The 56479-nt window shown below is 71.4% G+C and carries 52 protein-coding genes and 2 pseudogenes (2 of these 54 running past the window's edge); 21 read left to right on the forward strand and 33 right to left on the reverse strand.

The annotated features are described in order from the left end of the window. The 6 genes from ACWD10_RS20570 to ACWD10_RS20595 form a co-directional block, all read left to right on the forward strand. A protein-coding gene (locus ACWD10_RS20570; protein WP_451092918.1) for a GAF domain-containing protein crosses the window boundary here: on the forward strand, positions 1 to 714 show its 3' portion. Its footprint begins 591 nt before the window's first position; only the last 714 of its 1305 coding nucleotides appear in the window; its start codon lies beyond the left edge, outside the window; the stop codon is at positions 712 to 714. A gap of 75 nt (positions 715 to 789) precedes the next feature. Continuing rightward, positions 790 to 2313, forward strand: a complete 1524-nt coding sequence (gene exaC / locus ACWD10_RS20575) for an acetaldehyde dehydrogenase ExaC (RefSeq protein ID WP_451092920.1) — start codon at positions 790 to 792, stop codon at positions 2311 to 2313. A gap of 264 nt (positions 2314 to 2577) precedes the next feature. Further along, positions 2578 to 3228: a DNA polymerase ligase N-terminal domain-containing protein gene (locus tag ACWD10_RS20580; RefSeq protein ID WP_451092922.1), complete on the forward strand. Its 651-nt coding sequence runs from the start codon at positions 2578 to 2580 to the stop codon at positions 3226 to 3228. A 74-nt stretch (positions 3229 to 3302) separates the two neighbouring features. Next, the gene (gene ligD / locus ACWD10_RS20585; RefSeq protein ID WP_451092924.1) at positions 3303 to 4328 is read left to right on the forward strand and encodes a non-homologous end-joining DNA ligase; all 1026 of its coding nucleotides are present in this window, start codon (positions 3303 to 3305) and stop codon (positions 4326 to 4328) included. 134 nt (positions 4329 to 4462) lie between these two features. Further along, positions 4463 to 6205 (forward strand): DNA polymerase/3'-5' exonuclease PolX, encoded by a 1743-nt coding sequence (gene polX / locus ACWD10_RS20590; protein WP_451092926.1) that lies wholly within the window; start codon positions 4463 to 4465, stop codon positions 6203 to 6205. A 38-nt stretch (positions 6206 to 6243) separates the two neighbouring features. Next, complete coding sequence (locus ACWD10_RS20595; protein WP_451092928.1) at positions 6244 to 7392, forward strand: baeRF2 domain-containing protein; 1149 nt, start codon at positions 6244 to 6246, stop codon at positions 7390 to 7392. 48 nt (positions 7393 to 7440) lie between these two features. Here ACWD10_RS20595 and ACWD10_RS20600 read toward each other — a convergent pair whose 3' ends face one another. Then, a complete protein-coding gene (locus ACWD10_RS20600) occupies positions 7441 to 8238 on the reverse strand; it encodes a bestrophin-like domain (RefSeq protein WP_451092930.1) in 798 nt (265 codons plus the stop codon). An 84-nt stretch (positions 8239 to 8322) separates the two neighbouring features. Between ACWD10_RS20600 and ACWD10_RS20605 the strand changes: the two genes are divergently transcribed. Continuing rightward, on the forward strand, positions 8323 to 8679 hold the full coding sequence (locus ACWD10_RS20605) for a DUF779 domain-containing protein (RefSeq protein ID WP_451092932.1): 357 nt from the start codon (positions 8323 to 8325) through the stop codon (positions 8677 to 8679). Positions 8680 to 8861: 182 nt separating this feature from the next. Continuing rightward, positions 8862 to 10049, forward strand: a complete 1188-nt coding sequence (locus tag ACWD10_RS20610; protein ID WP_451093027.1) for a phosphodiester glycosidase family protein — start codon at positions 8862 to 8864, stop codon at positions 10047 to 10049. A gap of 12 nt (positions 10050 to 10061) precedes the next feature. Here ACWD10_RS20610 and ACWD10_RS20615 read toward each other — a convergent pair whose 3' ends face one another. The 17 genes from ACWD10_RS20615 to ACWD10_RS20695 form a co-directional block, all read right to left on the reverse strand. Next, positions 10062 to 11657, reverse strand: coding sequence for a hypothetical protein (locus tag ACWD10_RS20615; protein ID WP_451092934.1), 1596 nt, complete (start codon positions 11655 to 11657; stop codon positions 10062 to 10064). Between the two features lie 89 nt (positions 11658 to 11746). Next, complete coding sequence (locus ACWD10_RS20620) at positions 11747 to 11941, reverse strand: hypothetical protein (protein ID WP_451092936.1); 195 nt, start codon at positions 11939 to 11941, stop codon at positions 11747 to 11749. A 147-nt stretch (positions 11942 to 12088) separates the two neighbouring features. Next, positions 12089 to 12880, reverse strand: coding sequence for a hypothetical protein (locus ACWD10_RS20625; RefSeq protein WP_451092938.1), 792 nt, complete (start codon positions 12878 to 12880; stop codon positions 12089 to 12091). 198 nt (positions 12881 to 13078) lie between these two features. Beyond that, on the reverse strand, positions 13079 to 13723 hold the full coding sequence (locus tag ACWD10_RS20630) for an ABC transporter ATP-binding protein (protein WP_451092940.1): 645 nt from the start codon (positions 13721 to 13723) through the stop codon (positions 13079 to 13081). Next, positions 13716 to 14630, reverse strand: a complete 915-nt coding sequence (locus ACWD10_RS20635; RefSeq protein ID WP_451093029.1) for an ABC transporter ATP-binding protein — start codon at positions 14628 to 14630, stop codon at positions 13716 to 13718. The genes ACWD10_RS20630 and ACWD10_RS20635 overlap by 8 nt, the downstream gene beginning before the upstream one ends. A gap of 128 nt (positions 14631 to 14758) precedes the next feature. Beyond that, positions 14759 to 15625, reverse strand: coding sequence for an ABC transporter permease (locus ACWD10_RS20640; protein WP_451092942.1), 867 nt, complete (start codon positions 15623 to 15625; stop codon positions 14759 to 14761). Then, positions 15618 to 16583 (reverse strand): ABC transporter permease, encoded by a 966-nt coding sequence (locus ACWD10_RS20645; RefSeq protein ID WP_451093031.1) that lies wholly within the window; start codon positions 16581 to 16583, stop codon positions 15618 to 15620. The genes ACWD10_RS20640 and ACWD10_RS20645 overlap by 8 nt, the downstream gene beginning before the upstream one ends. 41 nt (positions 16584 to 16624) lie before the next feature. Beyond that, entirely contained in the window at positions 16625 to 18223 is a 1599-nt protein-coding gene (locus tag ACWD10_RS20650; RefSeq protein ID WP_451092944.1) for an ABC transporter substrate-binding protein, read from the reverse strand. 120 nt (positions 18224 to 18343) lie between these two features. Beyond that, on the reverse strand, positions 18344 to 19468 hold the full coding sequence (locus ACWD10_RS20655) for an acyl-CoA dehydrogenase family protein (protein WP_451092946.1): 1125 nt from the start codon (positions 19466 to 19468) through the stop codon (positions 18344 to 18346). Further along, positions 19465 to 20643, reverse strand: coding sequence for an acyl-CoA dehydrogenase family protein (locus ACWD10_RS20660; protein WP_451092948.1), 1179 nt, complete (start codon positions 20641 to 20643; stop codon positions 19465 to 19467). Before ACWD10_RS20660 ends, ACWD10_RS20655 begins: the two co-directional genes overlap by 4 nt. Then, a complete protein-coding gene (locus tag ACWD10_RS20665) occupies positions 20640 to 21626 on the reverse strand; it encodes an NADPH:quinone oxidoreductase family protein (RefSeq protein WP_451092950.1) in 987 nt (328 codons plus the stop codon). Before ACWD10_RS20665 ends, ACWD10_RS20660 begins: the two co-directional genes overlap by 4 nt. Positions 21627 to 21762: 136 nt before the next feature. Further along, on the reverse strand, positions 21763 to 22329 hold the full coding sequence (locus ACWD10_RS20670; RefSeq protein ID WP_451093033.1) for a helix-turn-helix domain-containing protein: 567 nt from the start codon (positions 22327 to 22329) through the stop codon (positions 21763 to 21765). Positions 22330 to 22511: 182 nt separating this feature from the next. Beyond that, positions 22512 to 25211 (reverse strand): beta-N-acetylglucosaminidase domain-containing protein, encoded by a 2700-nt coding sequence (locus tag ACWD10_RS20675; protein WP_451092952.1) that lies wholly within the window; start codon positions 25209 to 25211, stop codon positions 22512 to 22514. A gap of 168 nt (positions 25212 to 25379) precedes the next feature. Next, positions 25380 to 26111 (reverse strand): PIG-L deacetylase family protein, encoded by a 732-nt coding sequence (locus tag ACWD10_RS20680; protein WP_451092954.1) that lies wholly within the window; start codon positions 26109 to 26111, stop codon positions 25380 to 25382. 135 nt (positions 26112 to 26246) lie between these two features. After that, positions 26247 to 26903 (reverse strand): SRPBCC family protein, encoded by a 657-nt coding sequence (locus ACWD10_RS20685; RefSeq protein ID WP_451092956.1) that lies wholly within the window; start codon positions 26901 to 26903, stop codon positions 26247 to 26249. A gap of 35 nt (positions 26904 to 26938) precedes the next feature. Further along, complete coding sequence (locus ACWD10_RS20690) at positions 26939 to 27334, reverse strand: ArsR/SmtB family transcription factor (RefSeq protein WP_451093035.1); 396 nt, start codon at positions 27332 to 27334, stop codon at positions 26939 to 26941. 67 nt (positions 27335 to 27401) lie between these two features. Beyond that, a complete protein-coding gene (locus tag ACWD10_RS20695) occupies positions 27402 to 28730 on the reverse strand; it encodes an alpha/beta fold hydrolase (protein ID WP_451093037.1) in 1329 nt (442 codons plus the stop codon). A gap of 271 nt (positions 28731 to 29001) precedes the next feature. On the opposite strand from ACWD10_RS20695, the gene ACWD10_RS20700 reads away from it, so the two are divergent. The 4 genes from ACWD10_RS20700 (at position 29002) to ACWD10_RS20715 (ending at position 33248) form a co-directional block, all read left to right on the forward strand. After that, on the forward strand, positions 29002 to 29781 hold the full coding sequence (locus ACWD10_RS20700; RefSeq protein ID WP_451092958.1) for a (Fe-S)-binding protein: 780 nt from the start codon (positions 29002 to 29004) through the stop codon (positions 29779 to 29781). Between the two features lie 71 nt (positions 29782 to 29852). Further along, the gene (locus tag ACWD10_RS20705; protein ID WP_451093039.1) at positions 29853 to 31319 is read left to right on the forward strand and encodes a LutB/LldF family L-lactate oxidation iron-sulfur protein; all 1467 of its coding nucleotides are present in this window, start codon (positions 29853 to 29855) and stop codon (positions 31317 to 31319) included. Then, on the forward strand, positions 31316 to 32062 hold the full coding sequence (locus tag ACWD10_RS20710) for a LutC/YkgG family protein (RefSeq protein ID WP_451092960.1): 747 nt from the start codon (positions 31316 to 31318) through the stop codon (positions 32060 to 32062). The genes ACWD10_RS20705 and ACWD10_RS20710 overlap by 4 nt, the downstream gene beginning before the upstream one ends. Positions 32063 to 32084: 22 nt before the next feature. After that, positions 32085 to 33248: an ABC transporter ATP-binding protein gene (locus ACWD10_RS20715; protein WP_451092962.1), complete on the forward strand. Its 1164-nt coding sequence runs from the start codon at positions 32085 to 32087 to the stop codon at positions 33246 to 33248. A gap of 30 nt (positions 33249 to 33278) precedes the next feature. On the opposite strand, the gene ACWD10_RS20720 is transcribed toward ACWD10_RS20715, so the two are convergent. The 7 genes and pseudogenes from ACWD10_RS20720 to ACWD10_RS20750 form a co-directional block, all read right to left on the reverse strand. Beyond that, a complete protein-coding gene (locus ACWD10_RS20720; RefSeq protein ID WP_451092964.1) occupies positions 33279 to 34244 on the reverse strand; it encodes an ABC transporter substrate-binding protein in 966 nt (321 codons plus the stop codon). Next, on the reverse strand, positions 34241 to 34855 hold the full coding sequence (locus ACWD10_RS20725) for an ABC transporter permease (protein WP_451092966.1): 615 nt from the start codon (positions 34853 to 34855) through the stop codon (positions 34241 to 34243). Before ACWD10_RS20725 ends, ACWD10_RS20720 begins: the two co-directional genes overlap by 4 nt. 204 nt (positions 34856 to 35059) lie before the next feature. Beyond that, positions 35060 to 35536: pseudogene (locus ACWD10_RS20730) on the reverse strand (ABC transporter permease); the annotation flags it as partial. An 82-nt stretch (positions 35537 to 35618) separates the two neighbouring features. Further along, on the reverse strand, positions 35619 to 36077 hold the full coding sequence (locus tag ACWD10_RS20735; protein ID WP_451092968.1) for an RrF2 family transcriptional regulator: 459 nt from the start codon (positions 36075 to 36077) through the stop codon (positions 35619 to 35621). Between the two features lie 90 nt (positions 36078 to 36167). Then, positions 36168 to 38240: an ABC transporter permease gene (locus tag ACWD10_RS20740; RefSeq protein WP_451092970.1), complete on the reverse strand. Its 2073-nt coding sequence runs from the start codon at positions 38238 to 38240 to the stop codon at positions 36168 to 36170. A 142-nt stretch (positions 38241 to 38382) separates the two neighbouring features. Further along, on the reverse strand, positions 38383 to 39207 hold the full coding sequence (gene modA / locus ACWD10_RS20745; RefSeq protein ID WP_451092972.1) for a molybdate ABC transporter substrate-binding protein: 825 nt from the start codon (positions 39205 to 39207) through the stop codon (positions 38383 to 38385). 71 nt (positions 39208 to 39278) lie between these two features. Next, positions 39279 to 39674, reverse strand: a complete 396-nt coding sequence (locus tag ACWD10_RS20750; RefSeq protein ID WP_451092974.1) for a TOBE domain-containing protein — start codon at positions 39672 to 39674, stop codon at positions 39279 to 39281. Between the two features lie 240 nt (positions 39675 to 39914). Here ACWD10_RS20750 and ACWD10_RS20755 point away from each other — a divergent pair, with 240 nt between their 5' ends. Further along, a complete protein-coding gene (locus ACWD10_RS20755; RefSeq protein WP_451092976.1) occupies positions 39915 to 40409 on the forward strand; it encodes a CBS domain-containing protein in 495 nt (164 codons plus the stop codon). A 12-nt stretch (positions 40410 to 40421) separates the two neighbouring features. Here the strand turns inward: ACWD10_RS20755 and ACWD10_RS20760 are convergent, their stop codons facing one another. Beyond that, the gene (locus ACWD10_RS20760; protein WP_451092978.1) at positions 40422 to 41570 is read right to left on the reverse strand and encodes a Glu/Leu/Phe/Val family dehydrogenase; all 1149 of its coding nucleotides are present in this window, start codon (positions 41568 to 41570) and stop codon (positions 40422 to 40424) included. Between the two features lie 168 nt (positions 41571 to 41738). Here ACWD10_RS20760 and ACWD10_RS20765 point away from each other — a divergent pair, with 168 nt between their 5' ends. After that, positions 41739 to 42656 carry a LysR substrate-binding domain-containing protein gene (locus ACWD10_RS20765; protein WP_451092980.1) on the forward strand — a complete coding sequence of 306 codons (918 nt, stop codon included), beginning with the start codon at positions 41739 to 41741 and terminating at the stop codon, positions 42654 to 42656. Positions 42657 to 42752: 96 nt separating this feature from the next. Here ACWD10_RS20765 and ACWD10_RS20770 read toward each other — a convergent pair whose 3' ends face one another. Beyond that, positions 42753 to 43667, reverse strand: a complete 915-nt coding sequence (locus tag ACWD10_RS20770) for a LysR family transcriptional regulator (RefSeq protein WP_451092982.1) — start codon at positions 43665 to 43667, stop codon at positions 42753 to 42755. 185 nt (positions 43668 to 43852) lie between these two features. Between ACWD10_RS20770 and ACWD10_RS20775 the strand changes: the two genes are divergently transcribed. The 3 genes from ACWD10_RS20775 to amaB all read left to right on the forward strand — a co-directional run bounded on the left by ACWD10_RS20775 (position 43853) and on the right by amaB (position 48082). Further along, positions 43853 to 45028: an NAD(P)/FAD-dependent oxidoreductase gene (locus tag ACWD10_RS20775; RefSeq protein WP_451092984.1), complete on the forward strand. Its 1176-nt coding sequence runs from the start codon at positions 43853 to 43855 to the stop codon at positions 45026 to 45028. 104 nt (positions 45029 to 45132) lie between these two features. Further along, complete coding sequence (hglS, locus tag ACWD10_RS20780) at positions 45133 to 46524, forward strand: 2-oxoadipate dioxygenase/decarboxylase (RefSeq protein WP_451092986.1); 1392 nt, start codon at positions 45133 to 45135, stop codon at positions 46522 to 46524. A 28-nt stretch (positions 46525 to 46552) separates the two neighbouring features. Beyond that, a complete protein-coding gene (gene amaB / locus ACWD10_RS20785) occupies positions 46553 to 48082 on the forward strand; it encodes an L-piperidine-6-carboxylate dehydrogenase (RefSeq protein WP_451092988.1) in 1530 nt (509 codons plus the stop codon). 119 nt (positions 48083 to 48201) lie between these two features. On the opposite strand, the gene ACWD10_RS20790 is transcribed toward amaB, so the two are convergent. Together ACWD10_RS20790 and ACWD10_RS20795 are read right to left on the reverse strand one after the other, a co-directional pair. Next, the gene (locus tag ACWD10_RS20790) at positions 48202 to 49269 is read right to left on the reverse strand and encodes a mechanosensitive ion channel family protein (protein WP_451092990.1); all 1068 of its coding nucleotides are present in this window, start codon (positions 49267 to 49269) and stop codon (positions 48202 to 48204) included. A gap of 106 nt (positions 49270 to 49375) precedes the next feature. Beyond that, the gene (locus ACWD10_RS20795) at positions 49376 to 49789 is read right to left on the reverse strand and encodes a TlpA family protein disulfide reductase (protein ID WP_451092992.1); all 414 of its coding nucleotides are present in this window, start codon (positions 49787 to 49789) and stop codon (positions 49376 to 49378) included. Between the two features lie 111 nt (positions 49790 to 49900). Here ACWD10_RS20795 and ACWD10_RS20800 point away from each other — a divergent pair, with 111 nt between their 5' ends. The 4 genes and pseudogenes from ACWD10_RS20800 to ACWD10_RS20815 all read left to right on the forward strand — a co-directional run bounded on the left by ACWD10_RS20800 (position 49901) and on the right by ACWD10_RS20815 (position 53785). Beyond that, a complete protein-coding gene (locus ACWD10_RS20800) occupies positions 49901 to 50311 on the forward strand; it encodes a DUF4395 domain-containing protein (RefSeq protein WP_451092994.1) in 411 nt (136 codons plus the stop codon). 211 nt (positions 50312 to 50522) lie between these two features. Further along, positions 50523 to 50701 (forward strand): annotated as a pseudogene (locus ACWD10_RS20805) (SDR family NAD(P)-dependent oxidoreductase); the annotation flags it as partial. A gap of 326 nt (positions 50702 to 51027) precedes the next feature. Continuing rightward, positions 51028 to 52731, forward strand: coding sequence for a BCCT family transporter (locus ACWD10_RS20810; RefSeq protein ID WP_451092996.1), 1704 nt, complete (start codon positions 51028 to 51030; stop codon positions 52729 to 52731). A gap of 307 nt (positions 52732 to 53038) precedes the next feature. Further along, a complete protein-coding gene (locus ACWD10_RS20815) occupies positions 53039 to 53785 on the forward strand; it encodes an IclR family transcriptional regulator (protein WP_451093041.1) in 747 nt (248 codons plus the stop codon). 42 nt (positions 53786 to 53827) lie between these two features. On the opposite strand, the gene ACWD10_RS20820 is transcribed toward ACWD10_RS20815, so the two are convergent. From ACWD10_RS20820 to ACWD10_RS20835, 4 genes are all read right to left on the reverse strand, one after another. Further along, positions 53828 to 54991 (reverse strand): NAD(P)/FAD-dependent oxidoreductase, encoded by a 1164-nt coding sequence (locus ACWD10_RS20820; protein WP_451092998.1) that lies wholly within the window; start codon positions 54989 to 54991, stop codon positions 53828 to 53830. Further along, complete coding sequence (locus ACWD10_RS20825) at positions 54988 to 55350, reverse strand: bifunctional 3-phenylpropionate/cinnamic acid dioxygenase ferredoxin subunit (protein WP_451093043.1); 363 nt, start codon at positions 55348 to 55350, stop codon at positions 54988 to 54990. The genes ACWD10_RS20820 and ACWD10_RS20825 overlap by 4 nt, the downstream gene beginning before the upstream one ends. Positions 55351 to 55593: 243 nt before the next feature. After that, a complete protein-coding gene (locus ACWD10_RS20830; RefSeq protein ID WP_451093000.1) occupies positions 55594 to 56226 on the reverse strand; it encodes an MBL fold metallo-hydrolase in 633 nt (210 codons plus the stop codon). Continuing rightward, positions 56226 to 56479 carry the 3' end of an S-(hydroxymethyl)mycothiol dehydrogenase gene (locus ACWD10_RS20835; RefSeq protein ID WP_451093002.1) on the reverse strand. The gene runs 832 nt beyond the window's last position, so only the last 254 of its 1086 coding nucleotides appear in the window; its start codon lies beyond the right edge, outside the window; the stop codon is at positions 56226 to 56228. The genes ACWD10_RS20830 and ACWD10_RS20835 overlap by 1 nt, the downstream gene beginning before the upstream one ends.

A 56479-nucleotide genomic window follows, 5' to 3' on the forward strand; every position in this document is an offset into this window, starting at 1 on the left:
GGCGCCGTCGACATCACCGGCGGCGACGGCCTCGCCCACCCGCACAGCCTGGCCTTCGTGCAGGCCGTGGCCCGCGCCGCGGAGGCCCAACTGGCCCTGGAACAGCCCAGAGTGGGCCCGGACACGGTCGAGCTGTACGCGCTCGGCCGCGACGAGGCGCTGCTCATCACCGGCGGCCGCAAGCGGCGCCTGACCCGCCGCCACTCCGAGCTGCTCACCCTGCTCGCCTGTCACCCCGAGGGCCTGACCGGCGATCAGCTCCTGATGCTGCTGTACGAGGACGAGGCCATGTCGCCCGTGACGCTGCGGGCCGAGCTGTCCCGGCTGCGGGTGCTGCTCGGCGCCGCGCTGTTCGCGTCCCGGCCGTACCGGCTCACGGTGCCCGTCGCGGCGGACTTTCTGCGGGTGGAGCGGCGGGTCGCGGCGGGTGGCACGGCCAGTGCGATGAGCGCGTACGCCGGGCCGTTGCTGCCCCGATCGACGGCGCCGGAGGTGGTGCGGATGCGGCGCCGCCTGGAGCAGTCCCTGCGCACCGCGCTGATCGAGCGGGGGGATCCGCAGCTGCTCGCGGACTGGGCGCACAGTCCGTGGGGCGGCGAGGACCTCGACGTATGGCAGGCCCTGGTGGCGGTGATGCCCGAGGGCGCGCCGGAGCGTGCCCCGGCCGAGGCGCGTCGGCGCGCGCTTCACCGGGAGCAGTCGGCCGCAACGTAGGCGCAACGTCCCTGTGCCTACCGTCGGCCGCGAGCGCTGCCCAACGGCGGGCAGCCTGCCCCGGGAGGTACGAAGATGACCCGTTACGCCGCGCCCGGCACCGAGGGCGCAGTCGTCTCCTACCAGTCGCGCTACGACCACTACATCGGCGGTGAGTACGTACCGCCCGCCCGTGGCCAGTACTTCGAGAATCCGAGCCCCGTCAACGGCCAGACCTTCACGGAGGTGGCCCGCGGCACCGCGGAGGACGTGGAGCGCGCCCTGGACGCGGCGCACGCGGCCGCACCGGCCTGGGGGCGTACGCCGGTGGCCGAGCGCGCGAGCGTACTGAACAAGATCGCGGACCGGATGGAGGCCCATCTCGAGGAGCTCGCGGTCGCCGAGTCGTGGGAGAACGGCAAACCCGTCCGGGAGACCCTGGCGGCCGATATACCCCTGGCCATCGACCACTTCCGGTACTTCGCGGGCGCCATCCGCGCCCAGGAGGGCTCGCTCAGCGAACTGGACGACGACTCGGTCGCGTACCACTTCCATGAGCCGCTCGGCGTGGTCGGGCAGATCATCCCGTGGAACTTCCCGATCCTGATGGCCGTATGGAAACTGGCCCCGGCCCTCGCCGCGGGGAACGCGGTGGTCCTGAAACCGGCCGAGCAGACCCCGGCCTCGGTGCACGTCTGGCTGAGCCTGGTCGCCGATCTGCTGCCGCCGGGCGTGGTGAACATCGTCAACGGCTTCGGCGCGGAGGCGGGCAAGCCGCTGGCGTCCAGCCCGCGGGTCGCGAAGATCGCGTTCACGGGTGAGACCACCACGGGCCGCCTGATCATGCAGTACGCCTCCGAGAACATCCGCCCGGTGACGCTCGAACTCGGCGGCAAGTCGCCGAACATCTTCTTCGACGACGTCTGGTCGGCGGACGACGCCTTCCGCGACAAGGCTCTCGAGGGCTTCACGATGTTCGCTCTCAACCAGGGCGAGGTCTGCACCTGCCCGTCCCGGGCGCTGATCCAGCGCGGCCACTACAGCGAGTTCATCGAGGCGGCCATCGCCCGCACGGAGCGGATCGCGCCGGGCCACCCGCTGGACACGGACACGATGATCGGCGCGCAGGCCTCCAACGACCAGCTGGAGAAGATCCTCTCCTACCTGGACATCGGGCAGCGCGAAGGCGCGAAGGTCCTCACCGGCGGGCAGCGGATCGAGTACGACGGCGAACTCGCGGGCGGCTACTACGTCCAGCCGACCATCTTCGAGGGCGACAACCGGATGCGGATCTTCCAGGAGGAGATCTTCGGCCCGGTGGTCTCGGTGACGTCGTTCAACGACTTCGACGACGCCATCAAGATCGCGAACGACACGCTCTACGGCCTGGGCGCCGGGGTATGGACCCGCGACATCAACACCGGCTACCGCGCGGGCCGTTCCATCCAGGCGGGCCGAGTCTGGGTGAACAACTACCACGCCTACCCGGCCCACGCGGCCTTCGGCGGCTACAAGCAGTCGGGCATCGGCCGCGAGAACCACAAGATGATGCTGGAGCACTACCAGCAGACGAAGAACATGCTGGTGAGCTACTCCCCGAACAAGCTCGGCTTCTTCTAGGGCCACCGCCTGCTAAGGGCACCGGCTTCTGAGGCCACCGGCTTCTGAGGCCACCGACGAGAAGGCGCCTGACCTGGGCTTTTACCCGTCAGGCGCCTTTCCCTCTGCCTTCCCCGCAGTCTTACGGCGCACACCGGGTGCAGACCCCGCCAATGAAGGGCGCGTCCCGCCGATGAAGGGCTCGTAGCGCCGCCCGCCCCACATGCGCCGCGCGGGCCGGTGCGTGACCCTGACACCGATGGGCATCGGCAGGAAGGGGGCGTCGTGAAGGGTGAGGGTGGGCTCTCGGCGTACCGGAGGAAGCGGGACTTCGAGCGGACCCGTGAGCCGCCGGGGGACGAGGGTGCGGGCCCGTCGGCCGCCGCCGGGCGCGAGCCGGTCTTCGTCGTGCAGATCCACGATGCGTCCACCTTGCACTTCGACTTCCGGCTCGAGGTCGACGGCGTACTGAAGTCCTGGTCCATCCCGAAAGGCCCCTCCACCGACCCGCACGACAAGCGGCTTGCGATGCCGACCGAGGACCACCCGATGGAGTACCGGGAGTTCGAAGGGGTGATCCCCGAGGGCGACTACGGCGGGGGCACGGTGATCGTCTGGGACGAGGGGACGTACCGCCCGCTTCCCCCGAAGAAGCGCAAGGACCGCGACGCCTCCTTCGCCGAGCGGCTGGCGAACGGCCACGTCACGTTCTGGATGGACGGCAAGAAGCTGCACGGCGGCTACGGGCTCACCCGGTTCCGCACACAGGAGTCCGAGGGCCGGGAGTCCTGGCTCCTCGTGAAGGAGAACGACGAGCGGGCCGGGCAGCGCGGCGCACCCGACCCGCGCCGGGCCAGGTCGGCACGGAGCGGACGGACGCTCCGGCAGGTCGCGGCCGAAGAGGGCGACGAGGGCGACGAGGGCGAAGGGGGCTGAGAGGTCGAAGAGAGCAAGGGGGGCTAGGGGCTAAGAGGGCCGACGAGGGCTCGACGAGGGCCAGGAGGCTGAGCGTGGCGGAGCAGGAGGACCTCCTCAAGTCGTTGCCCGACGCACAGCGGCGGCTCCTTGCCGATGCCCCCTCGGGCGAGGATCTCGCGACCCGGCCCATGCTCGCCGTGCTCTCCGACCGCCGGGACTTCGCCGGGGGCTGGGTCTTCGAGCGCAAGCTGGACGGGGTCCGGGCGCTGGCCGTACGCGAGGGCAGCCGGACGCGGCTGCTTTCCCGTACCGGCCGACTCGTGAACGACACGTACCCCGAAATCGTGGACGCGCTGGCCGCGCAGGGCCGCGGAGACTTCGTCGTGGACGGTGAGATCGTCGCCTTCTCGCACGGCCGGACGGAGTTCTCCCGGCTCCAGCAGCGCATGGGGATCACCGATCCCGCTCAGGCGCGGGCCAGCTCGGTGGCGGTGACGTACTACGTCTTCGACCTGCTGCGCCTCGACGGCAAGGACCTCACCCGGCTGCCGCTGCGTACCCGCAAGTCCCTGCTCCGCCGCGGCCTGCGCTTCGCCGCCCCGTTGCGCTTCACGCCGCACCGCAACGAGGGCGGCCCACGGCTCCTCGCCGACGCCTGCGAGCGGGGCTGGGAGGGGCTGATCGCCAAGGACGCCGACGGGCCCTATGTGCCGCGCCGCTCCACCGACTGGCTGAAACTCAAGTGCGGCCGCGGCCAGGAGTTCGTCATCGGCGGCTTCACCGAGCCGGCCGGAAGCCGCATCGGCTTCGGCGCGCTGCTGCTCGGCTACTACGAGGACGGGACGCTGCGGTACGCGGGCAAGGTCGGCACCGGCTACGACCAGGCCGCGCTGCGCCGTATCCGTGGTCTTCTGGACGAGCGGGAAGAGGACCGCTCCCCGTTCGGCGAGCCGGTACGGGAACGGGCCGCGCACTGGGTGCGCCCCGAGCTGGTCGCCGAGGTCGGCTTCACCGAGTGGACCCGGGACGGCATGCTGCGCCACCCGCGGTTCAAGGGCCTGCGGGACGACAAGGAGCCCTCGGAGGTGGTGCGGGAGGAGCCTCGGGAAGCCGCGTGAGCGTGCAGATGACCAGGCGGATAAGCAAGGCGGATGAGCAGGGCGGATGAGCACGCAGGACCTCCGTCGGGAGCGCCCGGCGCGGAAGGGCCCGTGGCATGGGCCCGCACCGAAACCCGCCCTAAAATGAAAGGGTGGTCCGGCCCAATGAAGAGGTCGCGGCGCTGCTTCAGGAGTACGCGGACCTCGTCCTGATCACCGGCGGAGACGCGTTCAAGGCGCGCGCCTACGAGAAGGCCGCACGTGCCATTGGCGGCCACCACGCCGACGTAGCGAAGCTGGACGCCAAGGGCCTCCAGGAGATCCCGAACGTCGGCAAGTCCATCGCCGAGAAGGTGATCCGGTATCTCCAGACCGGCCGGATGCCCGCCGTGGAGGACGTCAGGTCGAAGATCCCCGCAGGCGTGCGTCAGCTGATGGCCATCCCCACCCTCGGCCCCCGGAAGGCCATGACGCTCTACGAGGAGCTGCACATCTCCTCGGTGCCCGAACTCCTCGACGCCATCCACGAGGAGCGGCTGCGCGACCTCAAGGGCTTTGGGCCGAAGACCGAGGAGAACATCCTGCACGGGATCGACCTGTTGCAGGCCGCGGGCGAGCGGGTACCGATCAACGCCGCCATGGAGGTCGCCGAGGAGATCGTGGCCGAGCTGTCCGCCCTGTCCGGCTGCGAGAGCTGCACGTACGCCGGGTCGCTGCGCCGGATGCGGGAGACCGTCGGGGACGTGGACATCCTCGTGGCGGCGGACCGCTCCGACCCCTTCATGGACGCCTTCACACAGCTGCCGGGCATCGCCGAGGTCATCGCCCACGGCACGAAGAAGACCTCGATCCGCACCACGAAGGGCCTCCAGATCGATCTACGGGTCGTGCCGCCGGACTCCTGGGGCGCGGGGCTCCAGTACTTCACCGGGAGCAAGGCGCACAACATCCGCACCCGCGAGATGGCCGTCCAGCACAAGCTGAAACTCTCCGAGTACGGCCTGTTCCACGCCAAGAGCGGCAAGAAGATCGTCTCCGCGAGCGAGGAGGAGGTGTACGCACGGCTCGGGCTGCCCTGGGTTCCGCCGACGCTGCGCGAGGACCGTGGTGAGGTCGCCGCGGGGCTGCGCGACGAGCTGCCGGACCTGGTCACGGAGGCGGACATCAGGGGCGACCTGCACACCCACACCGACCTCACCGACGGCCTCGCCCCGCTGGACGAGATGGTGACGGCCGCGGCCCGGCGGGGGCTGCGCTACTACGCGGTCACCGACCACGCCCCGAACCTGTATATGCAGCGGATGACGGACGAGAAGATCCTTGCCCAGCGCGAGCGGGTACGCGAACTCGACGGCAAGCGCCGGAAGATGCGCCTGCTTCACGGCACCGAGCTCAATATCGACCCGGAGGGGAACGTGGACTGGCCGCAGGAGTTCCTGCGGGACTTCGACCTCTGCGTGGCCTCCGTGCACTCCCACTTCAACCAAGGACGGGACGCCCTGACCCGGCGGCTCATCACGGCCTGCGAGAACCCGGAGGTCAACATCATCGGACACCCGACCACCCGGATCATCGGGAAGCGGCCGGGCATCGACGTGGATCTCGACGCGGTGTTCGCCGCCTGCGCCCGCACCGGGACGGCGCTCGAGATCAACGCGCACCCCGACCGGCTCGACCTCGGTGACGAGCACATCCTGCGCGCCAAGCGGTACGGCGTGAAGTTCGCGATCAACACCGACGCCCACGCACCGCTCCACCTGGAGTACCTGCGCTACGGCGTGGGCACCGCACAGCGCGGCTGGCTGACCGCGGACGACGTGATCAACACCTGGACCCTGCCGCGGCTGCGCCGTTTCCTCCGCAAGGAGGGCGCCGGGCCATCGTCCGCGTCCTAACCTTGTAGTACGCACTGTCCCCGATCGGGGGGAAGATCATGGAACTCGGTTTTCTCAAGCCGCTCTTCGACCGTATCGGCCCCTGGGCCTCGGTGTACGTCGAGACCACGCGCACGACCGAGGACGCGCAGCAGCGGCAGAAGCTCCGTGAGCGCGAAGTCGCCTCGCAGCTCATCGACGCGGGTGCCGACCCCTACACGTGCCGGGCGGTGGTGGACCGGCTCGCGCACGAGCCGACCTCCGGGGCGCCTCCGGGCCGGGCCCTCTTCGCCGCGGGCGCCGAGGTCGTCCTCGATATCCCGCTCAGCGTGGCACCGGCCGACACCGAGGCGACCTGGTCCCTGCTTCCGCACATCTCCCCGCTCCCCGGCCTGATCGGCGAAGAACCGGCATGCCTGGTCGCGTACATCGACCGCACCGGCGCCGATATCGAGCTGCGCGAGGCGCAGCACAGCCGGACCGTGGCCACGGCGAACGGCAAGGAGTGGCGGGGCCGCGGACACCGCAGCGTCCCCGCGGACCGGTACGAGTGGCACTACCGGAACAAGGTCGAGAACACCTGGAACGAGACCGCCGACATCATCGCGGACGAGCTCACCCGGCAATGGCCGGAGAACGGCGCACAGCTCCTCGTCCTGACCGGCGATGCCCGCGAGCGCCATGCCGTGTACAACCGGCTGCCGGAGCAGATCCGGAACGTCACCGTCGAGGTCGACAGCGGCAGCCGGGCCGCGGGCGCCTCCAAGAGCGCGCTCGACCGCCAGATCTCGCAGGCCTGCGAAGAGTTCGCGCGGGGCCACCTCGAAGAGGCCCTCAACCGCTTCCGCGCCGGGCGCGGCCGCCCCGGCGAGCACGGTGCGCAGGGTCCCGAGAGCAACCCCGGGGACGCGGCGGAAGGTGTGCCCGCCGTCGTGGACGCGGCCCGCAAGCACCAGGTGGGCACGCTGCTCCTCGGGCAGGACGCGTCCGACGCGGGCCGCGACGTCTGGATCGGACCCGGCGTCGACGAGGTCGCCGTACAGCGCGGCGAGGCGCGCGCGCTTGGTGTCAGCAAGCCGGAGCGGGCGCGCGCGGACGACGCCCTGCTGCGGTCCGCCGCGGCCGCCGACGTCGAGGTCCTGTTCGTCCCCGAGGGCATGCCGGGCCCGGCGGGCGGATTCGGCGCGGTACTGCGCTGGAGCGCTTGAGGCGCGGGGGCCTGAGGCACGGCTCGGGCTGTGCTCAGGCGCCCTCGGTCACGCTTGGTGGCCCCGGGCGTCGCAGGGCAGCTTTTCCTTGCCGTACGCGGAGTCGTAGTCCTTGGTGATGTCGTCGATCGTCATGTTCATGGAGGCGTGGTCCACGTTGACCACTCCGCGGAAGGGCCGGTCGACGTCGTTGATGAGGAGCAGGGCCGCGGTCAGCAAAGCGGTGAAGATGGCGAGGGTGACGATCTCCGCGCGGCCGCGTCGGTGCGGCAGAACAAAGGCGACCGCGATCACGGTGACTACCAGTGTGAGGAGCATGAACCAGTACATGGCGCCCGGGATCGCCGGAGTGGACTGGGACAGCCGGTCCCGCCGTGACTCGCCACGCTTGTCGTCGGCGTCCAGGAGCATCTCGAACACCGGGGCGTCCGTGAGCGGCTTCGTCGCCTCCAGGAAATCGACGCTCCATGGGTCCGGCACCGCCGAGCGCTTGCCGTCCCTCATGGTCCGCCACTCCTCGGCGATCACGGCGCGCGCGTAGCAGATCGCGTCCCCCTGCAGCCGCTGGCGCGCTTCCGGCGGCGCGAACTCGGCGACCTCGTAGAGGTGTTCCACTGCACTGGCCTCGGTTTGGGACGCCACCTCGGCCTTGGAGAACGAGTCCGCGGCCATCACGAGCACAAAGGCCAGGACGAGGACGGCGAGGGTCTGGAGCGGTTCCACGAGGTCGCGTACGGTCATTGCCTCGGCCTCTTCGCCGAGGAGCCGACGGCGCAGTAGTCGATTGAGCACCATGCCGACGACGAACGCGATGGCGATGGTGGCGACGGTGACAGTGATAATCACGCTTCTCCCTGTACGAATGCGACAAGACGGCTACACATAGCGACTGTCCACGACTGTACGTAACGAGAGGGAGGCGTCCGGCATATGTCCGAGGCGAGTCCTGTGGAACTGACGGAAGCGGCCGCCGCGCTGGTGCGGCGACTGCGGGAGATACACGGTCCGCTGATGTTCCATCAGTCCGGCGGCTGCTGTGACGGCAGTGCGCCCATGTGTTATCCGGAGGGCGAGTTCCGTACCGGGAACTCCGATGTGCTGCTCGCCTCGCTGTCCGTGGACGGAGTCGATGAGCCGATCGGGTTCTGGATGTCCAAGAGCCAGCACGAAGTCTGGTGTCACACCCGGCTGATCGTCGACGTCGTGGCGGGCCGCGGCAGCGGGTTCTCGCTCGAGGCTCCGGAGGGGGTGCGCTTCTTGATCCGATCGCGGGTGGTCGGCGCGTAACCACCAAGATCCGTTCCATACGGTTGATACGTTGCCGGAACGCGGACATCGGGATGTTACCGGCATCTGGCGAACTTCCCTTCCCGCTGGGACAGTTGGGTGGTCGAGGCGTCGGCGGGTCGTCAGGGGGTTCGGTGAAGCTGCGGGGCGCGCACCGGTGGAGAGCCGTACTTGTCGTCCTGATGGTGTGGAGCGCCCTGGCCGGCGTGGCCCTCGTGGGGGCACCGGCGGCCGGGGCGTCGTCGTCGTTACGCGCGGTCGCGCACGGCGTGACGTACCGGACCGTAGATCTGACGACCTCTCATGGGCCGGTCCGCGCCCATGTGGTGACGGTCGATCTGCGGGCGCGCGGGGTCCGGGCCGGTCTGCTCTATCCGGGGTTCGTGGGCGCGCGGCAGAGCGTGTCCCAGATGGCGGACGCGACGGGCGCGGTGGCCGGGGTCAACGGGGACTTCTTCAACATCATCGAGACGCAGCACCCCGGCGTAGAGGCGACCGGCGCCCCGGTCGGTCCCACGGTCGCGGGCGGGCGGCAGTTGAAGGGCGCGGTGCCGCTGGGGCAGCGGTTCGGGCCCGCGCTGCCGCCGGGCACCGACACGCGGGAGGTCATCGGGGTCGGCATCGACGGCCGGGCCCGGCTCGGACGGCTCACGCTGCGCGGCGCGCTCCGCATGCCGTGGGGGCGGATGCCGCTCGGTGGGCTCAACCAGTACGCACTGCCGGTGGGTTCGGTGGGCGCGTTCACCTCCGACTGGGGTTCGGTGTCGCGGCTGCGGTCGACCTGCGGGACGGATACGGACCGGGGTGCGCCGTGCAGCACGGACACGCATGAGGTGACGGTGCGGCACGGGCGGGTGGTCGCCACCGCCGACGCGCCCGGTGCCGGGCCCATCGCGCGGGGCGAGACCGTGCTCGTGGGGCGCGAGGCCGGGGCGCAGAAGCTGCGCAAGCTGGCGGTCGGCGAACGGGTGGGGATGTGGCACCGCTTGGTCCCCGAGGGCTCCCGGGTGCCGTACCGGTTCGCGCTTGGCGGGTATCCGGTGCTGCGGGACGGGCGGCCGCTGGCCGGGCTCGACGGGCTGACGCCCGCGGTGCGGTCGGCCACGGGCATCAGTGACGGCGGGCGGCGGCTGCATCTGGTGGCGCTCGACGGGTCGCCGGAGTTCCGTAAGGGCCTGACCATCGCCGAAGTCGCCGACTTCATGCGGAGGTTGGGAGCCTCGGACGCCTTCAGCCTCGACGGGGGCGGGAGCTCGACGCTGGTCACCCGCGATCCCGGCGCCCCCGGCGTGACGGTGCGGAACAACCCCGCCGGAGGGATCGAGCGGCCGGTGCCGAACGGGATCGGGGTGTTCGCGCGGGCGGCGTAGGCGCACGGCGCCTCACCGGGTATCGCGGACCGCCGTGATGCCGTTGAAGACACCGACGTACGCCGTGCCGTCCGGACCCAGCGTGATGGGCGCCCAGCTGTTGTCGTACGCCATGCCGGTGCCGACCAGGCGCTTCCAGCGGCGCTCGCCGGTACGGAAGTCGACCGCGGTCAGGTACCAGGCGTCGATGCCGAGCCGGTTGGGGTCCTTCTCGTAGAAGTAGAGCAGGCCGTTCGCCGTCGAGAGCTTGGGGACCGTGGACGGGGAGCGCACCTCGCTCTCCCAGACCGTGTCACAGCCGCTGCCGTCCGGGCGTACGTCGATCCGCGTAGCACCGCCGACGACCGAGCGGCCGAACGTCAGCGATGTGACGTTCTCGTAGCCGTAGTTGTTCTCCACGACCAGGCTGTTGCCCCAGCTGATCAGGGAGTTGTCGGTGGTGGAGGCGCCCACGCCGAAGACCGGGACCTTGCAGACCAGGCGCCGGTCGTCGGGAACGGCGTCGCCGCGGCGGTAGACGAGAACGTTCATGCGGTCGTCGGCGTTGTCGGTGATGGCGACGTACCGCGCTCCGTCGGCGCCGAAGAGGTCCGGGGTGGTGCCCGAACCCTGGTTGACGGAGCCAGGTTTGGCGCCGGTCCCCCGGTCGTACGGCTGCCGCCACACCGCGCGCGGCGTGCCGTCCGCCGTCGCACGGAAGCTGTAGAGGGCGTGGTCGCTGACGATGGAGACGCCGTCCTCGGCCACCGAGAACGAGTTCTGGATCTCCTCGCCGCGCAGCCGGATCGCGCGCATGGCGCCGTCGTCCGGGTCCACGGTGCCGATCCGGCCCTGACGCGTCACCCACCAGATGCGGCCCTGCCAGTCGGGCATCACGGAGGTGACCGGGTCGCACGTGCCACTCGGGTACGGGTTGGTCCAGGAGGCGCAGTCGTGCGGGACGTGGCCGGTCAGATCCCAGTCCGCGTCGACCTCGAACTGCCAGCTGCCGTCCGGGCGTTGTTCATGCGCGAGCCGGACGATGTGCTGCCGAGAGTCGGCCAGGACAAGCCGGTCCTCGTGGTCGAGGTAGGCGTACGCGCCGCCGGACGTGTCCTTGAAGATCTTCGAGAAGTCGAGCCGGGTGATCGCCTCGACCGTGGAGGGGCGTTGCGGCAGCTGGTACTCGGCCAGCGTGTCCAGGGACTCCGGGTCGAGCAGCTTCACCAGGAAGCCCTTGAAGGTGCCGCAGACCGTGATCAGCCTCCCGTCGGCGTCGAATGTCACCGTCGCGCACTCGCCGCCGAGCGCCGCCATCCGCTCGCTCGATGCCTGGGGCGTGCGCCCAAGTGGCCCGTTCCAGGGGTACGTTCCGCTGCCGGCCGCGTCCGCGTGCATGCCGCTGCGGCCGTTCGGCGCGAGATACGGGTGCTGCGGGGGCTGTTCGCCGGGCAGCGGGCGTGGCTCGGCGGGCGCGCCCTCGTAGGCGTCGACGAGCCGGTGCCCCGGCGCCTTGGGGATGTCATCGGCCTGCGCCGGGGCCGCGGGGAACGCGAGGGCCGCGGCCACGGCGACGGCGGTGAGCGTCGGAGCGAGGGCGCGGCGGACCGTGCGACGGGTGGCGGACATGCGGCCGAAGCTAGGACCGGCGCCTTCAAGTGTCCATGGAAAGGTGAGAGTTGTTCAGGACTGCCGGGCGGTCCGGAGCTTACGCATGGTCAAGGGTGCAGGTTGCTCACGATGTCCGCCGTCGTCGTGAGGCCGTGCTGAATCGTCGGGGCCATGCTGGTGCTCGCCAAGTAGAAGCCGAGCAGGACGCACACCAACGCGTGCGAGAACTTCAGCGCGCCATTGCGCAGGAACACCACCGCAAGGATCAGAAGCAGCAGAACAACGGAAATCGAAACGGCCATCGCCAACCTCCTCCGCCACATTGACTCCGTGGCTTTCGGAAGCCAGTGTGGCGGAGCGGAGGGGCCGTCCGGGCGACTGACATATCCGCCGAACGTGTGTTGACTGCCTTTGAACCCTCCCCCAGCCAAAGCAAGGGGATTCCTGGCTCAGGAAGCCCTGTGGGTCAGCGACCCGAGAGGTCTTACTCCCTCAACACCAGCCGGGACGGAACCTGCCCGGTTGCCCGAAAGCATGGGTTTGCGCTGGCTTGATTCTCGCTCAACACACCGTGCACGCTTGGCTCTTGCAATGCACGGCGTACACGCTACCCGATCGTGCGGGTGGTGTTGGACCCTTGTGGCGAAACCCGGGCCACCGAGGTCGGCCAGGCGGCCGTCGTAGAAGGCGTACCGGAGCGTCTGTGCCGCCATCGGGTCGCGGGCGGCGCGGTCACCGGAGATCACCGCGGTCACCGGGCCCGGGTGCACCCGGCCGTGGTCGTACGTCGTGCAGAGCTCGCGGTAGCGGCGCAGGTGGCGGTGGAGTTCGAGGTACGTCGAGGCGCCCTCGGTCTTCAGGTCGATGAGCAGTTGCAGCGAACCGCCCCAACCCGGGTACACCGAGCCGCCGCCCGCGCGGACGCGGGCGCGCAGCGGGTCCAGGTAGAGGGACTCCAGGGTGCGGCTCGGGTCGAGTTCGGCCGGTTCGTGGGCGACCAGGAGCTGTCCGTCGACGAGGAAGATGTCCGCTTCGACGCTGGTGAAACGGTGGTCGAGGGCGTCGAGCAGCGGGCGGGGGTGCAGGTAGTCGTTGTGCGCGTGGGCGCGGCGCAGGGGGCGGGGGTGGCGTCGCCGGGCGGACGGCTCCGGTGTGGCGGTCGCCGTGGATGTGGCGGTGGCGGTGGCCGTGAGGGCGGCGGCGAGGGTGGTGACGGCTCTGCGGCGGGTGACGTGCGGCATGGGTGTCTCCCGGAGACGACAACGGGCGGGGCGTCATGGAGTATGCGGGCCCGCCCGGGGCAATGGGCAGGGCCGTGCCGGGAGTTGGCGAGTTCGCCGCCTGGTGTTCAGGCCCGGGTTCGTGGCAGCTCCCTGCGGGCGGGCGTCACAGAGTGCGTGCCAGGCGTCGCGGGCCCGCGAAGGTCGGGGGGACGGGGCCTAGGCCCACTCCACCGTCCGGTCGCACCACCGGTCGAGCAGCACCCGGTCGTGGCCGACGGCCAGCAGGCCCGCGCCGGTCTCCTTCCGGTACGCCTCCACGACGCCCACGAGGGCCGCGGTCGTCGAGGCGTCCAGCATTGCCGTCATCTCGTCGCAGACGAGCCAGCGCGGCCGCAGGACCAGGGCGCGGGCCAGGCAGGCGCGCTGTAGCTGGCCGTCGCTGACCTCGTGCGGGCGGCGACGCAGCAGGTCCGGGCCGAGGCCGACCGTGCGGGCCAACTCCGGGATCCGGTCGGCCGTTTCGGCGCCGCGGCCGACGGCTCGCAGCGGCTCCGCGATCAGGTCGGTGAGCCGGAGCCGTGGGTCCGCCGAGAGCCGGGGCTGCTGGAACACCACGCCGAACGCGGTGCGCTGCTCGCGCGGGGCCCGGTGTCGCCAGCCCCGGGCCGGTTCGCCGTCGATGACGACGCGCCCGGCGTCCGGCCGGTGCAGGAGTGCCGCGACCCGGGCGAGGGTCGACTTGCCGCAGCCGCTGGGCCCGAGCAGCCCGACGGCCTCGCCGGGCGCCACGGTCAGGGAGACGTCCCGCAGGACCGGGGCGCGGCGGTCGTATCCCGCGGTGACGGCGTCGAGTTCAAGCATGCTCCACCTCCAGGGCGTGGTGGCAGGCGACTCCGTCCAGCGGTTCCGGCAGAACCCGGCACGCCTCGTCCGCGAGGGGGCAGCGGGCGGCGAAGGCGCAGCCGTCGGGCAGTGCGTCCAGCTCCGGTGGCATGCCGGGGACCGGGGTGAACTTCCGGTCGGGCAGGGCGTCCAAGAGACCGCGGGCGTACGGGTGGCGCGGACCCGGGGTGTCGAAGAACGTCGCGGCGTCCGCGAGTTCGACGATGCGGCCCGCGTACATCACGGCGATGCGGTCCGCAATCCGCTCGGCCGCCGCCAGGTCGTGGGTGATCATGAGCAGCGCCCGGGTTTCTCCGGTGTGCCGCTTCAGTTCGTCGACGGTGCGGTCCACGAGGTCGCGGTCGAGCCCGGTGGTCGGTTCGTCGGCGAGCAGCAGTGGGGCGTCGCCGATCAGTGCGAGCGCGGTGGCGGCGCGTTGGGCGAGGCCGCCGGAGAGTTCGTGCGGGTAGCGGTCGAGGTGGTCGGCGGGGAACGCGGCGCGCTCGGCGGCCGCCTGCGCCGCCGAGCGCGCCTGCGCCTTCCTCGCCCCGGTCAGCTCCCGTACGGCCTCTTCCAGTTGGGAGCGCACGGTGCGTACCGGAGTCAGATGGGCGGCGGGCGACTGCGGGACGAGCCCGATGCGTCGGCCGCGGACCGCGCCCGCGAGGGTGCGTTCGTCGGCCGCGAGCAGGTCCAGGGAGCCACCCCCTGGGTCGCCGAGCAGCGCGCTCCCCGCCGTCTCGGCATTGCCGGGAAGCAGCCCGAGCAGCGCGGAGGCGAGAACGGACTTGCCGCAGCCGCTCTCTCCGACGAGGGCCAGGCACTCCCCCGCGGCGAGGTCGAATTGGGCGTCGCTGACGGCCCGTACGTAGGTATTGCCGCGCATGCGGAACCGTACGGACAGGCCCTTAACAGAAAGGACGGGCTGTCCGGCGGCCGCTACTGAAGTAGGGCCCGTTTGCGCCGACTTCACACGTCCCGACTTCACATGTGCCGACTTCACATGTGTCGACTTCACAGCATCAGCTCCGATCGCCGCCGCGGGTTGAGCCGTTCCCGCCAGGCCCCGGCGAGGCCCGCGATGGCGAGGGTCGGCACGATGATGAAGAGGCCGGGGAAGAGCGTCGGCCACCAGTCCCCCGCGAGCAGCGAGCCGCGGGCGCTCTGCACCAGGGTGCCGAGGCTGGCCTGGTGGGTGGGCAGGCCGAGGCCGAGGAAGGAGAGCGCGGACTCGTGCCAGATGGCGTGCGGCACCATCAGGACCGCGGCGAGCCCGGCCTGTGGCAGGACCCCGGGCAGCAGATGGCGTACGGCGACCCGCCACCGTGAGGCGCCCCCGGAGATCGCGGCGTCGACGTACGGCCGCGACCGCAGCGAAAGAACCTCGGCGCGCACGATGCGGGCCGTGGACAGCCAGTGCGTGAGCGCCACCGAGACGACCACGGGCCAGACGCCGGGCCGGAACATGGCCACGATGAAGATGCCGAGCAGCAGGTGCGGCACGGACGAGAAGAGGTCCACGAGCCGCATCACGACCCGGTCGAACCAGCCGCCCGAGGCCGCGGCCGCCGCCCCCACGGCGGTGCCGATGAAGGTGGCCACGACGGCCGCCACGACCCCGACGAGCAGCGAGACGCGCAGCCCGTAGACGCAGCGCACGAGCAGGTCGCGGCCCACGTCGTCGGTGCCGAACGGATGCGCCAAGGACGGTGGTTGCAGCTTGGCGGCGAGGTCCACGGCCTGCTCGTCGAGCTGCACGAGCGGCGGTACGACGAGCACGGCGAGGACGACCGCGGCGACGATCACGGCGGAGCCGCGCACCCGCCACGCGCGCGTGGAGCGGCGTACGGTGCCGGACCGCTTCCAGGCGAGCTCAGCCATCGAATCCCACCCTCGGGTCGGCGAGCCCGTACAGCAGGTCCGCGATCAGGTTGCCGAGCAGGACCGCGACCGTGGCGAGCACGGTGAGCGCGGCGAGCAGCGAGAAGTCCACGGAGGTGGCCGCCGCCACGGTGGCGGCGGCGATGCCGGGCCAGCTGAAGACGGTCTCCACGAGCAGCGCCCCGGTGATGAGTTCGGGCACCCGGGAGCCGATCAGGGTGAGCACCGGGAGGAGTCCGGAGCGCAGGGCGTGGCCGAGGAGCACGGTCCGTGGGGCGAGGCCACGCGCGCGTGCGCCCCGGACGGGGTCCTCTTCGAGGGCGTCGGCCACGCCCTGGCGTACGTACAGGACGAACCAAGGGAGTTGGGAGACCGCGAGCACGGCCGCGGGCAGCGCGAGGTGGCTGAGCACCTGTCCGGCGCTGACGACGCTGGCGCCGGTGTCGGTGAGCCCTCCGGCGGGCAGGACGTCGAGCTTGAGCGCGAACAGCCAGACGGCGAGCAGGCCGAGCCAGAACGGCGGGGCCGCCTCCAGGGTGTAGGCGAGCGAGGTGATGCCGCGGTCGAACCAGCCGCCGCGGCGGCGGGCGGCGAGCACGCCGAGCGCGGTGCCGAGCAGGATCGCGGCGGCGAAGGCCACAGCGGCGAGGAGCACGGACCAGCCGAGCCGTTCGCCGATGACCTGGGCGACGGGCTGCCGCATCACGGTGGACTCGCCGAGGTCGCCGTGGAGCGCGGCGGTCAGCCAGTCCCACCAGCGGGTGACGAGCGGCTTGTCGACGCCGAGGTTGGCGCGCAGCTGGTCCAGGTTCTCCTGCGACGCGGTGAGCCCGGCGGTGCCCGCGTACGCCTTGACGGGGTCGAACGGCGAGGCGGCGGCGATGGCGAAGACGCCGAAGGTCACGGCGAGCAGGACGGGGACGGCGAACAGGGCCCGCCGTCCCGCCATCCGCGCCATCGGCCGCCACTGAAGCCGGGTGGAGCGAGTGGTGCGAGAGGTCACTGCTGCGGCTGCCAGTCCTCGACGTTCCACCACGGGCCGGAGGCCAGGCCGTGGTCGTGCGGCTCGACCTGGGTGCTGAGGTCGCCGAAGCGCTTGTCGACGACGTACAGGTGGTCGATGTGGGTGAGGAAGGTGTAGCCCGGGTCCTTGACCAGCTCGCGCTGGATGGTGTCGTAGGCGGCCTTCCGCTTCGCCTTGTCGTCGGTCTTGCGGCCGTCCTCCAGGGCCTTGTCGACGGTGGGGTTGTCGTACCAGGCCATGTTGTTGAAGCCGTCTCCGGCGAGCTCGGACTCGAGCAGGGTGTACTGGTCGAAGTCCGGGTCGGCCGGGGCGCCGCCGCCCGCGAGCACGGCGTCGGTCTTCATCTTCGGCTGGATGACCTCCCAGGTCCCGGCCTGCACCTTGACCTCGATACCGGCCTTCTTGGCGTCGGAGGCATAAGCGAGGGCGTGGTCCTGGCGGAGCTTGTCGCCGGAGAGGTACCAGAGCGGGAAGGTGGCGCGCTGCCCGTCCTTCTCGCGGATGCCGTCCTTGCCCTTCTTCCAGCCGGCGTCGTCGAGGATCTGCTCGGCCTTCTTCAGGGAGTGCTTGCGCTCGGTGCCCTTGGTGAACCAGGGGCTGTCGGTCGGGACCGGCCCGTATGCCTCCTTGCCCGCGCCGTCGAGGATCTGGTCGACCATGGCCTTGCGGTCCACGGCGACGTCGAGGGCGCGGCGCACGGCGGTGTCGCCGGTGACCTTGTTGTGTGTCGGCAGGGTCACCACGCGGTAGTCGAAGCTCTTCGCGGCGTACGTCTTCTTATCGGCGTCAGTCTTGAAGGTCTTGGCCAAGTTGGGCGGCAGGATCGCGCCGTCCAGGTCGCCGGAGCGCAGCCGGGTGGCGCGGACGTCGTCGTCCTTGATGATCGCCATCGTGAAGTTCTTGACCTTGGGGGCGCCGCCCCAGTAGTCGGGGTTGGCCTTGAAGGTGAGCTTCTCGCCCTTGGACCAGTTGACGAGCTCGTACGGGCCGGTGCCGATCGGCTTGGTGGTGAACGGCCCGCTGTTCACGTCCTGCTTGCCCGCGATGTGCGCGGGCGCGATGGGCAGGACGGTGCGCTCGGCGAAGGGGGCGTACGGGTACTTGAGGTGGAAGACCACGTGGTCCTCCCCCTTGGCCTCGACGGACTTCAGGGCGTCGAGCTCGGTCTTGGAGGCGTTGTTGGTCTTCTTGTCGAGGATGGTCTCGTACGTGAAGACGACGTCCTTGGCCGTGAAGGGCTTGCCGTCGCTGAACTTGACGCCCGTGCGGAGCTTGTACGTGTAGGTCTTGCCGTCGGCGGAGACCTTGGGCAGCTCGACGGCGAGGGCGGGCTTGAGCTTCATGTCGGCGTCGTGCGTGAGCAGACCGTCGAAGATCTTGGAGTTGCCGTCCTTGCCGTAGCCGAGGAGGGGGCTGAGGCTGTCGGGCTCGTACGCGATGCCGACGACCGCCGTGTCCTTGGCGCCGCCCGCCGCGTCGGAACCCTTGCCCGGCGCCGAGCAGGCGGAGGCGGCGACCGCCAGTGCCGCGATGGCCGCCAGCGCACCGGCTCCGCGTATGGATCGGGCCGTCATGCCCACACCCCTATTCAAGATCAGCTGTTATTGCGAACGGCTCGCAATTATGCCGCATGTAAGAGGTGTGCTGGAGCTGGGCCCCGTACCCGGCGTCCGGGACCCCACTCCATGGCGCGGTTACGGTGCCCGCAGATCCACCAACTCCCCCACCGCCTCCCGATGCCGTCCCGCCGCGCCCAGGGCGATCGAGTCCGCCTTGGCCCGCTTCAGGTACAGGTGCACGGGGTGTTCCCAGGTCATGCCGATCCCGGCGTGCAGCTGGAGCGCCTCCTCGGCGGCGTGTACGGCCATCGGCCCGCAGTACGCCTGGGCGAGGGCCACGGCGAGGGGTGCGTCCGGTGACGCGGTCGCCAGGGCGTCCGCGGCGTTGCGGGCGGCGGCGCGGGCGTTCACGACCTCGAGCCACAGCTCGGCCAGGCGGTGCTTGAGGGCCTGGAAAGAGCCGACGGGGCGGCCGAACTGGTGGCGTTCGCGGGTGTAGCGGACGGTCTCGGTCAAGCACCAGTCGGCGACGCCGAGTTGCTCGGAGGCGAGGAGTCCGGCGCCGGAGAGCAGGCCGCGGCGTACGGGCCGGGCGGCGGAATCCGTCAGCACGCGCGCGTGGGCACCGTCCAGGGACACGGTGGCGAGCGGCCGGGTCAGGTCGAGGGGCGTCTGCGGGGTGACGGTGACGCCGTCCTGCGCGGTGTCGACGGCGTGAAGGGCGCGCTCGGCGACCACGAGCAGCACATCGGCGGCGGCCGCGTCGGCGACCCCGGTGACGCGGCCGTGCAGCGTGCCGCCGTCGGCGACGGTCACACTCGGGTACGTCCCGTCCGGAGCCGTGGCGAGCGGCAGCGCGAGCGCACCGACCGTACGCCCTGACGCCAACGCGCCCAGGAGCTCGGCCACTTCGGGGCGGGCGGTGTCGCAGCCGAGCAGAGTGTCCGTGGCGATGACGGCACTGGTCAGATACGGCACCGGCGCCACCGCACGCCCCAGTTCCTCCAGGACCACGGCGGCCTCCCGGTGCGAGGCGCCCGGTCCGCCGAGTGCCTCGGGCACGAGCAGCCCGGCGAGGCCCATCTCGCCCGCGAGGGTCTTCCACAGGTCGGGGTCGTACGGCCGCCCGGACTCGGCCCCGGTCAGGACGGCGGTCGCGTCGCAGCGGTCGGTCAGCAAGGAACGTACCGCCGTGCGCAGTTCGTCCTCGGTCTCCGAGTACAGCAGGTCCGCGGCGGTGCTCGTGTTCATCGAGCTCATCGAGCCAGGTCCTTCCAGGCGACGTCCTTGTCGGTACGCGGTTCGGGCGGCAGCCCGAGGACCCGCTCGGCGACGATGTTGAGCAGCACCTCGCTGGTGCCGCCCTCGATGCTGTTGCCCTTGGCGCGCAGATAGCGGTAGCCCGCGTCGCGGCCGACGAAGTCGACGATCTCGGGGCGGCGCATCGTCCAGTCCTCGTACAACAGGCCCTCCTCACCGAGGAGTTCGAGTTCGAGACCGCTGACCTTCTGGTTGAGCCGGGCGAAGCCGAGCTTCATGCCGGAGCCCTCGGGGCCGGGCTGCCCGGCGGCGAGTTGCTGGCGCAGGCGTTCCCCGGTGAGGCGGGCGACCTCGGTCTCCACCCACAGCTCGAGGAGCCGCTGGTGCAGGTCGTGGGTGCGCAGTTCGGGGCGCTCGCGCCAGGCCGCGGCGACCGGGCCGATCATGCCGCCCTCGCGGGGAAGCCGCATGCCGCCGATGGCGACCCGCTCGTTCATGAGCGTGGTCCGGGCGACGTTCCAGCCCTCCCCGACCGGCCCGAGCCGGTGCGCGTCGGGGATCCGCACGTCCGACAGGAAGACCTCGTTGAACTCGGCCTCGCCGGTGATCTGCCGCAGCGGCCGCACCTCTACGCCCGGGTCGGTCATGTCGCAGACGAAGTACGTGATGCCCTGGTGCTTGGGCAGGTCCGGGTCGGTACGGGCGATGAGGATGGCCCAGCGGGCGTTGTGGGCGTTGGAGGTCCACACCTTCTGCCCGTTGACCACCCAGGAGTCGCCGTCGCGGGCGGCCCGGGTGCCGAGCGCGGCGAGGTCGGAACCGGCGCCGGGCTCGCTGAACAGCTGGCACCACACCTCCTCGCCCAGCCACAGCGGCCGCAGCCAGCGCCGCTTCTGCTCCTCGGTGCCGTACGCGAGGATCGTGGGCGCGGCCATGCCGAGCCCGATGCCGATCCGCCGCGGATCGTTGTCGGGCGCGCCCGCGGCCTCCAACTCGGCGTCCACCTCGGCCTGCAGCGCCCGCGGCAGACCGAGCCCGCCGAGCCCTTCGGGGAAGTGCACCCAGGCGAGGCCCGCGTCGAAGCGAGCTTCGAGGAAGGCGACTCGGTCGGTAGCGGCGGGCGGGTGTTCTTCCAACAACTCGCCCACGCGGGAACGGAGTTCGTCGGGGGTCACGCGGCGGCTCCTTCCGGGGTTTCCGGGGCTTCCGGGAGGACGGCGATACGGCCGGTGGTGGTGCCGTCGGCGACCCGCTGCACCGCCGCGGCCGCGTCGCCGAGCGCGACGCGCTCGCTGATCAGCGGCTTGATGGCGCCCTTGGCGGCCAGCTCGGTGAGCGTGTCGTGGCACCGGCGCACGGCGTCCGGGTCCTTGGTGTTGTAGAGGCCCCAATGGAGCCCGACGATCGAGTAGTTCTTGACGAGGGCGTGGTTGAGCGCGGGCGTGGGGATGACGCCGCTCGCGAAGCCGACGACCAGGACGCGGCCCTCGAACGCCACGCACTTCGCGGACTGGGCGTACGCGTCGCCGCCCACGGGGTCGTACACGACATCGGCACCGCGCCCGCCGGTGACGTCCTTCACGGCCGTCACGACATCATCCGTACGCCGGTCGATGACGACGTCGCAGCCGAGCTCCTCCGCGACGCGCACCTTGTCGGCGCCGCCGACGACGCCGATGACCCGCGCGCCCGCGGCCTTGCCGAGCTGGACGGCGGCGCTCCCGACGCCACCGGCCGCGGCGTGCACGAGCAGCGTCTCGCCCTCCCGCAGAGCGGCCCGGCGGTGCAGGCCGAACCAGCCGGTCTGGTAGCCGATGTGCAGCGCGGCGGCCTCGGCGTCGTCGAGCGCGTCCGGCGCGGGCAGCACGGCGGCCCGGTCGGCGATGGCGTACTCGGCGAAACCGCCGTACGGCAGCGCGGGGTTGGCGATCACGCGGCGCCCGTCCTCGGTCTCGCCGCAGATCTCCACGCCGGGCGTGAACGGCAGCGGCGGGCGGACCTGGTACTGGCCCCGGCAGAGCAGCGCGTCCGGGAAGTTGATGTTGGCGGCCCGCACCTTGAGCAGCAGCTGGCCGTCGCCCGGGGTGGGCGCGGGTCCCTCTTCGAGCCGCATCACCTCACCCGGCTCGCCGTTCTCGTGCACTCGCCATGCCTGCATGCGGGGGCCTCCCAGGGGGTGTGGTCTGTGTCGGCATGCGGCTGACGCCGCGTGGCCGCGCAGCCGCATACTAAGCGGTCGCTTGCCCACTCGGGAACCATTTGGCGCGCCTTTTTCGGTCAGCTCATGGTCAGCCTCACCGCCCCTTCGGCTTCGCCCGTACGTGCATGCGCTCGCCCTGCGGCCCGAACAGGCTCAGGAACTCCACCGGACGGTCCCCCGCGGGCCCGAACCAGTGCGGCACCCGCGTGTCGAACTCCGCGGCCTCGCCAGGACCGAGCACCACGTCGTGCTCGGCGAGCAGCAGCCGGAGGCGGCCCGAGAGGACGTACAGCCATTCGTAGCCCTCGTGGACGCGCTGCTCGGGGTGCTCGTCGGGCTCCGAGATGAGGACCTTGTACGCCTGAAGGCCCCCGGGCTGGCGGGTCAGCGGCACCAGGGTCCGGCCGTCGCGCACGATCGGCTTGGCGCGCACTCGCGGGTCCCCGACGGGCGGCGCGCCCACCAGTTCGTCGAGCGGCACCTGGTGGGCGCGGGCGATCGGCAGGAGCAGCTCCAGGCTGGGGCGGCGCAGGCCGGACTCCAGGCGGGAGAGGGTGCTGACGGAGATGCCGGTGGCGGCGGACAGCCCGGCGAGGGTGGCGCCGCGCCCCTTCCGGATCCGGCGCAGCCGGGGCCCGACCTCGGCGAGCACCTCGCCCATGCCGTCGACCGCCGCCCCGGCATCGTCCCGCTGCGCGTCGCGTCCCTTGCCCTGCCCCTTGCCCTGCCTGTTGTCCTGCGTCTCGCTGTTGTCCTGCGTCTTGCGTTCCATGCCTTCCTATTGCAGAAGCAGCAAGGCCAGTTGTCAATCAGGCAATCGCTCTGGTGCCGGGAGGGCCGCCGCTACCGTGTGATCACCTCGGCGATACGCGGCGCCGGTGCCCCGTCCCGCCAAGTGAGCCGCACGGCGTCGATCGCGCCCGTCGCCGCCAACTTCTCGTACGCGGAGGCCACTTCACCGATCTCGCGCCAGCCGTCGGCATCCCGTACCTGCACCACGGCACCGGCCGCCGCCGAGTCGTCGCCCGGCTGCAGGACCGTCACGGACGACACGTCGCGGGGCTTGCCGAGGTCGACCGTGAGGGTCTCGTCCGGTTCCGGGGGCCGGGCGGCGCGGTAGGCCGTGTCCGGGTCGCCGTCCGCGGCCGCGCCGAGTGTGCCGCCCTCCGCGGCGGGCGGGCCACCGGACACCTGCGCACCACCGGCCCCGGCGACGGCGAACTCGCGGACGACCAACCAGTTGTCCTGCGCGGCCGTCGCCCGCGCCCGCACGTGGCGGGCCCGCGTGCCCTCGGGCGGGGTGAAGGTCACCTCCGGTGTGCCGGAGAAGGTGGTCAGTCGGGTCCAGTGCTCGCCGTCGGCCGAGTACTCGAGGACGCCCTGGTGCAGATAGTCCCGGGGGCTGTCGGGCTTGCCCATGGCGAGGGTGATCTCGCCGAGTTCGCGGGTCTCGCCCAGGTCGAGGCCGACCTCGGCGCCTTCCTTGGGGGCCGCGTTGCTCCAGTAGTACGTGGCGGGGTCGCCGTCGGCCATGCGCGCGGGCGGGTTGTCCTGGTAAGTACCCAGGCTGGAGTGGGCTTTGGGGCGACCGGGCGCGCCGAGTGCCTTGTTGTGCTCGGCGATCGCGTCGGCCACGAAGGCGTCCAGGACGCCGTCGCCCACGAGGACCCGGACGGTGCGCCCGTCCGGAGTCGTGGTCGTGAACGACCGTGCCTTCTCGACCAGTTCGGGCAGTTTCTGGCGCTGCTGCCAGGCTGCGGCGCCCTCGCCCGCGCGGGCCAGTTCCACCAGGCGGAGGGCGGCGCGGGCGGCGGTGCCCCAGGCTTCGGCGGAGTCCAGCCACGGCTCGGCGTCGGTGAGGAAGCCGCGCTCGGGCAGCCGCTCGCGCAGCACGCCCGGCGCCGCTTCGAACCGCTTCAGGGTCCGGTCAAGGAGCGCCGCGTCGCCGCCCCCGCTCCAGAACTCCTTGAAGGCGGCGGCGAGTTCGGGTGCCTGCCGCTCGTTGAGGAGCGAGCCGTAGCTGGCGTCGGCGAAGGCGCGCAGGGCCCGGGTGGTCGCCGGGTCGCCGCCCGCGAGCTCGTCGAGGGCGGTGTTCCAGGACGCGGCGGGGTCGTAGTCGCGGTCGTTCCAGGTGTACTCGGCGACGGTGGCGAGGGCGAGCTTGGAGGCGTACGGCTGGATCATCGGGTTGGCCGTGATACCGGCCAGCTCGTCGGTGAGCCCGGCCTCACGGCCGTTGAACGGCCCGAGCAGGAGCCGGTTCGGGACATAGTCGTTGACCGGATAGTTGTCCCAGGTCAGGATCGGGTGGCCGAAGACCTCGCGGGCCTTGCTGGCCTCGGCGACGGTCATCGTGGGGGCGATCACGCCGATGCCGGTCCATTCCACGAGCACGTCCGGGTCGAGCTCCTTGCCCAGGGCCTTCTTGTACGGGGACGGGGTGACGTCGTAGTACTCCGTCGGCACCATCTGGAGCGGTTCGGCACCGGGGTTCTCGGCGATGAACTCACGGTTGACCCGGTTGAGCAGATGCGCCTGCGCGGCGCCCGCGGCCCCGCCGCCCGTGCCCCAACGGGCCTCGTCCTCGGGACAGTTCCAGTCGGTGTAGCTGATGTCGTCGAGCGGCACGGCGAAGGTGCGCACGCCGATGTCCCAGATGGTGCGGAACTTGTCGATGAGCGCCTTGACATCGGCGTCGGAGCTGTAGCAGACGGAGAGCCCGGGCGAGAGCGCGTAGGTGAAGTCGACGTGCCGGGCACGGGCCCGGTCCACCAACTCCTTGATCTTCGCGAGCTGTTCGGGCGGGTACGGGTCGCGCCACTTCTCCCTGAGGTACGGGTCGTCCTTGGGCGAGTAGACGTAGAGGTTCATCTTGTGGGCGCCGTAGAAGTCGAGCTGGTCCAGGCGGGCCTCGTGCGACCAGGGCGTGCCGTAGAAGCCCTCGATGACGCCGCGGAGTTCGGCGGCCGGCCAGTCGCGCACGGCGAGCCCGCGCACCTGCGCGCCGGGCCGGTCGCGGTGCGGCAGGACCTGACGCAGGGACTGGGCCGCGTAGTACGTCCCGGCCGGGTCGACGCCGGACAGGACGATCCGCCCGGCGCCGTCTCCGTGGCCGATGCCGAGGACATGGCCGCCGGGGGCCAACCCTTGGGGCCCGTCGAGGCCGAGGCCGCGCAGGGCGTCCGCGGCGGCCGGGTTCTCCCCCGGCCCGCCGACGTAGACGGTCAGGCCGCCGCCGTCGGCCGGGCCCCGGCCGCGTACGAGCCGCTCGGCACCGGCACGGCGCAGCGCCTGCTCCGTGGCCTTGAGTGCGGCCGGGTCGGTCCGGTCGCCGGTCACGACGGTGACGGTGCGGGTGATCGTGATCCGGTCGGTGCGTGGCTCGTACGACTGCGGGGTCGGGCTGATCGGCGCCGGGGGTCCGGGGTCCTCGCCGCCGCCCGGTGGCTCGGCGGTGGCCGGGCCCGGCAGGCCGAGGGCGAGGGCGGCGAGGAGCACGGAGAGCGCGCCGACGAGGGTGGTGCGGGGCGGGCGGTGTGTCACCTGTCCTCCAGGAGAACCGAGAGAGCACGAGAGGAACCCACGACTTGTGCAACTCCCCAGCCTTGCCAGGTGACCTGACGCCTTGTCCATGGTCATTCCGTCCTTGGACATGGACCTTTGTCTTGGACATGGACCTTTGTGCGGCCACGCACCACCGCCCGCTCGGCCTCAGCGGCTGAAGACCTCGAACGTCACCGCGGGCGTGCCGCCGAAGCGTTCGGCGGCACCGTCGGCGAACTGGCGCAGGTGGTTGCGGACGTAGACTTCCGGGTCCTCGTCCGTCAACGCCTCTATGTAGGCGCGGTGTTCGAGCAGTGAGCGCACCGAGCGCTCGAAGCCCGGCTCCGCGGCGACCGCGTGCGTGGGCATCGACGAACCGGCCACAGCGACCCAGCGCACCCCGTTCCAGGGTTCGAGGCCCTGCTCGGTGAGCTCGGGGAAGATCCAGCGGTTGCCCGCGTCGGCGGCGGCGTCGAGCGTGGCGCGGCCGACGGCGACGTGGTCGGGAGTGTTCCAGGCGACGCCGCCCCAGGTGTCCCGGTGGTTGAGGGTGATGACGAGTTCGGGCCGGTGGCGCCGGATGGCGGCGGCGATGTCCCGGCGGAGCCCGAGCCCGTACTCGATGACGCCGTCCTTGTGGTCGAGGAACTCGACCGTGGAGACGCCGACGACGGCCGCGCTGGCCCGCTGCTCCTGCTCGCGCAGCGGGGCGCACTCGTCCGGCGCGAGCGAGTCGATACCGGCCTCGCCGCGGGTGGCGAGGAGATAGGCGACCTCACGGCCGCCGTCGGTCCAGGCGGCGATGGCGCCCGCGCAGCCGTATTCGAGGTCGTCGGGGTGCGCGACCACGGCGAGGGCGCGCGACCAGCCTTCCGGCATAGGTTTGAGTTGATCAGTCATACCGGGAATCTAGCCGTCGGCTCGGTGACCGGAACTGGGGGCCCGCGGCGAAGCCGCTAGTGGATGCGGTGCCCCCAGACCCCCATCGGCCTCAACGGCCTCAACGGCCTCGTCCTCAAACGCCGGACGGGCTGGCTACTCCGCCCCGGGCGCGTAGAACTCCAGCGTGTTCCGCGCCGTCGTGGTGGCCTCTTCCTCGCTCGCGCCCCACGCCGCGTAGGCCCGGCCCCATGACGCGCTGCTGAGCTTCGTGAGCTCCACGGCTTCGGGCGAGGCCTGCCAGGCCTCCCCCTCGGCCGGGTCGATGCCGCGACCGGCCAGGTACAGGCTGAGGCTGGTCAGGCCGAGGTCCCAGCCGACGCCGACCGCGCCCGGACCGTACGTCCCCCAGAACTCGGGGTCGACCTTGGCCACGTGCTGGAGCTCGAGCTGGGTGCGCGCGTCGCCGTCGGCCGTGAGCCGCACCTCGACCTCGCTGAAGTCGTCCTCCTTGGGCTCGCCGAAGATCCAGCTGACCCGCAGCAGGCTCGGCGGCTCGCAGCGCAGGATCTCGCCGCCCGCCTGGCCCTCCAGCTGGTAGCGGCCGCCGACCCGCAGGTCGCCGCTGACCGGCCGGAACCAGCGGGCGAGCCGCTCCGGGGTGGTGATGGCGTCCCAGACGTCCTCGACGGAGGTGTCATAGGTGCGCCGGATCAGCACCGTACGGCCCTCGCCCGAGGGGGTCTTGGCATCGCGGACCTCGCGGTGGACGGCGTTGATCTGGTCGACCAGGTCGTGGGGGGTGCTGCTCATGGTGCGGCCTCTCTCCCGGTGGCTCTCTTGATGGCTCAGTCGGCGGCCCTGTCGGGGGCCGCCTTTTCGGTGGCTGCCTTCTCGGTGGCTGCCTTCTTGGTCGCGGTGCGGCGTGCGCGCTTGCCCCGGGCCAGTTCGGTCTCCAGGGCGTCGAGGCGCTGGTTCCAGAAGCCCCGGAAGCGCTCCAGCCAGGCGTCGACCTCACGCAGCGGCGCCGCGTCGACGGCGTACAGACGGCGCGCGCCCTCGGCCCGTACGGTCGCGAACCCGCTGTCCCGCAGCACCCGTAGATGCTGCGACACGGCGGGCTGAGAGATCCCGAACTCCTCGCGGACGGTCGCGGTCACCTCACCGGAGCTCCGCTCGCCCTCGGCGAGCAGCTCCAGAATGCGGCGCCGGACCGGGTCTCCGAGCACATCGAACGCGTGCACAGTCACGACTGTGCCACCCCCCACTTATATAAGTCAACTCTTATAGAACGCTGCGTGGCGCTGGTCGTCAGAGCTCGCCGCGCGCGAGCCCGAGCAGCCGGTCAAGGACGCGCGGGCCGCCCGCCCGCACCCCGTCGTGCTCGAACTCGTCCGTGACCCAGGTGCGCAGGCCGCGTACCGCACGGGCGGTGGCGAGCGAGTGGGCGGTGTCCACGTAAAGGTCGTCGTGGTAGACGGCCGCCGCGACCGGCACCTCGTTACGGGCCAGGGCCCCGGCGTCGTACAGCGCGGGCCAGTCGGCGCGTGCGGCGAGCAGCTCGGCGGTCTCGCGCAGCGGGCGAAGGGCCGGGTCGGTGGTGAAGTGCCAGGGGTGCACGGTCTCGCCGGTGAAGAGCAGCGGCTCGTCCCCGGCGAGCGTCCGCGCGGCGTCGAACTCCGGAAACCCCGGGGATTCCTTCCGTACCCGCTCGGCCGCCCAGTCGGTGGGCCGCGCGTCCTGGGCGTAGATCGCCTCGTGGAGTACGGCGTAGAGCGGGCGGGCGGCGAAGGAGAGCGCGCCGCGCGTCTCCTCGAGGAAGGCGTCGGCGAGCACCGGGCCGCCGGGCGTGGGCACGAAGGCGTGCTCCAGGAGGTGGTGCAGGCGGTGGCTGCCCTCGCCGGCGCCGAGCAGGATGCCGAGCGACTGGAAGGACTCGACGGTGAGGAGATGGCCGCCGCCGAGGTCGGCCGGACCGTGTTCGGCGAGGTGCTCGGCGATCCGGCGGGCGCGCTCCACATCCTGCGGGTAGCGCGCGTAGTGCGCCTCGGTCTTGCGGCGCATGCGCGGGTACGCGGCCCGGTAGACGTCGTCCGCGTGCGCGTCCAGGGACGGCAGGCCGCCGGTGATCAAGGCGGTGTGCAGGCCCTCGGGCGCGGCCGTCAGATAGTGCGTGAGGCAGAAGCCGCCGAAGCTCTGGCCGAGCACGGTCCACGGGGCGCCGCCGGTGAGCCGGCGCCGGATCAGCTCGCAGTCGCGGACGATGGCGTCGGCGCGGAACAGGGCCAGATAGTCGGCCTGTTCGCGTGGGCCGCCGCGCAGTGGAAGGGTCTGGCGGTTGGCGGGCGTGGAGCGGCCGGTGCCGCGCTGGTCGAGCAGGAGCACCCGGAACTCCTCGACGGCGCGCCCCAGCCACGCCTGCGTACCGACGAAGCGACGGGCCCCGCAGCCAGGCCCGCCCTCCAGGTAGAGCAGCCAGGGCAGCTCGTCCGCCCGGTCGGCCCGGTCCGCCGCCACGGCCTCGCGGGCGTACAGCTCGATCGTCTCCCCGTCGGGCCGCGCGTGGTCGAGCGGCACCGTGAAGCGGTGGTCGGTGAGGACGACGCCGGGCTGGCGGTACGAGGCGGAGGCCGAGGCCAGGGTGTGGCTGGGGGTGGCGTGACGGGTGGTGGCGCGGCGGGCCGTGGTGGTCAAGGGTGCTCCTGGGCTGGTCGTTTCCCGGCCCAGTTCATCACCTCGCGCACCGTGCGGGCCACTTCGTTCCGGCCTCATCGGCCTGCGGTCACGGCCTGACGTACCACTGGCGTACCGGTCCATGAAACGTATCAATGCCGATGGTGCACGGCACTCCCCGGACCAGCTCCGGCCGCGTAGTCTGCACCCGTCCGATGATCGCCAAGGAGGAGTCGCGATGCGTGTCGCCCTGTTCCTGACCTGTATCAACGACACGCTCTATCCGGACACCGGCCGAGCCGTGGTGAAGCTCCTGCGCAGGCTGGGCGTCGAGGTCGACTTCCCGGCGGCGCAGACCTGTTGCGGGCAGGCGCACTACAACACCGGCTACCGGCACGAGGCCGAGCCGCTCGCCCGGCACTTCGCCGAGGTCTTCGGCGGGTACGACGCGATCGTGACGCCGTCCGGCTCGTGCGGCGCGATGGTCCGTGAGCTGTATCCGCGCATCGGCGAGCGGGCGCGGGCCGAGGGGCGTGGCGACGGCCTCGCGCGTACGGTGGCGCCGGTGGTGCCGAAGACGTACGAACTGACCGAGTTCCTGGTGGACGTGCTCGGCGTGACGGACGTCGGGGCGTACTACCCGCACACGGTCACGTACCACCCGACCTGCCACGGCCTTCGCTCCCTCGGCCTGGGCGAGCGGCCGCTCCAACTCCTCAGGGCCGTCAAGGGACTTGAGCTGGTCGAGCTGCCGGGGGCGGAGGAGTGCTGCGGGTTCGGCGGCACGTTCGCGGTCAAGAACGCCGATGTGTCGGCGGCGATGGGGGCCGACAAGGTGCGGGCCGCCAGGTCGACCGGCGCCGATGTCCTGTGCGCCGCGGACAACTCCTGTCTGATGCACATCGGCGGCACGTTGGCGCGGCTGCGCTCGGGACTGCGGCCGGTGCACATCGCGGAGATCCTGGCTCGTACGGAGGAGAGCGCGGAGGAGAGCATGGAGGAGGGGCCGACGGCATGAATGACCAGAAGGTGCGCGCGCCAGCGCTCGTTGAGGGGTGGCGGCCGGGCGACGGGCGGGCATTCGTAGGCATGCCCGCCTTTCCCAAGGCCGCGCACGACGCCGTACGCGACGCGACCCTGCGCGGCAATCTGCGGCACGCCACGCACACCATCCGCGACAAGCGGGCCCGCGCGGTCGCCGAGGTGTCCGACTGGGCTCAGCTGCGCGAGGCGGGCAAGCGGATCAAGGACCATACGCTCCGTCATCTCGACCACTACCTCGTACGGTTGGAGGAGGCTGTCACCGCGGCCGGTGGCACCGTGCACTGGGCGGCCGACGCCGCCGAGGCCAACCGGATCGTCACCGAACTCGTGCGCGCCACCGGCGAGTCCGAGGTCGTCAAGGTCAAGTCCATGGCCACGCAGGAGATCGGGCTCAACGAAGCCCTCGCCGACGCGGGCATCAGCGCATACGAGACCGACCTCGCCGAACTCATCGTGCAGCTCGGCCACGACCGCCCCTCGCACATCCTGGTCCCGGCCATCCACCGCAACCGCGGCGAGATCCGCGACATCTTCGAGAGAGAGATGGGTCGTTGGGGCCGCCCGGCACCGGACGGCCTGACCGACACGCCCGCCGAGCTGGCCGAGGCGGCCCGCCTTCACCTGCGCGAGAAGTTCCTGCGCGCCAAGGTCGGCATCTCCGGCGCCAACTTCATGGTCGCCGACACCGGCACCCTGGTGGTCGTCGAGTCCGAGGGCAACGGGCGGATGTGCCTGACCCTGCCCGAGACGCTGATCTCCGTCGTCGGCATCGAGAAGCTCGTGCCCACCTGGCGGGACCTCGAAGTCTTCCTGCAGACGCTGCCCCGCTCCTCCACGGCCGAGCGGATGAACCCGTATACGACGATGTGGACGGGCACGACGGACTCCGAGACAGCAGACGGCCCGCGCACCTTTCACCTGGTCCTGCTCGACAACGGCCGCACCGACGCCCTCGCCGACGCCGTCGGCCGCCAGGCGCTGCGCTGCATCCGCTGCTCGGCCTGTCTCAATGTCTGCCCGGTGTACGAGCGGGCGGGCGGGCACGCGTACGGCTCGGTCTACCCCGGGCCGATCGGCGCCATCCTCAGCCCTCAACTCCGGGGCACGGCAAGCGAGATCGACGCCTCACTGCCGTACGCGTCGACGCTGTGCGGGGCCTGCTACGAGGTGTGCCCGGTGGCCATCGACATCCCCGAGGTCCTGGTCCATCTGCGCGAACGCGTGGCCGAGGGCGGCGAGGTGACCCGGCGCGGCGCCAAGGTGACCCTCAAGCCCGCGAAGGGCCAGGCCGCCGAGCGGGCCGCCATGCGGGCGGCGCGCTGGACGTTCACACACCCGGCGGCGCTGCGCACCGGCCAGCGCCTCGCATCCCGCACCCGGCGGCTGCACCCGCGCCGCCTGCCCGGCCCCGGCAAGGCATGGAGCAACACGCGGGAGCTGCCGCAGGTGCCCCCGGAGCCGTTCCGTGACTGGTGGCAGCGCACCCGTGGCGGGAAGGGAGATCCGCAGTGAGCAACAGGGAAGCGAGCAGCAGGGAGAAGATCCTGGGCCGGGTCCGCCGCGCCCTCGCGGATGTGCGCCAGGACGGCACCTCGTACGACACGTCGGACGGCACCCCGTACGACTCTTCGGACGGCACCTCGTACGACTCCTCGGACGACACTCCGGGCGAGACCCCGTACGAGGACGCCATCCCCCGCGACTATCTGCGCACCCACGGCGACCGCACCCCCGAGCAGACCGTGAACCTGCTCGCCGAGAACCTCGCCGACTACCGGGCGATCGTGCACCGCTGCACGGACGCCGAGATCTCCGACCTGCTGATGCGGCTGCTCGCCGAGCGCGGCGCACAGACCGTCGCCGTGCCGCCGGAACTGCCGCCGCACTGGCTGGCCGCGGCCGACCCCGTCCGCGTCCACGACCGACAGGCGCAGACACCGGCCGAACTCGACCGCGTGGACAGCGTCGTCACCGGCTGCGCGGTCGCCATCGCCGAGACCGGCACGATCGTCCTGGACGGCGGACCGGAGCAGGGCAGGCGACGCATCACGCTCGTCCCCGACCACCACATCTGTGTCGTACGGGTCCCCGGCCAGGTCGTGTCCTCCGTGCCGCAGGCGCTGGAACGTCTCGACCCGACGCGCCCGCTGACCTGGATCTCGGGCCCTTCGGCCACCAGCGACATCGAACTCGACCGGGTGGAGGGCGTGCACGGCCCGCGCACCCTTGAGGTGGTGCTGATGAGCGGGGAGTGACCGGCGCGGCTAGCGTGACGTCATGATCCGGTTCGATCAGGTGACCAAGCGCTATCCGGACGGCACCGTCGCCGTGGACGGCCTCTCCTTCGAGGTCGCCGAGGGCGAGCTGGTCACGCTCGTCGGACCGTCCGGGTGCGGCAAGACCACCACGATGATGATGGTGAACCGGCTCATCGAGCCGACCGAAGGCCGTATCGACGTCGACGGCGAGGACATCTCGGCCGTCGATCCGGTGCGGCTGCGCCGTCACATCGGCTATGTCATCCAGCAGGTCGGGCTCTTCCCGCACCGTACCGTCCTCGACAACACCGCGACCGTGCCCGCGCTGCTCGGCTGGAAGCGCGCCAAGGCGCGGGCCCGCGCCGCCGAACTCCTCGACCTGGTGGGCCTCGATCCGAAGACCTTCGGCTCCCGCTACCCGGAGCAGCTCTCCGGTGGCCAGCGGCAGCGGGTCGGCGTGGCCCGGGCGCTCGCTGCCGATCCGCCGGTCCTGCTGATGGACGAGCCGTTCGGGGCGGTCGACCCGGTGGTGCGCGAGCAGTTGCAGGAGCAGTTCCTGCGGATGCAGGCGGCGGTGCGCAAGACCGTCCTGATGGTCACGCATGACATCGAGGAGGCGGTACGGCTCGGGGACCGGGTCGCCGTGTACGGGCAGGGCCGGATCGAGCAGTTCGACACTCCGGGCGCGGTGCTCGGCAACCCGGCGACGCCCTGTGTCGCCGAATTCGTGGGCGCCGACCGGGGGTTGAAGCGGCTCTCGGTGACCGCGATCGAGCCGGACGATCTGGAGCAGCCGCCGCTGGCCCGCGTCGACGAACCGGCCGCCACCGCGGGCGCCCGGCTGCGCGATCAGGGCGCCCGCTGGACCGTGGTCCTGGACGCGGCCGGGGAGCTGCACGGCTGGGCCGGTGTGGACGAGCTGACGCTCGCGGGCAGCGGCGGCACGGTCGGCGCGCTGGCCCACCGGATGAACTCCTGGGTGCCGGTGGGCGCCCCGCTGAAGCAGGCGTTCGGCGTGATGCTGCAGCACGACGCGGGCTGGGTGGCGGTCCTTGACGGGGCGCGCTTCCTCGGGGTGCTCACCCCGGCGAAGCTGCACGAGGCGCTGCGCCGGTCGGTGGACGCGGATGCGCGGGGCGTGGGGCGGGACGAGGTGGGGTTCGACTCCGTCGCCGATGCATAGCCCTGCCTATGTCCCTGCCCATGTCCCTGCCTATGTGATGAGCCGCTTCTCCTTCAGGTACGTCTCCGCCACGTCCTCCGGCAGCCGCCGCCAGCTGTCCACCTGCTCGTTGAGAGAGGCCAAGTCCTCGGTCGTCAGTACGGAGTTGAGCTTGCCGAGTGCCTTGGCGACCTTCTCGCCGCCCGCCCGGGCGCGGTTGACGACCGGCACGATGTAGTCGGCGTTCTGGAGCCTCTTGTCGTCCTCCAGGAGGACCAGGCCGAACGCGTCGAGCGTGGCGTCCGTGGTCGTGGTGAGCACCATCTGGTCCTGACCGCTCTGCACGGCCTGCTTGGCCTGTGTGGTGCCGACGCCCTTCGGGTCGATGCCGGTGATCTCGATGCCGTACGTCTTCTCCAACCCCGTTTGGCAGTACGGGCGTTGGACGCACTCGTCGCCCGCGGCGAGCCGTACGGGGATGCCGGTGCGGCCGAGGTCGCTGAGGGTCTTCAGCTGGTGTTCGGCGGCGAACTTCTCCGTCACAGCGAAGGCGTTCTGGTCGACGGCGCGGCCCGGGTCGAGCACGGTGAGGCCGCGCGGGGCCGCGAGCTCGCGCAGCGCCGTCATGGTGGCGGCCAGGTCGGGTGAGCCGGCGGGCGGGGCGTCGGGGCCGTTGGCCTTGGCGTTCAGCCAGTCCGCGAAGGTGGCGGCGTACTCGGGGACGACGTCGATCTGGCCGCTCTCCAGGGCGGGTTCGTACAGCTCGCGGTTGGCGACGGAGAGCATGCGGGTGCGGTAGCCGGACTCGCGCAGGAGCCGGGCGTACATCTCGGCGAGCAGGTCGCTCTCGGTGAACCCGGCGGAGCCGATGGTGAGTTGGTGGCGGTCGCCGGGCGGCGCGGTGACCTCGCCCTGCTCCTCCAGGGACGGTCCGGTGGCGCAACCGGTGGGCAGCAGCAGGGCGGTCGCGGCGAGCAGGGCCGAGGCGGCGAGGGGGCCATGGAGAAGGCGCCTCATACCCGGGCCCTGCCCCGTGCCAAGGCGGGCGCCAGGCGTTCCACGGTCTCGAAGAACCCCTCGACGACGAGGGCGAACCCGGCGACCAGGACGGCGCCCGCGACCACCTGCGGCGTCGACGCGAGGTTGAATCCGGCGGTGATGACGCGGCCGAGCCCGCCGCCGCCCGCGAGCGCGGCGATGGTGGCGGTGGCGACGAGCTGCACGGCGGCGATCCGGACGCCGCCCAGGATCATCGGCAGCGCGAGCGGCAGTTCGACGCGCCCCAGGAGCTGCCGCCCGGTCATGCCCATGCCCCGGGCGGCCCGCACCACGTCGCGGTCGACGCCGCGCATTCCGACGTACGCGTTGGTGAGCAGCGGCGGCACGGCGAACAGGACCAGCGCGACGACCGTCGGCCCTTGCCCGTACCGGCCGATCGGGGTCAGGAGCAGCAGCACGAGCACGGCGAAGGTCGGCACCGCGCGCCCCACGTTGGAGAGGTTCACGGCGAGCGCGCCGCCCTTGCCGAGGACGAGGGCGACGGGCTGCGCGACCACACAGCTCAGGACGAGACAGGCGACGCAGAGCACCGAGGCGATGAGCAACTGTGCCTTGAAGTACGTGTTCATCCCGGCTTGGAGCTCTCTCCTCCCCTCGCAAGCTCGGGGAGGAGATTCCCTTCTGGATTGCTCCGAAGGGTTTGACGCCTCATGGACGTCCGTACGACGATCCTCCCGACCGCCGGGCAGGTCGGGGACCCGCCAAGTTTCGCCAACTTGACTGTTGTTGGCTGATGTTCACACTTTAGCAGGGTGCTGTGGTGCTCCGCACCGCATGGTGGCGATGCGCAGTCCGGCCATCGCGGCGGGCAGGGCGAGCGGCAGTTCCACGGCGAGCAGCAGCCGGATCGGCCCGTAGCCCATGCCCTTGGCGGCCTGGCGGGTCTCCTGGGGGACGGCGCGCAGCCCGACGAGGATGTTCCGCACGAGCAGCGTCAGCGAGTACAGGACCAGACCGGCGACGACGAGCGAGGCGGAGAGTCCGTACACCGGGAGCAGCAGCGAGAACATCGCGAGCGACGGGATGGTGTAGAGGACGGTGGTGAGCGCGAGGACGGGCCCGGCGGCGATGCTCCAGCGGCGGGCGAGCAGCGCGAGCGGCAGGGACAGGATGACGGCGATGAGGATGGAGAGCCCGGTCAGCTCCAGGTGCTGAAGGACCGCGTCGGCGAGGATCTCGCGGCGGGTGTCGAGGTAGTCGCCGCAGATCCACTCGTTGCGCGCGAGGCAGTCGTCCGGGGGCGCGGTCACCCGTCCATGGGAACCCGGCGGGTGGTGCGGCGGCGCGTCTTGCTGGACCGTACGAGCGGGTACGAGCGGGTACGCGCGGGGGTCAGGGGTTGGTCCAGGCCTCCGGGGCCTCGGCGAGGGTGAGGACCCGCTCGGGCAGTTCGCCGGTGGCGACGTCGGCGAGGGTCACGCCGTCGAGGATCTCGCGGACGTTGGCGCGCAGTGCGATCCAGAGCGGGAGCAGCGCCTCGGCGGGGCCCGTGTAGGAGAGTTCCGGCGGGCGGACGCCGCGCACCGACACCAGCGGACCGTCGACGGCGCGGATCACGTCGGCGAGGGAGATGGCGTCGGCGTCCCGGGCGAGCCGGTAGCCACCGCTGCCGCCGCGGCGGCTCTGTACGAGCCCGGAGCGGCGCATGTCGTTGAGGATGCCCTCGAGGAACTTGTGCGGAATGTCCTGCGCCGCGGCGATGGCTTCCGCCTTGAGCGGGTCGTCGCCCGGGCTCGCGGCGAGCTGGAGGGCGGCCCGTACCGCGTAGTCCGCTCTGGCTGAGATCCGCATGGGGGCAGTATCTCGCAGTGGGCGGAGGTGGGTTCGGGCGGGGTGAGCTGCGGCGCAGGTCACTCAGGTCGCTCAAGTTGCTCAGGTTGCTCAGCTCTCGATGAGCGTCACTTCCGTCGCCTTGACGCTCGCGTAGACGGATACGCCGTCCGCGAGGCCGAGTTCCGTCGCTGCCTGCGGGGTGATCTCGGCGACGAGGTCGGGGGCCGCGTTCTCGGCGTTCTCGGCGTTCCCGGGGCTCCCGGCGATCAGGACGCGCAGTCGACTGCCCACGGCGGTGATCTCGCGCACCGTGCCGGGCCAGACGTTGCGCGGGCTGCCCTCGGGGTGCTCGCGGTGCAGGGACACCGCCTCCGGCGAGATGATCGCGAGGGCCGGGGTGTCCGCGTCGAGCGGGTCGGCGGCGACGAGTTCGCCGCCGTCGGCGAGCCGGAGCTTGCCGCCCGAAGTGGCCGTGCCGGGCAGGGCGTTGCGGCCCAGCATGCGGGCGACCCAGGGCGAGCGCGGGTGCCGGGTGACCTCGGCGGGCGGGGCGTCCTGAAGGGCGCGGCCGTCTTCCAGGACGAGGACGCGGTCGGCGAGCGAGACCGCCTCGACCGGGTCGTGCGTGACGATCAGGCAGACGCCGCCGAAGCCGGACAGGTGGGTGCGCAGGGTGTGCCGCACATGGGCGCGGGTGGTCTGGTCGAGCGCGGCCAGGGGCTCGTCGAGCAGCAGCAGCCGGGGCCGGGCGGCGAGGGCGCGGGCCAGGGCGACGCGCTGGGCCTGACCGCCGGAGAGCTGACCGGGCCTGCGGTGCGCGAGGTGCCGGACACCGAGCCGGTCGAGCCAGTCCTCCGCGGCGCGACGGGCCTCGGCCCGCGGGACGCCCTGGGCGCGCAGCCCGTACGCGGTGTTGGCGAGCGCCGTCAGATGCGGGAAGAGCGCGCCGTCCTGCGGCACCCAGGCGATGCCGCGGCGGTGCGGGGGCCGAGCGGTGACGTCCTGGTCGGCGAGGTGCACGGCGGCGTGGGCGCGGGGGGTGAGGCCGAGCAGGGCGCGCAGCAGGGTGGTCTTTCCGGCGCCGTTGGGGCCGACGACGGCGATGGTGGTGCCGGGGTCGGCGTCGAGCGTGAGGCGGTTGAAGCCGGTGACGTCGGCGTGGAGGGGCCAGCGGGGGGCGTCGGGGGGTGCGGGGGGAGCCGCCTCGGGGTCGGTGGGGGCCGGTGACTCCTGGAGTGTGGCCGGTGGCTCCTCGGGTGTGGCCGGTGGCTCCTCGGAGGTGTCGGGCGTACGACGGTCGCGTGCCGTGGTCGTACGGCCGCCCGGGGCGCCACCGCTCCAGCGGCCGCGCAGCGCGACGAGGACCGCCATGGCGATGGCGAGGAGCAGCAGGGAGACGGAGGTCGCGGCTTCCGGCCGGTCCTGGAGCAGCAGATAGACCTGGAGCGGCAGCGTCTGCGTGGTGCCGGGCAGATTGCCCGCGAACGTGATGGTGGCGCCGAACTCGCCGAGCGCGCGGGCCCAGGTGAGGGCGGCCCCGGCGACCAGGCCGGGGGCGACCATCGGCAGTGTGACGGTGGCAAAGACGCGCAGCGGGGACGCGCCGAGCGAGGCGGCGGTCTCCTCGTACGCGGGCCGCAGCCCGGCCAGGGCGCCCTCCAGGCTGATGACGAGGAACGGCATCGACACGAAGGTGGCCGCCAGCACGGCGCCGGAGGTGTGGAAGGGCAGCACGATCCCGAAGGTGTTCTCCAGCCACGGCCCGAGCAGCCCGCGCCGCCCGAAGCCGAGCAGCAGCGCCACTCCGCCGACGGTGGGCGGCAGGACCATGGGCAAAAGGACCAAGGACCGTACGAGCGCCTTGCCCGGGAAGTCGACGCGGGCGAGCAGCCAGGCCAGCGGCACCCCGAGCAGCAGGGACAGGCCGAGCGCCCAGAACGAGACGAGCAGCGAGAGCCGCAGCGCCTCGGTGACGCCGGGCGCCGTCAGATGACCGCCCAGGTCGCCCCAGGAGGTGCGGGCGAGGATCCCGGCGAGCGGCACGAGCAGAAACACGATGGCGAGCACCGCGGGCACGGCCAGCGCGACGGGCGCACGGAAGCCGGTGCGCGGGCGGGCGTCCGGGTGCGGTCCGGTGCCCGGGCGCTTGCCGGTACGCGGGCTGGTGCGGGTGCTGATCATCGGGGTTCCGGTGGCTCGGCGGGGCGGGCGTGGGGCGGGGCTGGGGGTCGTATCGGCTATGGCGGGTTCGTGTCGACTATGGCGGGTTCGTCTTGGCCACGGCGGGGTTTGTCTCGGCCACGGCGGGTTACCTGCCGAACTGCTACGGGCGCTGGAAGCCCGCGTCCTTGAGGATCTTCTGCGCCTTGTCGCCGGAGAGCCACTGCACGAACGCGTCGGCGGCGTCGGCGTGTGCGGACTGCTTGAGGGTGGCGGCCGGGTAGGCGGCGATGGCGTTCTGGGCGTCGGGAATGTCGACGGTGTCGACCTTGTCGGTCGCCGTGGCGGCGTCGGTGCGGTAGACGATGCCCGCGTCCGCCTCGCCGAGCTCGACCTTGCTCAGGACGGCGCGCACATTGGCCTCCTGCGAGACCGGCCGCACGGTCAGGTTCTGCTTGTCCAGGATCTGCTTGCTGTACCGGCCGACCGGGACCTCGGGCGCCGCGAGCACCACCTTCAGGCCGCTCCTGGTGAGGTCGTCGAGGCCCTTGATGTGCCGGGGGTTGCCCTCGCCCGCCGCGATGACGAGCCGGTTCCGGGCGATCACGGTGGGGGTGCCGGTGTCTTCCTTGAGGCCGTTCATGGTCCGGGTGTCGGCGGTGACCAGGGCGTCGGCCGGGGCGCCCTGCCTGACCTGGGCGGCGAGCTCCTGGGAACCGGCGAAGGAGAACGTGATCTTCGTGCCCGGGTGTTCCTTCTCGTACGCGGCACCGGCGGCCTTGAACACATCAGTGAGGGAGGACGCGGCGAGAACGGTCAGTCGCGTCTCCTGCCCGCCCTGCCCCGCGCCGCCGCTTCCGGCCGCCTCGGTGCCGGTGCCGCAGGCGGCGAGCGGTGCGAGCAGGGCGCCGACGAGGATGGCGCCGGCGGCGTACCCGGTACGGCGACGCCGGGCGGACGCCTGCGCGGCGGTGGGGGCGATCGGCATGGGCGGTACTCCTGGAGCGGGGAAGGGCCGGACGCACGGAACCGGACGTACGGAACCGGACGTAAACGGGATCAGGCGCGGTCGATGTGCACGTTGGTGGACTTCACGCGGGCGGTGGCCTGGACGCCGACCTCCAGGCCGAGCTCCTCGACGGCCTCTCGGGTCAGCAGGGACACGAGGCGGTGCGGGCCCGCCTGGATCTCGACCTGGGCGGCGACGTCGCCGAGCTTCACGGCCGTGACGATGCCGGGGAACGCGTTGCGGGCCGAGGTGTAGCCCGCGTCCTCGTCGCCGATACCGCCCTGAGCGAGCTCCACGGAGAACGCCGCCAGGTCGCGGCCGTCGATGAGGCGGCGGCCGCTGTCGTCCCGGTGGGTCGCGAGCCGTCCGGCGTCCGCCCAGCGGCGCGCGGTGTCGGGGCTGACGCCGAGCAGCCGGGCCGCCTGGCCGATGGTGTAGGACTGCATGTGCGGAAACTTAAGCTTCCGTAGCTGGCATGTGCAAGGTTTTTGGCTGATGACCCATGGCAGGTGCGTACGTCACCGGAGGAAGCTCCAAGGGGCTTCCGCCTCGCCCGCCACCCGTACAACCCGGGCGGAACCGCCCTGCGGCTAGTAGGGTCCGCCATGGTGAGCCGGGAAGTCTGGTCGGCATGCAATGTCCCAACGAGCGCCCTGTAGGCCGGAGTTCGTGGCACGCCGTGCGGCGTGGGCGGCGTGGTCGGGCAGGCCGAGGAGACCGTGATGCGTGCCCATGACCTGGCCGAGCCGTACCCGACGGTGTTCGCGAACGACGATGCCGTGGCGGCGGCCCGGATGTTCGTCGGGCGGCGGCTGCCCGCGCTGCTTGTTCTCGACAGCGACCACCGCCCGTACACGATCGTCCCGGGATCGCAGCTCCTGAGGGTCCTCGTCCCGGACTTCGTCCTCGAGAACCCGTCGATGGCGGGCTCCCTGCCGCCCGAGGACGCCGACTTGATCACGCAGCGGCTCGGCGGTCTGACGGTCGCGCAGTGGCTGCCGCGCCGCAGCCTGCCCACCGTGGTCGGCCCGAACGCGGCGGTGATGGAGATCGCCGCCCTGATGGTGCGTACGCATACGCCGCTGGTGGCGGTGGTGGAGTCGGACGGGCAGCAGAGCCGCACGGTCGGGGCGATCACGGCGGCGCGGCTGATGGAGCACTTCCTCGGCGCCGCCGAGTGAGCCGTCCTCGGTTCACGCTGGAGGAATCCGCCCCTTGCTGCGCATCGCGGCGCGCACGCGGTCCTCGGCCAGGCCGCGCCCGGCGGTGTGCGGTGTCGTGTCGCGGCGCTTGGCCTCTTCGAGGACGGTGACGGTGTTGTCGCACAGTCGGCCGGAGATCGTCTCGAAGATGGTGGGGGTCTCGGGCCGGAACCCGGAGTAGCGGGCATCCATGGCGAACGCGGCCGCGACGACGCCGCCCGCGTTGGCGACGAAGTCCGGTACGACCGTGATGCCGCGCTGGGCGAGGATCTCCTGGGCCCGGGGCGAGGTGGGCAAATTGGCGCCTTCGACGACCAGTTGGGCCTTGATCCGGTGGGCGGTTTCGTCGTCGATGACGTCCTGCAGGGCGGCGGGCACGAGGATGTCGCAGTCGACGGTGAGTTCCAGACCGGGGGCGATGACCGTGCCGTGCGGGTGCCGGTCGACGAAGGCGTCGCCGTGCTCCTCGCGGGCGGCGAGCAAGGCGGGTACGTCCAGGCCACTGGGGTCGTGGAGCCCGCCGTGAGCCGTGGACACGGCGACGACGGCGGCGCCGAGCTCGGCGAAGCGTGCGGCGGCCGCCGCACCCACGGCGCCGAAGCCCTGGATGGCGACCCGGGCCCCGGACAGCGGCAGGCCGAGGGTCCCCGCAGCAGCGTCGGCCGCTTCGGCGACGCCGAAACCGGTGACCCCGAGCTCGTCGTAGGCGACGCCTCCCAAGTGCTCGGGCGTACCGACGGCGGCGCCGCGGTCGCCCAACTCGTCCTGGATGATGGCCGCGTCGCTCTCGGTCAGGCCCATGTCGAGGCCCATCACGTACTCGCGGGGTGCCTCGTTGGAGAGAGCCCGGGCGAACGCGCGGAGGATCGCTTCCTTGTCGCGGGAGGCGGGGTCGGCGACGATGCCCGCCTTGGCGCCGCCGTAGAACAGGTCGACACCGGCCCACTTCCAGGTCATGACCCGGGCCAGGCGGGCGATTTCGTCGACGGTCACGGTCGGGCTCATGCGGGTGCCGCCCTTGCCGACGCCCCGGGCCGTGTTGTCGATGACCAGGACGCCCTTCATACCGGTGCGCCGGTGGGAGACAACGACGATCTTCTCGGGACCCCAGTCGTCGACGAGGGAGAGTGCGTCCGTCACGTGAGTTCTTCCTTCTCTACGGAGGTACGGGACAACGATGTGGGCGCCGGGGCCCGCCCCACAAGGCCAAGCAGCACGAAAGAAATGACCCACAAGCCCAACATTTCCTTACGCTCGCCAGGGCGCCGGCGCTTATGCTCGGCCTGCCCCGAGCCCCTGGAGCCCGCCGTGCTGAAGCCACTGCATCTGCTCACGTTGAAGGCCGTCGTCCGCAGCGGCTCGTTCGCTCTCGCGGCCCGCGAGCTCGGCTACACCGCCTCCGCGATCTCGCAGCAGATCTCGGCCCTGGAGAAGGACAGCGGCCTCGTCCTCTTCGAACGCGAGGCGCACGGCATCCGCCCAACAGCGGCCGCCCACCGCCTGGTTGACCTCAGCACCCGCGCGCTCGCCGCGATGGACGACCTGACGTACCAGGTGCACGAGCTCGCCACCGGCGCCACCGGTCGGCTCAGGCTGGGCAGTTTCCCGACCGCCGGGGTGCGCCTCGTACCGCCCGCCCTCTCCGCGCTGAGCGCTACCCACCCCCGCGCGCAGATCCAGCTCGAGGAGGGCGAGCCCGACGAGCTCGTGGCCGCGCTCGGCACCGGCGATCTGGACCTCGCCCTCGTGTACGAGTACGGGCTCAGCCCACGGCAGTGGCCCGACGGGCTGTCGCGGCATCCCCTGCTGCGCGAAGACCTGATCCTGCTGCGGCCGCACGACAGCGGCCTGAGCGCGCAGCTCGGCAAGCTGTCCCGGGCCCGGTGGATCACCAGCCGGGAAGGCACGGCCGGGGCCCGGTCGCTCACCCGGCTGTGCGCGGCCGCGGGCTTCGATGCCACGGTGGCCTTCCGGAGCAACAACTACGACGTCGTACGGGAGCTGGTCTCCGCCGGGCTCGGCGTGGCCGTCGTACCGGCGCTCGGACACGTACCCAGCGACGCCATCGAGGCCACCCGCCTGACGCAGCGGTCCGCGCACCGCCAGGTGATGGCGGTCCACCGCGCCGAGAGCGGCAACCCGCTCCTTGCCACGATGCTCGCCGCCCTGCGGCACGCGGTACCCACCGACGAGCCCTCGCTGCACCCGGCCGCCGAGACCGAGTAGGACGCCCGATGAGGCGTGATACCGAACGGCCCAGGCCCTGGGGCCGTTTACCGACGGCCCAAGCCCCAGGGCCCGTCTCCCCGATCTTCGCGGGCCCTACCCCGCACCGCCCTGCCGCGCCTTCGCCACCGTCTGCAGGACACCGACCAGAGCCGCCACCGTAGGCCGGTGTTCCGCGGCCGACCGGAACACGACGACGATGTGCCGTTCGATCGTCTCGCGCAGTTCCACCACGTCGAAGCGGGAGGCGCGCAGGCGGAGCATCAGTTCCGTCACCGGGCTCACGCCGACGCCCGCCTCGACGAGCGCGAGCGTGGCCGCGGTGTCGGTCACCTCGTGCTGCACCTCGGGTTCGACGCCCGCGCGGCGGCAGGCGGCGCGCACGGCGCGGCCGTAGTGGCTGTCGGCGGACGGCAGGATCCAGCCCAGGTCCTGGGTGTCCGCCAGAGAGATCCGCTTGCGTCCGGCCATCGACCCGGCGGGCACCGCGAGGGAGAAACGCTCGCGGTAGAGGCGCATCACCCGCAGCGCCGGGTCGCGCGGGATGGGCATGTCCGGGTAGTCGAGGCCGAGCGCGAGGTCCACGGAGCCGGAGGTGACGGCGTCGTACACCTCGTCCACGTCCATATCGCGGCTGCGTACGAGGAGACCGGGGTGGGTCTCGCGGGCGGTGCGCAGGACCAGGGGCAGGATCTCGGCGGCGGCCGTGGTGAACAGGCCGACCCGGAGGGTCCCGGAGGCTTCGTTGCGGGTGCGCTCCAGGGCCTCGACGGCCTCGGCCTCGGTGGCCAGGATCCGCTCGGCGTGCTGGGCCAGGGTCCGGCCCGCGTCCGTCAGTTCCACCCGGCGCCCGACCCGCCGCAACAGCTCCATGCCGGTGGCCTTCTCCAGGGCGGCGATCTGCTGCGAGACACCGCCGGGCGTGTAGCCCAGCGCCTCCGCGACCGCGGTGACGGTCCCGCGCCGGGTCAGTTCCACCAGTGAGCGCAGCTGGGCACCTGTCCAGTCCATATAGCGACTCTAATAGATCCAGTCGATGAACTGTTCATGGACGTCAACTGTCGGGTGCTGCACGATGACGCACAGACAGCTGATCAGCACCGCACGCACTGACAGCCCGAGCCGACGCCCGCCGAACGGATGCCCTCGCGGCACCTTCGGGAGCGGCGACGGCTCCCCGGGAAGGGATCGGCCGCATGACCTCTTCATCCACCTTCCACACCGTTCCGCCGACCGCCGATGTCGTCATCGTCGGCGGTGGCGTGATGGGCACCGGCATCGCCTTCCACCTGGCCGAGGCCGGGGTGCGGAACATCGTCGTCGTCGAACGCGGCGACCTGGGCTGCGGCAGCTCGGGCAAGCCGATCGGCGGCGTACGGGCGCATTTCTCCGATCCGCTCAACATCGAGCTGGGCAGCCGGAGTCTGCGCGCCTTCCAGGACTTCCCGCGGCGCCCCGGCGCGGACATCCGGCTCGACAACGTCGGCTACCTCTTTCTGCTCACCGACGCACAGCAGGTCGCCGACTTCGCGACCAGCGTCAGGATCCAGAACGAACTCGGCGTGCCCAGCCGCATGGTCGGTCCGCGCGAGGCCCGCAGGCTGTGTCCCTACGTCAGCACCGACGGCCTGGTGGCCGCGGTCTTCTCCCCCACCGACGGCCACGCCCGCCCCGGGCTCGTCGTCCAGGGTTACGCCCGCGCCGCGGCCCGGGCAGGCGTCACATTCGCGACGCACACCGCCATCACCGGCCTCGACACCCGCGGCGACCGGATCACGACCGTCCACACCGACCACGGGCCGATCGCCTGCGCCACGGTCATCTGCGCCGCGGGCGCCTGGTCGGCGCAGATCGGGGACATGGCCGGGGCCCCGCTGCCCGTCCGGCCGGTACGCCGCCAACTGTCCTTCACCGCACCGCTCACCCCGCCCGCCCCGCGCATCCCGTTCACCATCGACTTCTCGTCCTCGGCCTACTTCCACAACAGCGACGACGGGCTCCTCTTCGGCCTCGCCGACCCGGATCAGGCGGACGGCTTCGACACCACCTGGACCCCGGAGTGGCTGGAGCTCTTCCGCGACGTCGCGCGGCGCCGGGCGCCCGCCCTCGCGGACATGGAGACGGTCGACGGCTGGGCCGGACTCTACGAGATCACCCCGGACCACAACGCCCTGATCGGCCGCTCCGGCGACGTCCCCAACTTCCTTTACGCCACCGGGTTTTCCGGGCACGGCTTCCTACAGGCCCCCGCGGTCAGCGAGATCGTCCGCGACCTGTATCTGGACCGCACCCCGTGCGTCGACATCACACCGCTCAGCGCCGACCGCTTCACCAGCGGCGCCGAGATCCGCCCCGAAGCCCACGTGGTGTGACCGCCCTTGACCCGACCTCCACTCGCCCTCGCCCTCGCCCTCGCCCTCGCCCCTCACACCCGTACGCCCTACACCCCCGCCCACGAAAGAAAGGCAACCCCGCGATGATCAGCCAGTGGCAGTTGCGCGCCGCCTTCGCCGCGCGGCTCTCCGATATGTACGGGCGGGAGGTCCCCGCCTACACCACCCTGGTCGACGTCTCGCGCGAGGTGAACGAGGACGTCCTGCGCGCCCAGGGCGCCGACGCCGAACGGCTCGGCTCCATCAGCCGGGTCACCGCGGAGCGGCACGGCGCGATCCGGGTCGGCACCCCGCAGGAAATGCAGCAGGTCGCCCGCGTCTTCGGAGCCCTGGGCATGCACCCCGTCGGCTTCTACGACCTGCGCGAGGCGGCGGCCAGCGCGGTCCCCGTCGTCTCCACCGCCTTCCGCCCCACCGACGGCGAAGAACTGGCCCGCAACCCGTTCCGGGTCTTCACCTCCATGCTCACCCCGACGGACCCGCGGTTCTTCGACACCGACCTCCGCGCCCGCCTGGAGACCTTCCTCGCCGGCCGTGAACTGTTCCCGCCGGAGCTGCTCGCCCTCGCCGACCGGGCCGAGGCGGAACGCGAACTGCCGGACGCCGACGCCGAGCGGTTCCTCCACCTCGCCGTTCGGGCCTTCGAGTTGTCGACCGAGCCGATCGACAAGGCGTGGTACGAGACCCTGGAGCGGGTCTCCGCCGTCGCCGCGGACATCGGCGGCGTGCGCAGCACCCACATCAACCACCTCACCCCGCGCGTCCTGGACATCGACGAGCTCTACCGGCGGATGACCGCACGCGGCATCGAGATGATCGACGCCATCCAGGGCCCGCCCCGCTGGAGCGGCCCCGACCTGCTGCTCCGTCAGACGTCCTTCCGTGCCCTTGCCGAGCCGAGGGCGCTGCGCACCCCGGACGGGAGCGTGGTCAGCGGCGCGCTGCGGGTGCGGTTCGGCGAGGTCGAGGCCCGTGGCATCGCCCTGACCCGCGAGGGCCGCGCCCTCTACGATCACCTGCTCACCCTCGTCGACAAGGAGGCAGCGGCGAACCCGCAGGCGGACCGCGGCGAACTCGCGCGCCCCCTATGGGAAGCGCACGTTCCGGCCCACGAACACGAGCTCGCCGCCCAGCAGTTGGCCTACTTCACGTACGACGTGGCGCCCGACCGTCCCCGCGACGGCAGCAAGCCACCCGCCACCCTCGGCGACCTGGTGGCACAGGGCTGGGTGCGCGCCCGACCCATCGTCTACGAGGACTTCCTGCCCCGCTCGGCGGCCGGCATCTTCCAGTCCAACCTCACCAGCGAGGGCTCCCGCGATAACGACCGGACGGGCACCGCGTACGACAGCGAGTGGCTCTCCGGCGCCATCGGCCGGGAGGTCCTCGACCCCTTCGCGCTGTACGAGCGGCAGCAGACCGAGTCCCTGACCCGGGCCGCCCGCGAGCTGAACCTGACCGGCACGCTCACCTGACTCCATCCCCCCATCCCAAGGGAGCATCATGACGAACACCGCCCTTCCCACCACCGAAGAGCTGCGCGAGCGGGCCCGTACCGCCCTCGAGCGCGTCGGCGTGCGCGTGCCCGAGGGCAGCGACTTCCAGGCCCGTACCCCGATCACCGGCGACGACCTCTTCGGCCTGACCGCCGCGACCGCCGCCGACACGGAGGCGGCCATCGCCGCCGCCCACGAGGCGTTCCGCACCTGGCGCAGCACGCCCGCGCCCCGCCGCGGCGAACTCGTGCGCCGCCTCGGCGAGTTGCTGCGCGAGCACAAGAGCGATCTGGCCGACCTCGTGACCATCGAGGCGGGCAAGATCCGCTCGGAGGCGCTCGGTGAGGTCCAGGAGATGATCGACATCTGCGACTTCGCGGTGGGCCTGTCGCGGCAGTTGTACGGCCGCACCATCGCCTCCGAGCGCCCGGGTCACCGCCTGGCCGAGACCTGGCACCCGCTCGGCGTGGTGGGGGTCATCTCCGCGTTCAACTTCCCGGCCGCCGTGTGGTCGTGGAACACCGCCGTCGCCCTGGCCTGCGGCGACACCGTGGTCTGGAAGCCCTCCGAACTCACCCCGCTGATCTCCCTGGCCTGCGACCGGCTGCTCGCCCGGGCCGCCGAAGAGGCCGGCGCGCCGCGGGACCTGCACCGTCTGGTGCTCGGTGACCGGGCCGTCGGCGAGAAGCTCGTCGACGACCCGCGTGTGGCGCTCGTCAGCGCGACCGGCTCCACCCGGATGGGCCGCGAGGTCGGGCCCCGGGTCGCGGCCCGCTTCGGCCGCAGCCTCCTGGAGCTCGGCGGCAACAACGCCGCGGTCGTCGCGCCCTCCGCCGACCTCGATCTCGCCGTCCAGGGCATCGTCTTCGCCGCGGCCGGTACCGCGGGGCAGCGCTGCACCACGCTGCGCCGTCTCATCGTCCACCGCGATATCGCCGACACGCTCGTGGCCCGCCTGACCGCCGCGTATGCCAAGCTCCCCATCGGCAACCCCTTCGACGAGGCCACGCTGGTCGGCCCGCTCATCTCCACCCGGGCGCTCGACGGGATGCAGGACGCCGTGACCCGGGCGCAGGCCGAGGGCGGCAAACTGCTCGCAGGTGGCAACCGTCGGCTTGCCGAATCGGCACCGCAGGCGGCGTACGTCGAGCCCGTCATGGTCCGAGTCGACGAACAGACCGATGTCGTACGGCAGGAGACCTTCGCCCCGATCCTGTACGTGCTGACGTACGACACCCTCGAAGAGGCGATCGCCCTGCACAACGACGTGCCCCAGGGCCTCTCCTCCAGCATCTTCACCCGGGACCAGCAGGAGGCCGAGCTCTTCCTGTCCGCCGAGGGCTCGGACTGCGGCATCGCCAACGTCAATATCGGTACGTCCGGCGCGGAGATCGGCGGTGCCTTCGGCGGCGAGAAGGAGACCGGCGGCGGTCGCGAGTCCGGCTCCGACTCCTGGCGCGCCTACATGCGACCGGCGACGAACACCATCAACTACTCCAGCCACCTCGCGCTGGCGCAGAACGTCAGCTTCCTCTGAACGATTTCTCTGAACTGCTCCTCCGAGCGGCTCCGCTGAACGATCCTCGCAACGACAACGGCCTTCCGCCCGGCGTGATGTCCGGACGGAAGGCCGTGGTGCGGGCCGGGCCGCGGGGGTCAGTGCGTGGAGGCCGCTTCCCGGCCCTTCGGGACGGTGGCCTTCGCGTCGCTGCCGTCGCCGGCGGACACATCGGCATGGCGCATCCAGACGGTGCGCTGCTGGAAGGGGATCTCGACGCCCGCCGCGTCCAGGTTCTCCTTGACCCGGCGGCGCAGTTCGCGCGTGATGGCCCACTGCTTGAGCGGCTGGGTCTTCACGGCCATGCGGACGACGACCGCGTCCGCGTCCAGGGACTGCACGCCCCAGACCGAGGGCTCCTCGAGGAGCAGCGGCCCCTGCTCCGGGTCCTCGTGCAGTTCGTTTCCGGTCCGCTCCAGGACCTCGTACACGGTGTCCAGGTTGGAGTCGTAGGCCACGCCGACGTCGAGGACGGCGCGCGCCCAGTCCTGGCTGTCGTTCCGCACCCGCATGATCTCGCCGTTGCGGATGTGCCACAGACCGCCGTTGAGGTCGCGGACCTGGGTGAGCCGCAGGCCGACGTGCTCGACCTCGCCGACGGCCTCACCGAGGTCGACGGTGTCGCCGACGCCGTACTGGTCCTCGACCATGATCAGCAGACCGGAGAGATAGTCGGCGACCAGGCTCTGCGCACCGAAGCCGATGGCCAGGCCCACCACACCGGCGCTGGCGAGGAGCGGGCCGAGGGCGATGCCGATCTCGCCGAGGATCATGGCGAGGGCCATGGTGGTGATGGCGACCGTGGCGATGCTGCCGAGCACCGCCCCGATGGTCTTGGCGCGCTGCTCGCGGCGCTCCGCGGCGCGGCTGGGGTCACGCTGCAGGACGGCGGGACCGCGCCCGTTGCGGCGCGGCTCGCGCCCGGCAGCGTCCCCGCTGTCCCCGCCATTCCCGCCGCTCCCGCCGTTCCCGCCGGTCTGCAGGATGCGGGCCACCACGCGCTTGATGAGCCGCTTGGTCAGCGTACGGACGACGAGAGCCGCCAGGATGACGAGCAGAATGCGGAGCAGCGAGCCGGTGATCGTCTCGGCATTGTCCTGCAACCAGCCCGGCACCTCCATCGCCAGGTGTTGCGTGCGTGCGGGCGGTGTCGTGGGTGCTTCCACTGGAGGTCTCTCCACTTGTTCGAGGATTACCGGAGTACGAGATTCCGAACCGTACTGGGGGCCTCTTTTCCGGGTCAAAGTTCGTGCCCTCGACGCCTCCGCGGGCCTATTCGCCCTGCCCAATGGCCTCGATCACGTCCGCACGCCGTGGCTGCCCCGACGACCTGCGGACGACCCGGCCGCTCGGGTCGAGTACGAGCACGGTAGGAGTGCGCAGAATGTCCAGGCGCCGCACCAGCTCGAGCCGGTCCTCCGCGTCGAGCTCCACGTGTGCCACCCCCGGCACCGACCCGGCGACTTCCGCCAGGAGCCGTCGCGTCGCCCGGCACGGCTGGCAGAACTCGGTCGAGAACTGAAGGAGCGTGACCCGCTCCCCCAACTCGGCCCCGATGTCCCGCGCCGACAGGCGGACTTCACCATCCGCGGCCCGGCTCCGGAACCGGCCGTTGCGCGCCGTCCGCACCACCCCGAAGACGCTCGCCAGCGCGAGCACCACGACGCACACCACCAACCCGGTCATGCCGCCAGTCTGCCCCACCGGCCCGTACCCCTTTACCCTGCCGCTGTCGCCGACACCACCGCCGCCGCCTCGATCACCGTCACGGTCCTCCCCCCTTCCCGGAGCCCCCTCATGCAGACAGACCCGCGCGGCCCCCGCTTCGCCGCCGTACTGACCACCCTCGTCCTCTGCGCGGTACTGATCACCGGCAGCGGCACCCTGCTCGCCGTGCAGGCCGTGGTCTTCGCGCTCGGTGCGTTCTTCGGCCTGCGGTATTCGCCGTACGGCTGGCTGTACCGCGTGGCAGTCCGCCCCAGGCTCGCCCCGCCGCGCGAGCTGGAGGACGCCCGCCCACCCCGCTTCGCCCAGGGCGTCGGCTTCACCTTCGCCCTGGTCGGCACCGTCGGCTACTTCGTGGGCGCCGACTGGCTCGGCCTGACAGCCACGGCACTCGCCCTCGCCGCGGCCTTCCTGAACGCGGCCTTCGGCTACTGCCTCGGCTGCGAGATGTACCTGCTCCTGCGCCGCGCCCGAAGCGCCTGACCCACCCTGACCTCGGGGAGGGCCGAGGGCGGTGGAGACCGCACGCCGCGCTGTCCGGAGATGCCCGCCTCGCGCTGAGACAGCTTCCGCACACCGGCGCGGGCGCCGCGACCGACGGACACCCGGCGCTCGCGTCGGCTCGTCGCCGTCCGGTCGCGATGGCTTGCCAACTCCCTTTGTACAGTATCCAGTTCGTACGCGCGCACAGTGCTCCGCAGCCATCCAGTGGAGCGACCCGCACCGCGCCCGCCGCTACTTCCGCCTCGCCGCCTACGCCCAGTCCCAGCGGGCGCTCACCGTGTTCGCGGCCGACCCACTCATGATCGCCGTCCCGTACACCCGGGCGCCTGCGAGACCGGCCCGCTGCCCCTGTACGCCCTCAGGGGCGCACCGTACAGCGCCTCAACAAGCTCGCGGGCCAGCTCCTAGGCACAGCCACGGCGTGAGCCCGTACGCATCCCCATGGTGGCGGCGATCCCAACGACTGGTGAGAAGGGGCTTGACGGTGGGGCACAAGGGAGTGTTCGCTGTTGCGCCTATAGAGAACAGTCTCTTACTACGCAACGACTCACGGTGGTCCGGGCCGGTGGAAACCGCTGGGATCGCCGAGGTCGGGCCTCCGTGTCCGGCCGTCCATGCCCGAGCCCGACGACAGAAGGAATGTGAGCATGGCCGCCCACCAGACGACGAAATCTCCGGATGACAGCACGGATCAAGTGAGAGAGGAGACCCGGTCCCATACGGGATCGATCGCACCGCGGGTCTTCTGGCCCTCCGCGATCATCATTCTCGGCTTCGTGCTGTACTCCACGGTCTTCAGTGGCTCGGCGCAGAGCACGATCAGCACGATCCAGGAGGAGATCGTCGGCGGCCTCGGCTGGTACTACATGGCCCTTGTCTCGCTCTTTGTGATCTTCGTCCTGTGGGTCGGTATCGGCCGCTACGGGGACATCAAGCTCGGCAAGGACGGCGAGAAGGCCGAGTTCGGTCTGGGTTCGTGGCTGGCGATGCTGTTCGCCGCGGGGATGGGCATCGGGCTTGTCTTCTGGGGTGTGGCCGAGCCTTTGACCCACTTCGCCTCGCCGAAGCCAGGTGTCGGTGAGGGCACGGCCGAGCGCAGCGAGTTCGCCATGATCCAGACGTTCCTGCACTGGGGCATCCACCCCTGGGCCGTGTACGTCGTGGTCGGCCTCGCCGTCGCGTACGCCATCCACCGCAAGGGCCGTCCCGTCTCGATCCGCTGGGCCCTGGAGCCGATCCTCGGCAAGCGGATCAAGGGCGCCTGGGGCGACGCCATCGACACCATCGCCATCGTCGGCACCCTCTTCGGCGTGGCCACCTCGCTCGGCTTCGGCGTTCTCCAGATCGCCTCGGGGCTCGAGTCCCAGGGATGGGTGACCAACCCCGGCAAGCCGGCGCAAATCGCCCTCATCGCCGGCATCACCCTGATCGCCACCGTCTCCGTGGTCTCGGGCATCGGCAAGGGCATCAAGTGGCTGTCCAACATCAATATGACGCTGGCCGGCGTCCTGATGCTGTTCGTACTCATCGCCGGCCCGACGCTGTTCATCCTCAATGTCTTCGTCCAGGACATCGGCGCGTATCTCCACAACATCCTCTCGCTGAGCTTCGACACCGGTGCCGACCAAGGCGCCGAGGGCACCAAATGGATCAGCGGATGGACGGTCTTCTACTGGGGCTGGTGGATCTCCTGGGCCCCGTTCGTCGGCATCTTCATCGCGCGTATCTCCCGCGGGCGTACCGTTCGCGAGTTCGTCACGGGTGTGCTGCTCGTACCGACTCTGCTGACCTTCGTCTGGTTCGCCGTCTTCGGCGGCTCGGCGCTGCACCGCGAGACGGTCGGTGACGGCGGACTGGTGGGCGAGGACGGCACCGTCGGTACGAGCAGCGCGTTCTTCGAGCTGCTCCACACCCTGCCGGGTGGGGCCTTCGTCGCCGGAGCGGCACTCCTGCTGATCGTGCTGTTCTTCGTCACCTCCTCCGACTCCGGCAGCTATGTGGTCGACATGCTGGCCTCCGGCGGCGATCCGGAGCCGCCGGTGTGGAGCCGTGTGTTCTGGGCCTTCTCCGAGGGGGCCGTGGCCATTGCGCTGCTGATCGCCAGCGGTACGGGAACCGCGGCGCTGACCACGCTCCAGACAGCGGCCATCATCACGGCGCTGCCCTTCAGCCTCGTGATGATCGGGATGAGCATCGCCATGCTCAGGTCCTTCCGTCAGGAACGTCAGGCCTATCTGGCCGCCCGACAGAAGAAGCAGGAGGAACGGCTCATCGATCAGGCCGTCACGGCGTTCGAGGAGGGCCTGGAGAACGGGGCCACGTCCCACGCGGTTCCGTCGCATGACGCCGAGGACAGCGAGGAAGCCGAGGACGCCCTGGTCAACTCCCGTACCACATAGGCGGACACGGAAATTTCCGGTGGGCGGTGCACACTGTGCGCACCGCCCACCGGGCTTTTTCCGATCCGCCGCCGACGATGACGAAGTCGTATTACGGAGACTCATAGCACCCCGTCCACGCTCATGCCGTAGATACGTGGGAGCACTCCAAGGAGTAGCGTAATTTGCGTCACGTTGTGTTATGCGAAACCTTCAAGATTCACATTCCGGCAATGATATTTGTAATGGCGTTGTTTCCTGTGGGTATAGTTTCGCTGTGAGCAACTACTACCTTGATACCGAAACCTCAACTCCACACGCCGGCGGAGTGCAGTCGGTCGACCGCGCCATCAGCGTCCTCGAGATCCTGGCCCACCGCGGCGAGGCAGGCGTCAGCGAGGTGGCGGCCGAGATCGATGTTCACAAATCCACCGCCTTCCGCCTGCTCGGCGCCCTGGAAGTGCGCGGCCTGGTGGAACAGGCGGGCGAGCGCGGCAAGTACCGCCTCAGCTTCGGCATCGTGCGCCTGGCCGGTGCCGTCACGGGACGCATCGACATCACCCAGCAGGGCCGACCGGTCTGCGAGGACATGGCCGAGGCCATCGGCGAGACCGTCAATATCGCCGTGATGCAGGAGCACTACGCGGTCAACCTCTACCAGGTCCGCGGCCCGGGAGCCGTCGCCGCACAGAACTGGGTCGGCCAACTGACCCCGCTGCACGCCACCTCGAGCGGCAAGATCCTCCTGGCCCACCTGCCCACCAAGGAGCGCGCGACGCTCCTCGCCGAGACCGGCCTGAAGAAGATCACCGCGCACACCTTCACCGCGAAGACGAAGCTCGAGAAGAACCTCGTCGAGATCCGCGAGGCGGGCTACGCCTGGGCCCTGGAAGAGCTGGAGCTCGGTCTGCACGCCATGGCCGCTCCGATCCGCAACCGGGACGGGGACGTCGTCGCGGCCCTGAGCGCCTCCGGACCCGCGTACCGGCTCACCCAGGACCGCCTGCACGAGCTCGCACCCATGCTGATCAAGGGTGCCGAGGAGATCAGCCACCGGATGGGGTACCTGGGCTGAGCGGCCCGTCCGGCCGAGGCCCGGTCCGGACCGCACCGGCCGTCAAATTGCCGTCAGCGCAAGGTGCTTGCGCCAGCGGGTGAAAAGCCGCGGCTGGTTCATGCCGAGCACAGCGACCGGAAGACCGGCCCGCCGGTAGACGGCCAGGACATTACGGTCGTCCGCGGCACCTTCCTCGATCGTCACGCTGTCGGCGCCGGCCGCATGACCGGCGAACTGGATCTTCACGCCGTACTGATCCGACCAGAAGTACGGCGGCCGGGGCACGCCCGCTTCCTTCGCGCCCCAGGACAGCAGCGTCGCCACGGCCGCATCGGCGCGCTCCCGCGCACCGGTCCAGTGCTCGACACGGCGATGGGCACCGGTACGGGGGTCGTACCAGTTGGCGCAGTCACCGACCGCGACCACTCCGGCCAGGCTGGTGCGGCCGTCCGCGCCGCACTTGACCCCGTTGTCGAGCTCGACGCCGGATCCTTCCAGCCACTCGACGCAGGGGCGTGCGCCGACCCCGACCACGACGATGTCGGCGGGGATGCTCCGGCCGTCCTCGAGCAGCACGGCGTCCACCTGGCGCTCCCCGCTCAGCCCCTTGACGCCCACACCGCACAACAGCCGTACGCCGTGGTCCGTGTGGAGAGCGGAGACGATGCCGCCCATGGTCGCGCCGAGCGGCCCGGCGAGCGGCGTCGGGGCTGCCTCGACCACCGTCACATCGAGCCCGAGGGCGTACGCGGTGGAGGCCACCTCGGCGCCGATGAAGCCGCCGCCGATCACCACCAACCGTCCGCCGCGGGCCAGTTCGTCCCGCAGGGCGCGAGCGTCGTCCAGGGTGCGCAGGGTGTGCACACCGGCCAGGCCCTCGGTGCCGGGCAAGGTGCGTGCGGCGGCGCCGGTCGCGATGACGAAGCCGTCGGCGCGGACCTCCCGGCCGTCGGCGAGCCGGACGGCGCGGTCCGTGGGGTCGAGTGCGGTGGCACGGGTGCCGAGCAGCCATTCCGCTCGCAGGCCCTCGTCGTCCCCCTCGAGCGCCAGCTCCGCTTCGCCGATGGTGCCGAGGAGGAACTCTTTCGACAACGGGGGCCTGTCGTACGGGCGTTGGAGCTCGTCCCCGATGACGACGAGCCGCCCGTCGTACCCCTGATTCCGCAGCGAGCGCGCCGCCGACAGACCGGCCAGCGAGGCGCCCACCACGGCCACCGTCCTCACGCGGAAGCCCCGACGAGGCGGGCCGCGACGCAGGGCGGCAGGTTGGGGGCGGACGTGGACAGCTCCACGTAGACCATGCCGTCCTCGATGAGGACCTCATGGGTGCGGACGGGGCGCTTGGCCGGTGGGGCGTCGACGGCACCGGTCTTCAGGTTGAACTTCGAAGCGTGCAGCGGGCATTCGACCCAGCAGCCCTCCAGCCAGCCGTCGGAGAGCGAGGCGTCCTGGTGGGTGCAGGTGTCGTCGATGGCGAAGATCTCGCCGTCGTCGGTGTGGAACACCGAGACCGGCGGGTCGATGTCGAGCCGGAGGGCCTCTCCTCGCGGGAGGTCCGCGAGACGGCACGCGAGAATCATCATCACACCTCAGTGCGTATAACGAAACGGGATGCGGTAAGCGCAACATCAGTTTGAGGTTCGCCCAGAACCCGTGTCAAGGCATTCAGGAAGCCGGCCGAGCCGCAGGATTGCGTTTCTCATCACGCAACTTAGGTCGCTTCCCGCAACGGCCAGAGACGGGCCGCACCGGCGGACACACACACGCCCGCCTCGTCGGCCGTACGGGCCAACGAGGCGGGCGTGCGTTGTTCGGAACGGGCGCGGTCAGAAGCCGCGGTCGATCCACTCCTGCAGGTGCGGGGCCTCGGCCCCGATGGTGGTCGTCTCCCCGTGGCCGGTGTGCACGACGGTGCCGCCCGGCAGCGTGAGGAGTCGGTCCCGGATGGAATCGACGATGGTCGGGAAGTGGCTGTACGACCTTCCCGTGGCGCCCGGGCCGCCCGCGAAGAGCGTGTCACCGCTGAAGAGGGCCGTCAGGACCGGGGCGTGCAGGCACACCGCACCGGGGGCATGGCCGGGGGTGTGCAGCACGATCAGCTCGACACCGGCCACCGTGAGGACCTGGCCGTCGACCAGCTCGCCGTCCGGCAGCCGCTCGGGGTGGGTCTGCTTCCACAGCGGCAGGTCGTCGCCGTGGAGCAGGATCGGGGCGCCGGTGCGCTCGGCGAGTTCGGGCGCGGCGTCGATGTGGTCGTTATGGGCGTGGGTGCAGACGATGGCCCGCAGGGTGCGCCCGCCGAGGACGTCATCGATCGCCTCGGCGTCATGTGCGGCGTCGATGACGATCGCTTCGTCGTCGTCGCCGATGATCCACACATTGTTGTCGACGTCCCAGGTGCCGCCGTCCAGCGAGAACGTCCCCGACGTGACGAGATGTTCGATACGGACCCCGGCCATCACAGGACCACCACCGAACGCAGCACGTCGCCGCGGTGCATCCGCTCGAAGGCCTTCTCGACCTCGTCGAGCGCGATGGTCTCGGTGACGAAGGCGTCCAGGTCCAGACGGCCCTGGAGGTAGAGGTCGATGAGCATCGGGAAGTCCCGGCTCGGCAGGCAGTCGCCGTACCAGGAGGACTTGAGCGCGCCGCCCCGGCCGAAGACGTCGAGCAGCGGCAGTTCCAGCTTCATCTCCGGGGTCGGCACACCGA

It is taken from the genome of Streptomyces sp. NPDC002851 (genome assembly GCF_053591935.1).

What these genes read in the sequence shown, in the direction of transcription:
- ACWD10_RS20640 (WP_451092942.1), bottom strand. Translation starts at nt 15,625, where the DNA reads ATGGCTGAGCTCGCCTGGAAGCGGTCCGGCACCGTACGCCGCTCCACG.
- ACWD10_RS20735 (WP_451092968.1), bottom strand. Translation starts at nt 36,077, where the DNA reads ATGCGGATCTCAGCCAGAGCGGACTACGCGGTACGGGCCGCCCTCCAG.
- ACWD10_RS20635 (WP_451093029.1), bottom strand. Translation starts at nt 14,630, where the DNA reads ATGCGCGGCAATACCTACGTACGGGCCGTCAGCGACGCCCAATTCGAC.
- ACWD10_RS20770 (WP_451092982.1), bottom strand. Translation starts at nt 43,667, where the DNA reads ATGGACTGGACAGGTGCCCAGCTGCGCTCACTGGTGGAACTGACCCGG.
- ACWD10_RS20630 (WP_451092940.1), bottom strand. Translation starts at nt 13,723, where the DNA reads ATGCTTGAACTCGACGCCGTCACCGCGGGATACGACCGCCGCGCCCCG.
- ACWD10_RS20825 (WP_451093043.1), bottom strand. Translation starts at nt 55,350, where the DNA reads ATGATGATTCTCGCGTGCCGTCTCGCGGACCTCCCGCGAGGAGAGGCC.
- ACWD10_RS20595 (WP_451092928.1), top strand. Translation starts at nt 6,244, where the DNA reads ATGGAACTCGGTTTTCTCAAGCCGCTCTTCGACCGTATCGGCCCCTGG.
- ACWD10_RS20680 (WP_451092954.1), bottom strand. Translation starts at nt 26,111, where the DNA reads ATGACTGATCAACTCAAACCTATGCCGGAAGGCTGGTCGCGCGCCCTC.
- ACWD10_RS20605 (WP_451092932.1), top strand. Translation starts at nt 8,323, where the DNA reads ATGTCCGAGGCGAGTCCTGTGGAACTGACGGAAGCGGCCGCCGCGCTG.
- ACWD10_RS20830 (WP_451093000.1), bottom strand. Translation starts at nt 56,226, where the DNA reads ATGGCCGGGGTCCGTATCGAACATCTCGTCACGTCGGGGACGTTCTCG.
- ACWD10_RS20800 (WP_451092994.1), top strand. Translation starts at nt 49,901, where the DNA reads ATGCAGACAGACCCGCGCGGCCCCCGCTTCGCCGCCGTACTGACCACC.
- ACWD10_RS20750 (WP_451092974.1), bottom strand. Translation starts at nt 39,674, where the DNA reads ATGCAGTCCTACACCATCGGCCAGGCGGCCCGGCTGCTCGGCGTCAGC.
- ACWD10_RS20775 (WP_451092984.1), top strand. Translation starts at nt 43,853, where the DNA reads ATGACCTCTTCATCCACCTTCCACACCGTTCCGCCGACCGCCGATGTC.
- ACWD10_RS20715 (WP_451092962.1), top strand. Translation starts at nt 32,085, where the DNA reads ATGATCCGGTTCGATCAGGTGACCAAGCGCTATCCGGACGGCACCGTC.
- ACWD10_RS20615 (WP_451092934.1), bottom strand. Translation starts at nt 11,657, where the DNA reads ATGTCCGCCACCCGTCGCACGGTCCGCCGCGCCCTCGCTCCGACGCTC.
- ACWD10_RS20705 (WP_451093039.1), top strand. Translation starts at nt 29,853, where the DNA reads ATGCCCGCCTTTCCCAAGGCCGCGCACGACGCCGTACGCGACGCGACC.
- ACWD10_RS20665 (WP_451092950.1), bottom strand. Translation starts at nt 21,626, where the DNA reads ATGCAGGCATGGCGAGTGCACGAGAACGGCGAGCCGGGTGAGGTGATG.
- hglS (WP_451092986.1), top strand. Translation starts at nt 45,133, where the DNA reads ATGATCAGCCAGTGGCAGTTGCGCGCCGCCTTCGCCGCGCGGCTCTCC.
- exaC (WP_451092920.1), top strand. Translation starts at nt 790, where the DNA reads ATGACCCGTTACGCCGCGCCCGGCACCGAGGGCGCAGTCGTCTCCTAC.
- ACWD10_RS20650 (WP_451092944.1), bottom strand. Translation starts at nt 18,223, where the DNA reads ATGACGGCCCGATCCATACGCGGAGCCGGTGCGCTGGCGGCCATCGCG.
- ACWD10_RS20700 (WP_451092958.1), top strand. Translation starts at nt 29,002, where the DNA reads ATGCGTGTCGCCCTGTTCCTGACCTGTATCAACGACACGCTCTATCCG.
- ACWD10_RS20625 (WP_451092938.1), bottom strand. Translation starts at nt 12,880, where the DNA reads ATGCCGCACGTCACCCGCCGCAGAGCCGTCACCACCCTCGCCGCCGCC.
- ACWD10_RS20725 (WP_451092966.1), bottom strand. Translation starts at nt 34,855, where the DNA reads ATGAACACGTACTTCAAGGCACAGTTGCTCATCGCCTCGGTGCTCTGC.
- ACWD10_RS20610 (WP_451093027.1), top strand. Translation starts at nt 8,862, where the DNA reads ATGGTGTGGAGCGCCCTGGCCGGCGTGGCCCTCGTGGGGGCACCGGCG.
- ACWD10_RS20685 (WP_451092956.1), bottom strand. Translation starts at nt 26,903, where the DNA reads ATGAGCAGCACCCCCCACGACCTGGTCGACCAGATCAACGCCGTCCAC.
- ACWD10_RS20740 (WP_451092970.1), bottom strand. Translation starts at nt 38,240, where the DNA reads ATGATCAGCACCCGCACCAGCCCGCGTACCGGCAAGCGCCCGGGCACC.
- modA (WP_451092972.1), bottom strand. Translation starts at nt 39,207, where the DNA reads ATGCCGATCGCCCCCACCGCCGCGCAGGCGTCCGCCCGGCGTCGCCGT.
- ACWD10_RS20655 (WP_451092946.1), bottom strand. Translation starts at nt 19,468, where the DNA reads ATGAGCTCGATGAACACGAGCACCGCCGCGGACCTGCTGTACTCGGAG.
- ACWD10_RS20720 (WP_451092964.1), bottom strand. Translation starts at nt 34,244, where the DNA reads ATGAGGCGCCTTCTCCATGGCCCCCTCGCCGCCTCGGCCCTGCTCGCC.
- ACWD10_RS20645 (WP_451093031.1), bottom strand. Translation starts at nt 16,583, where the DNA reads ATGGCGCGGATGGCGGGACGGCGGGCCCTGTTCGCCGTCCCCGTCCTG.
- ACWD10_RS20670 (WP_451093033.1), bottom strand. Translation starts at nt 22,329, where the DNA reads ATGGGCGAGGTGCTCGCCGAGGTCGGGCCCCGGCTGCGCCGGATCCGG.
- ACWD10_RS20795 (WP_451092992.1), bottom strand. Translation starts at nt 49,789, where the DNA reads ATGACCGGGTTGGTGGTGTGCGTCGTGGTGCTCGCGCTGGCGAGCGTC.
- ACWD10_RS20620 (WP_451092936.1), bottom strand. Translation starts at nt 11,941, where the DNA reads ATGGCCGTTTCGATTTCCGTTGTTCTGCTGCTTCTGATCCTTGCGGTG.
- amaB (WP_451092988.1), top strand. Translation starts at nt 46,553, where the DNA reads ATGACGAACACCGCCCTTCCCACCACCGAAGAGCTGCGCGAGCGGGCC.